The organism is Fictibacillus sp. UD, assembly GCF_043558025.1.
Lineage (GTDB): Bacteria > Bacillota > Bacilli > Bacillales > Fictibacillaceae > Fictibacillus.
The window spans coordinates 1-57,671 of record NZ_JARUHH010000001.1; the positions used below are offsets into that span (position 1 = coordinate 1).

At 38.4% G+C, this 57,671-nt stretch carries 61 protein-coding genes, 1 tRNA gene, 3 riboswitches and 1 other annotated feature (1 of these 66 running past the window's edge); of the genes, 37 read left to right on the forward strand and 25 right to left on the reverse strand.

The genetic code is table 11. From position 1 onward, the window contains the following. The 3 genes from P8610_RS00005 to P8610_RS00015 form a co-directional block, all read left to right on the forward strand. Positions 1-385: nickel-dependent hydrogenase large subunit (locus P8610_RS00005; RefSeq protein ID WP_394602648.1), on the forward strand; the 385-nt coding region annotated here is incomplete at its 5' end. After that, positions 385-846: a hydrogenase maturation protease gene (locus P8610_RS00010; RefSeq protein ID WP_394602649.1), complete on the forward strand. Its 462-nt coding sequence runs from the start codon at positions 385-387 to the stop codon at positions 844-846. The genes P8610_RS00005 and P8610_RS00010, both read left to right, overlap by 1 nt. Positions 847-1,049: 203 nt before the next feature. Continuing rightward, a complete protein-coding gene (locus P8610_RS00015) occupies positions 1,050-3,185 on the forward strand; it encodes a YhgE/Pip family protein (RefSeq protein ID WP_394602650.1) in 2,136 nt (711 codons plus the stop codon). 56 nt (positions 3,186-3,241) lie between these two features. Here the strand turns inward: P8610_RS00015 and P8610_RS00020 are convergent, their stop codons facing one another. Together P8610_RS00020 and P8610_RS00025 are read right to left on the reverse strand one after the other, a co-directional pair. Next, positions 3,242-4,513, reverse strand: coding sequence for an MFS transporter (locus P8610_RS00020; RefSeq protein ID WP_394602651.1), 1,272 nt, complete (start codon positions 4,511-4,513; stop codon positions 3,242-3,244). A gap of 35 nt (positions 4,514-4,548) precedes the next feature. Then, positions 4,549-5,856: an alkaline phosphatase family protein gene (locus P8610_RS00025; protein ID WP_394602652.1), complete on the reverse strand. Its 1,308-nt coding sequence runs from the start codon at positions 5,854-5,856 to the stop codon at positions 4,549-4,551. A gap of 165 nt (positions 5,857-6,021) precedes the next feature. Here P8610_RS00025 and P8610_RS00030 point away from each other — a divergent pair, with 165 nt between their 5' ends. Continuing rightward, complete coding sequence (locus tag P8610_RS00030) at positions 6,022-6,456, forward strand: hypothetical protein (protein WP_394602653.1); 435 nt, start codon at positions 6,022-6,024, stop codon at positions 6,454-6,456. 19 nt (positions 6,457-6,475) lie between these two features. On the opposite strand, the gene P8610_RS00035 is transcribed toward P8610_RS00030, so the two are convergent. Continuing rightward, positions 6,476-7,234, reverse strand: a complete 759-nt coding sequence (locus tag P8610_RS00035; RefSeq protein WP_394602654.1) for a hypothetical protein — start codon at positions 7,232-7,234, stop codon at positions 6,476-6,478. Positions 7,235-7,636: 402 nt separating this feature from the next. On the opposite strand from P8610_RS00035, the gene P8610_RS00040 reads away from it, so the two are divergent. Then, on the forward strand, positions 7,637-9,235 hold the full coding sequence (locus P8610_RS00040; protein ID WP_394602655.1) for a sodium:solute symporter family protein: 1,599 nt from the start codon (positions 7,637-7,639) through the stop codon (positions 9,233-9,235). Between the two features lie 100 nt (positions 9,236-9,335). Next, a complete protein-coding gene (locus tag P8610_RS00045; protein ID WP_394602656.1) occupies positions 9,336-9,788 on the forward strand; it encodes a YndM family protein in 453 nt (150 codons plus the stop codon). Positions 9,789-9,830: 42 nt separating this feature from the next. Here the strand turns inward: P8610_RS00045 and P8610_RS00050 are convergent. Then, a tRNA-Ala gene (locus tag P8610_RS00050) sits at positions 9,831-9,906 on the reverse strand. 398 nt (positions 9,907-10,304) lie between these two features. Here P8610_RS00050 and nagZ point away from each other — a divergent pair. The 7 genes from nagZ (at position 10,305) to nagE (ending at position 19,408) form a co-directional block, all read left to right on the forward strand. Next, positions 10,305-12,323, forward strand: coding sequence for a beta-N-acetylhexosaminidase (nagZ, locus tag P8610_RS00055; protein ID WP_394603083.1), 2,019 nt, complete (start codon positions 10,305-10,307; stop codon positions 12,321-12,323). A 15-nt stretch (positions 12,324-12,338) separates the two neighbouring features. After that, a complete protein-coding gene (locus tag P8610_RS00060; protein WP_394602657.1) occupies positions 12,339-13,595 on the forward strand; it encodes an exo-beta-N-acetylmuramidase NamZ family protein in 1,257 nt (418 codons plus the stop codon). 257 nt (positions 13,596-13,852) lie between these two features. Continuing rightward, positions 13,853-14,572: a GntR family transcriptional regulator gene (locus tag P8610_RS00065; RefSeq protein ID WP_289494726.1), complete on the forward strand. Its 720-nt coding sequence runs from the start codon at positions 13,853-13,855 to the stop codon at positions 14,570-14,572. 50 nt (positions 14,573-14,622) lie between these two features. Further along, positions 14,623-15,996: a PTS transporter subunit EIIC gene (locus P8610_RS00070; RefSeq protein ID WP_289494727.1), complete on the forward strand. Its 1,374-nt coding sequence runs from the start codon at positions 14,623-14,625 to the stop codon at positions 15,994-15,996. Between the two features lie 17 nt (positions 15,997-16,013). Then, the gene (locus tag P8610_RS00075) at positions 16,014-17,069 is read left to right on the forward strand and encodes a DUF871 domain-containing protein (protein WP_394602658.1); all 1,056 of its coding nucleotides are present in this window, start codon (positions 16,014-16,016) and stop codon (positions 17,067-17,069) included. Positions 17,070-17,080: 11 nt separating this feature from the next. Beyond that, complete coding sequence (gene murQ / locus P8610_RS00080) at positions 17,081-17,986, forward strand: N-acetylmuramic acid 6-phosphate etherase (protein ID WP_394602659.1); 906 nt, start codon at positions 17,081-17,083, stop codon at positions 17,984-17,986. 15 nt (positions 17,987-18,001) lie between these two features. Then, the gene (gene nagE / locus P8610_RS00085; protein ID WP_394602660.1) at positions 18,002-19,408 is read left to right on the forward strand and encodes an N-acetylglucosamine-specific PTS transporter subunit IIBC; all 1,407 of its coding nucleotides are present in this window, start codon (positions 18,002-18,004) and stop codon (positions 19,406-19,408) included. A 45-nt stretch (positions 19,409-19,453) separates the two neighbouring features. Here the strand turns inward: nagE and P8610_RS00090 are convergent, their stop codons facing one another. Then, positions 19,454-19,624, reverse strand: coding sequence for a YjcZ family sporulation protein (locus tag P8610_RS00090; protein WP_394602661.1), 171 nt, complete (start codon positions 19,622-19,624; stop codon positions 19,454-19,456). Positions 19,625-19,746: 122 nt separating this feature from the next. Further along, on the reverse strand, positions 19,747-20,415 hold the full coding sequence (locus P8610_RS00095; RefSeq protein ID WP_394602662.1) for a hypothetical protein: 669 nt from the start codon (positions 20,413-20,415) through the stop codon (positions 19,747-19,749). A 379-nt stretch (positions 20,416-20,794) separates the two neighbouring features. Between P8610_RS00095 and P8610_RS00100 the strand changes: the two genes are divergently transcribed. Beyond that, positions 20,795-21,439, forward strand: a complete 645-nt coding sequence (locus tag P8610_RS00100; RefSeq protein WP_394602663.1) for an exonuclease domain-containing protein — start codon at positions 20,795-20,797, stop codon at positions 21,437-21,439. A gap of 219 nt (positions 21,440-21,658) precedes the next feature. Next, positions 21,659-21,886 carry a hypothetical protein gene (locus P8610_RS00105; RefSeq protein WP_289494733.1) on the forward strand — a complete coding sequence of 76 codons (228 nt, stop codon included), beginning with the start codon at positions 21,659-21,661 and terminating at the stop codon, positions 21,884-21,886. A 99-nt stretch (positions 21,887-21,985) separates the two neighbouring features. Here the strand turns inward: P8610_RS00105 and P8610_RS00110 are convergent, their stop codons facing one another. Beyond that, positions 21,986-22,699, reverse strand: a complete 714-nt coding sequence (locus P8610_RS00110) for a TrkA C-terminal domain-containing protein (RefSeq protein ID WP_394602664.1) — start codon at positions 22,697-22,699, stop codon at positions 21,986-21,988. A gap of 136 nt (positions 22,700-22,835) precedes the next feature. On the opposite strand from P8610_RS00110, the gene P8610_RS00115 reads away from it, so the two are divergent. The 5 genes from P8610_RS00115 (at position 22,836) to P8610_RS00135 (ending at position 27,493) form a co-directional block, all read left to right on the forward strand. Continuing rightward, complete coding sequence (locus P8610_RS00115; protein ID WP_289494735.1) at positions 22,836-22,994, forward strand: hypothetical protein; 159 nt, start codon at positions 22,836-22,838, stop codon at positions 22,992-22,994. A gap of 74 nt (positions 22,995-23,068) precedes the next feature. Beyond that, entirely contained in the window at positions 23,069-23,809 is a 741-nt protein-coding gene (locus tag P8610_RS00120) for a GDSL-type esterase/lipase family protein (protein WP_394602665.1), read from the forward strand. 144 nt (positions 23,810-23,953) lie between these two features. Beyond that, positions 23,954-25,039 (forward strand): Fe(3+) ABC transporter substrate-binding protein, encoded by a 1,086-nt coding sequence (locus tag P8610_RS00125; RefSeq protein WP_394602666.1) that lies wholly within the window; start codon positions 23,954-23,956, stop codon positions 25,037-25,039. Between the two features lie 97 nt (positions 25,040-25,136). After that, the gene (locus P8610_RS00130; protein ID WP_394602667.1) at positions 25,137-26,780 is read left to right on the forward strand and encodes an ABC transporter permease; all 1,644 of its coding nucleotides are present in this window, start codon (positions 25,137-25,139) and stop codon (positions 26,778-26,780) included. Beyond that, positions 26,780-27,493 carry an ABC transporter ATP-binding protein gene (locus P8610_RS00135; protein WP_289494739.1) on the forward strand — a complete coding sequence of 238 codons (714 nt, stop codon included), beginning with the start codon at positions 26,780-26,782 and terminating at the stop codon, positions 27,491-27,493. The genes P8610_RS00130 and P8610_RS00135 overlap by 1 nt, the downstream gene beginning before the upstream one ends. Before the next feature lie 98 nt (positions 27,494-27,591). On the opposite strand, the gene P8610_RS00140 is transcribed toward P8610_RS00135, so the two are convergent. Then, on the reverse strand, positions 27,592-27,786 hold the full coding sequence (locus P8610_RS00140) for a hypothetical protein (RefSeq protein ID WP_077359415.1): 195 nt from the start codon (positions 27,784-27,786) through the stop codon (positions 27,592-27,594). Between the two features lie 176 nt (positions 27,787-27,962). Further along, positions 27,963-28,131: riboswitch (cyclic di-AMP (ydaO/yuaA leader) on the forward strand. A gap of 169 nt (positions 28,132-28,300) precedes the next feature. Between P8610_RS00140 and P8610_RS00145 the strand changes: the two genes are divergently transcribed. Beyond that, a complete protein-coding gene (locus tag P8610_RS00145; protein WP_394602668.1) occupies positions 28,301-29,539 on the forward strand; it encodes a dicarboxylate/amino acid:cation symporter in 1,239 nt (412 codons plus the stop codon). A gap of 149 nt (positions 29,540-29,688) precedes the next feature. After that, positions 29,689-30,378 carry a hypothetical protein gene (locus tag P8610_RS00150; protein ID WP_394602669.1) on the forward strand — a complete coding sequence of 230 codons (690 nt, stop codon included), beginning with the start codon at positions 29,689-29,691 and terminating at the stop codon, positions 30,376-30,378. Here the strand turns inward: P8610_RS00150 and P8610_RS00155 are convergent. After that, positions 30,375-30,950: a DNA-3-methyladenine glycosylase gene (locus P8610_RS00155; protein WP_394602670.1), complete on the reverse strand. Its 576-nt coding sequence runs from the start codon at positions 30,948-30,950 to the stop codon at positions 30,375-30,377. The genes P8610_RS00150 and P8610_RS00155 overlap by 4 nt on opposite strands. 162 nt (positions 30,951-31,112) lie before the next feature. Here P8610_RS00155 and P8610_RS00160 point away from each other — a divergent pair, with 162 nt between their 5' ends. The 3 genes from P8610_RS00160 to abbA all read left to right on the forward strand — a co-directional run bounded on the left by P8610_RS00160 (position 31,113) and on the right by abbA (position 32,299). Next, on the forward strand, positions 31,113-31,277 hold the full coding sequence (locus P8610_RS00160; protein WP_156488434.1) for a hypothetical protein: 165 nt from the start codon (positions 31,113-31,115) through the stop codon (positions 31,275-31,277). Between the two features lie 119 nt (positions 31,278-31,396). Further along, positions 31,397-31,585 carry a Fur-regulated basic protein FbpA gene (locus P8610_RS00165; RefSeq protein ID WP_394602671.1) on the forward strand — a complete coding sequence of 63 codons (189 nt, stop codon included), beginning with the start codon at positions 31,397-31,399 and terminating at the stop codon, positions 31,583-31,585. Positions 31,586-31,702: 117 nt separating this feature from the next. After that, positions 31,703-31,786, forward strand: a riboswitch (cyclic di-GMP riboswitch). Positions 31,787-32,110: 324 nt separating this feature from the next. After that, entirely contained in the window at positions 32,111-32,299 is a 189-nt protein-coding gene (gene abbA, locus P8610_RS00170; protein WP_394602672.1) for an antirepressor AbbA, read from the forward strand. A gap of 119 nt (positions 32,300-32,418) precedes the next feature. On the opposite strand, the gene P8610_RS00175 is transcribed toward abbA, so the two are convergent. After that, positions 32,419-32,631 (reverse strand): hypothetical protein, encoded by a 213-nt coding sequence (locus tag P8610_RS00175; RefSeq protein ID WP_289494745.1) that lies wholly within the window; start codon positions 32,629-32,631, stop codon positions 32,419-32,421. Between the two features lie 219 nt (positions 32,632-32,850). On the opposite strand from P8610_RS00175, the gene P8610_RS00180 reads away from it, so the two are divergent. The 3 genes from P8610_RS00180 (at position 32,851) to ytkD (ending at position 34,471) form a co-directional block, all read left to right on the forward strand. Next, positions 32,851-33,114 carry a holin gene (locus tag P8610_RS00180; RefSeq protein ID WP_394602673.1) on the forward strand — a complete coding sequence of 88 codons (264 nt, stop codon included), beginning with the start codon at positions 32,851-32,853 and terminating at the stop codon, positions 33,112-33,114. A 227-nt stretch (positions 33,115-33,341) separates the two neighbouring features. Beyond that, positions 33,342-33,890, forward strand: a complete 549-nt coding sequence (locus P8610_RS00185) for a hypothetical protein (protein WP_394602674.1) — start codon at positions 33,342-33,344, stop codon at positions 33,888-33,890. A 101-nt stretch (positions 33,891-33,991) separates the two neighbouring features. Beyond that, entirely contained in the window at positions 33,992-34,471 is a 480-nt protein-coding gene (gene ytkD, locus P8610_RS00190; RefSeq protein WP_289494748.1) for an RNA deprotection pyrophosphohydrolase, read from the forward strand. An 8-nt stretch (positions 34,472-34,479) separates the two neighbouring features. On the opposite strand, the gene P8610_RS00195 is transcribed toward ytkD, so the two are convergent. Genes P8610_RS00195 through P8610_RS00205 form a run of 3 tightly spaced genes read right to left on the reverse strand, consistent with a single transcriptional unit; the run spans position 34,480 to position 37,008 of the window. After that, positions 34,480-35,286: an ABC transporter permease gene (locus P8610_RS00195; RefSeq protein WP_394602675.1), complete on the reverse strand. Its 807-nt coding sequence runs from the start codon at positions 35,284-35,286 to the stop codon at positions 34,480-34,482. After that, on the reverse strand, positions 35,264-36,043 hold the full coding sequence (locus P8610_RS00200; protein ID WP_289494750.1) for an ABC transporter ATP-binding protein: 780 nt from the start codon (positions 36,041-36,043) through the stop codon (positions 35,264-35,266). Before P8610_RS00200 ends, P8610_RS00195 begins: the two co-directional genes overlap by 23 nt. A gap of 17 nt (positions 36,044-36,060) precedes the next feature. Further along, on the reverse strand, positions 36,061-37,008 hold the full coding sequence (locus P8610_RS00205) for an ABC transporter substrate-binding protein (protein WP_394603084.1): 948 nt from the start codon (positions 37,006-37,008) through the stop codon (positions 36,061-36,063). Between the two features lie 162 nt (positions 37,009-37,170). On the opposite strand from P8610_RS00205, the gene P8610_RS00210 reads away from it, so the two are divergent. After that, the gene (locus P8610_RS00210) at positions 37,171-37,968 is read left to right on the forward strand and encodes an alpha/beta hydrolase family protein (protein WP_394602676.1); all 798 of its coding nucleotides are present in this window, start codon (positions 37,171-37,173) and stop codon (positions 37,966-37,968) included. Between the two features lie 14 nt (positions 37,969-37,982). Here the strand turns inward: P8610_RS00210 and P8610_RS00215 are convergent, their stop codons facing one another. The 3 genes from P8610_RS00215 to pckA form a co-directional block, all read right to left on the reverse strand. After that, positions 37,983-38,597, reverse strand: a complete 615-nt coding sequence (locus P8610_RS00215) for a TetR family transcriptional regulator (RefSeq protein WP_394602677.1) — start codon at positions 38,595-38,597, stop codon at positions 37,983-37,985. Continuing rightward, complete coding sequence (locus P8610_RS00220) at positions 38,542-39,834, reverse strand: MFS transporter (RefSeq protein WP_394602678.1); 1,293 nt, start codon at positions 39,832-39,834, stop codon at positions 38,542-38,544. Before P8610_RS00220 ends, P8610_RS00215 begins: the two co-directional genes overlap by 56 nt. Before the next feature lie 133 nt (positions 39,835-39,967). Then, positions 39,968-41,551: a phosphoenolpyruvate carboxykinase (ATP) gene (gene pckA / locus P8610_RS00225; RefSeq protein ID WP_394602679.1), complete on the reverse strand. Its 1,584-nt coding sequence runs from the start codon at positions 41,549-41,551 to the stop codon at positions 39,968-39,970. Between the two features lie 263 nt (positions 41,552-41,814). After that, a riboswitch (SAM riboswitch) is annotated at positions 41,815-41,945 on the forward strand. 162 nt (positions 41,946-42,107) lie between these two features. Between pckA and metK the strand changes: the two genes are divergently transcribed. Beyond that, complete coding sequence (gene metK / locus P8610_RS00230) at positions 42,108-43,313, forward strand: methionine adenosyltransferase (RefSeq protein ID WP_289494755.1); 1,206 nt, start codon at positions 42,108-42,110, stop codon at positions 43,311-43,313. Positions 43,314-43,578: 265 nt separating this feature from the next. On the opposite strand, the gene P8610_RS00235 is transcribed toward metK, so the two are convergent. The 5 genes from P8610_RS00235 to P8610_RS00255 form a co-directional block, all read right to left on the reverse strand. Further along, positions 43,579-44,736, reverse strand: coding sequence for a glycosyltransferase family 4 protein (locus P8610_RS00235; RefSeq protein ID WP_394602680.1), 1,158 nt, complete (start codon positions 44,734-44,736; stop codon positions 43,579-43,581). Positions 44,737-44,750: 14 nt separating this feature from the next. Continuing rightward, positions 44,751-45,302 carry a phosphatase PAP2 family protein gene (locus P8610_RS00240; protein ID WP_289494757.1) on the reverse strand — a complete coding sequence of 184 codons (552 nt, stop codon included), beginning with the start codon at positions 45,300-45,302 and terminating at the stop codon, positions 44,751-44,753. A gap of 120 nt (positions 45,303-45,422) precedes the next feature. Beyond that, positions 45,423-45,992, reverse strand: a complete 570-nt coding sequence (gene cotJC / locus P8610_RS00245) for a spore coat protein CotJC (RefSeq protein WP_066243979.1) — start codon at positions 45,990-45,992, stop codon at positions 45,423-45,425. Between the two features lie 21 nt (positions 45,993-46,013). Continuing rightward, positions 46,014-46,241: a spore coat protein CotJB gene (locus P8610_RS00250; protein WP_289497585.1), complete on the reverse strand. Its 228-nt coding sequence runs from the start codon at positions 46,239-46,241 to the stop codon at positions 46,014-46,016. Positions 46,242-46,282: 41 nt separating this feature from the next. Beyond that, positions 46,283-46,504, reverse strand: coding sequence for a spore coat associated protein CotJA (locus P8610_RS00255; protein ID WP_289494758.1), 222 nt, complete (start codon positions 46,502-46,504; stop codon positions 46,283-46,285). Between the two features lie 140 nt (positions 46,505-46,644). Between P8610_RS00255 and P8610_RS00260 the strand changes: the two genes are divergently transcribed. Further along, complete coding sequence (locus P8610_RS00260; RefSeq protein ID WP_066243976.1) at positions 46,645-47,016, forward strand: VOC family protein; 372 nt, start codon at positions 46,645-46,647, stop codon at positions 47,014-47,016. Here the strand turns inward: P8610_RS00260 and P8610_RS00265 are convergent. After that, complete coding sequence (locus P8610_RS00265; protein ID WP_394602681.1) at positions 47,006-47,524, reverse strand: gamma carbonic anhydrase family protein; 519 nt, start codon at positions 47,522-47,524, stop codon at positions 47,006-47,008. The genes P8610_RS00260 and P8610_RS00265 overlap by 11 nt on opposite strands. Before the next feature lie 282 nt (positions 47,525-47,806). Here P8610_RS00265 and P8610_RS00270 point away from each other — a divergent pair, with 282 nt between their 5' ends. Both P8610_RS00270 and P8610_RS00275 read left to right on the forward strand, forming a co-directional pair. Then, positions 47,807-48,607 (forward strand): alpha/beta hydrolase, encoded by an 801-nt coding sequence (locus P8610_RS00270; protein WP_394602682.1) that lies wholly within the window; start codon positions 47,807-47,809, stop codon positions 48,605-48,607. A 28-nt stretch (positions 48,608-48,635) separates the two neighbouring features. Beyond that, complete coding sequence (locus P8610_RS00275; protein WP_394602683.1) at positions 48,636-49,706, forward strand: tetraprenyl-beta-curcumene synthase family protein; 1,071 nt, start codon at positions 48,636-48,638, stop codon at positions 49,704-49,706. 318 nt (positions 49,707-50,024) lie between these two features. On the opposite strand, the gene P8610_RS00280 is transcribed toward P8610_RS00275, so the two are convergent. Together P8610_RS00280 and P8610_RS00285 are read right to left on the reverse strand one after the other, a co-directional pair. Further along, positions 50,025-50,600 carry a class I SAM-dependent methyltransferase gene (locus P8610_RS00280; RefSeq protein ID WP_394602684.1) on the reverse strand — a complete coding sequence of 192 codons (576 nt, stop codon included), beginning with the start codon at positions 50,598-50,600 and terminating at the stop codon, positions 50,025-50,027. Beyond that, positions 50,600-51,562 (reverse strand): TIGR01212 family radical SAM protein, encoded by a 963-nt coding sequence (locus P8610_RS00285; RefSeq protein WP_394602685.1) that lies wholly within the window; start codon positions 51,560-51,562, stop codon positions 50,600-50,602. The genes P8610_RS00280 and P8610_RS00285 overlap by 1 nt, the downstream gene beginning before the upstream one ends. A gap of 166 nt (positions 51,563-51,728) precedes the next feature. Here P8610_RS00285 and P8610_RS00290 point away from each other — a divergent pair, with 166 nt between their 5' ends. Further along, positions 51,729-52,925 (forward strand): MDR family MFS transporter, encoded by a 1,197-nt coding sequence (locus P8610_RS00290; RefSeq protein WP_394602686.1) that lies wholly within the window; start codon positions 51,729-51,731, stop codon positions 52,923-52,925. Between the two features lie 58 nt (positions 52,926-52,983). Here P8610_RS00290 and P8610_RS00295 read toward each other — a convergent pair whose 3' ends face one another. Beyond that, the gene (locus tag P8610_RS00295) at positions 52,984-53,553 is read right to left on the reverse strand and encodes a biotin transporter BioY (protein WP_394602687.1); all 570 of its coding nucleotides are present in this window, start codon (positions 53,551-53,553) and stop codon (positions 52,984-52,986) included. A 202-nt stretch (positions 53,554-53,755) separates the two neighbouring features. After that, positions 53,756-53,984 (forward strand) — a binding site (T-box leader). Positions 53,985-54,046: 62 nt separating this feature from the next. On the opposite strand from P8610_RS00295, the gene leuS reads away from it, so the two are divergent. From leuS to P8610_RS00310, 3 genes are all read left to right on the forward strand, one after another. Beyond that, complete coding sequence (gene leuS, locus P8610_RS00300) at positions 54,047-56,467, forward strand: leucine--tRNA ligase (protein ID WP_394602688.1); 2,421 nt, start codon at positions 54,047-54,049, stop codon at positions 56,465-56,467. A gap of 13 nt (positions 56,468-56,480) precedes the next feature. After that, on the forward strand, positions 56,481-56,783 hold the full coding sequence (locus P8610_RS00305; protein WP_289494767.1) for a rhodanese-like domain-containing protein: 303 nt from the start codon (positions 56,481-56,483) through the stop codon (positions 56,781-56,783). Between the two features lie 259 nt (positions 56,784-57,042). Beyond that, a protein-coding gene (locus P8610_RS00310) for a putative bifunctional diguanylate cyclase/phosphodiesterase (RefSeq protein WP_394602689.1) crosses the window boundary here: on the forward strand, positions 57,043-57,671 show its beginning. It continues 1,291 nt past the right edge of the window; 629 of the gene's 1,920 nt are visible here — the first part of the coding sequence; it begins with the start codon at positions 57,043-57,045; its stop codon lies beyond the right edge, outside the window.

The window sequence follows — 57,671 nt, forward strand, 5'->3', positions numbered from 1 at the left end:
AAAAAAGATCGCTGAAATTATGAAAAGATTATTAACAGAGATCGTTCCAGGGATTGATACTCAGCAAAAATATGAGCTGCCTGAAAATGCTGCGGGCAGAGGTTTAGTCGATACAACAAGAGGTGCATTAGGACATTGGCTTAAGATACAAAACAAAAAGCTTTCATTCTATCAGATTATTACACCCTCTACTTGGGATTTTTCAACTCGTGATGATCAAGGCTACAGGGGAGTGGCTGAAGAAGCATTGATCGGCACTCCGATTCAGGATCCTGAACATCCAGCTGAAATTGGAAGGATTCTCAGATCGTTCGATCCATGTATGTCATGTGCTACACATGTCTACACACCAGGCAAAAAAATGAAAACAATAAAGGTGTTCTGATGGAAAAGATACTAATTTTAGGCATTGGCAATCAATTAATGATGGATGACGGTTTAGGTATATATATCGTTGAAGAACTTTCAAGAAGCTTTCCATTGCCAGGCGTAGAATATGTTTCTGGAGAGTCAGACATTGATTTTTGCATCGGGCAGATTGAAGATGCCACCTATGTCATTGTTATTGATGCAGCAGTATCAGGAACCGATCCTGGACAAGTATCATTGTATCCAATAGCTGATTTGCATCAACAGCAATCTTTGGATATTTCACCTCATAATATTCATTTGTTTCAGGTTCTATATCAACAAAGTAATAGATTAAAAGGATATTTAATAGGAATTGAACCTTTTGAAGTGAAATTTCATATCGGACTTAGCGAACGAATGATTCATAAATGGGATCAAGTAATAGCCGAAGTAAAAAAAATACTGAATAACTTAATTGAAGACATTAAAAGATGATTCAATAGGTCATCTTTTTTCTTATGTACATTAGTACCTATTAGAAGATCTTTTAAAATACTACTTTTTGTGTAGGGGTTCATAGTAAAGAATATGTGTTTTTCAGGAATGACTAGCTTTCTATTTATTATTTGAATATTATGATAATTAAATGAATGGCTACTCATTCATTAAAGTCATACATACATTTGGAGGGAATCTAAATGAATATAGGTAAGCTACTTTCTGTTGAGTTTGCAAAACTTGTTGCTAATAAAGCTATCTTATTTTCAATAATTGCGGCATTACTCGTTCCAGTCGTTTATGGTGGCATTCTTTTATCTGCAACGTGGGGTCCTTATGATCATCTCTCAAACTTGCCAGTTGCCGTTGTTAATAATGACAAAGGTGCAATAGCAGGCGATCAAGCTATTCATGTGGGCGAGGATCTAGTTGCTAATATGAAAAAAGGGAAGGACTTGGGTTGGAAATTCGTAGATTCAACCGAAGCTATGAAAGGACTACAGAGAAACGATTATTATATGGCAATAATCATCCCGGAAGATTTTTCTGAAAGGGTAACAACAGTATTAGATCCTAATCCTAAAAAACTTGAGTTAGAGTATATTCAAAACGAAGGGCTGAACTTTTTAGCTTCAAAAGTGACAGAAACAGCTACCCAAAGAATGCGTGAAAAATTAGCTGATACGATTACTCAAAAATACGTAACAAACATGTTTGCCAGTTTAGGAGACGTATCAGAAGGTTTTGGGAAAGCGGCGGACGGATCTTCACAGCTTTCGGATGGAACAAACCAGTTGCATAAGGGCACAAACGAGTTAGCAGCATCTGTAACTTCTAAACAATCTGATATTACAAAGCTTGCGAATGGAACAAAAGAGCTTAAAAGCGGGACAGGACTCTTACTTCAGAGTTTGAATGGAAAATCAGGTGATATTCATAAATTAGCTCAAGGCTCAGAGCAGCTTCATGAAGGTACCGTTTCATTAAAAAGTGGATCTTCTCAAATTTTAAGTGGGCTAGAAAAAGCTGAAACAGGCAGCGAAGAACTAAAGACGGGAGTTGCCGAGAGATTGGTACCAGGAAGCAGAAAAGTCGCAGATGGTACAGGCCGCCTTAAAGATGGATCTGCAAAATTGGCAGCTGGTGCAGAACGGTTAGTTGCAGGGTTAGAAGAATATAAAAAAGCTAATCCAACCGTTAATATTGGACCTTATTATCAGCAAATTCTAGATGGAGCGAATGAAATTTCAAGTGGATTGAATAATTTATCAACTAAATCAGTAGCTTTGAATGAAGGGGCTGTGTCGGTCGCAGATGGTATCGCAAATAACTTAGCTCCTGGGACTGTAGATTTAAATAATGGTCTTAATCAGCTGGTAGCAGGACAAACGAAACTCCATCAAGGTGCGGGGAAGCTTGAGGCAGGTGCCAAACAGATTTCAGATGGCAACGCTGCAGTTGATAAAGGTTGGAATGAATTGATATCAGGCGTTACAAGATTAGATTCTGGAGCAGCAAAGATCTCAGATGGAAACAGCAAAGTGGATGAAGGGTGGCGAAAACTATCACAAGGGGCAACTAAGTTAAATGACGGTGCAGGTAAATTGAATGAAGGAAGTAAAAAACTTACTTCTGGTCTGAAGTCAGGTGCTGAGAAAACGGGAAATTTGAACACAGAGAACGATAATATTAATATGTTTTCATCACCAGTGAAGCTGAAAAGTAAAAAAGTGAATGAATACGAACACTATCGAGATTCAACGGCTCCATACGTCATTACACTTGGATTATTTGTTGGGATTTTAATCATGTCACTGTTCATTAACTTTAAAAAACCACACGCCATTTCAAGTTTCAGCTGGTTTCTAGTCAAGTTTATTCATTTAGTATCATTGGCTATTGTTCAAACGATACTATTGCTGATCTTAGTGTTATTTGTTTTAAAAGTGAACGTGAGTAATCCCGGCGGCTTAATTTTATTTTCACTGATTGTCAGCATTACTTTTTCTTCAATTGTATTATTTTTAGCTGCACTCGGTGGAAATGCAGGTCGATTTATCGCATTAGGTTTGGTCATCATGCAGCTCTCTATAACAGGTGCTAATCTGCCTGTTGAAATGCTGCCTGAAAACTTAAGAAATATAAGCGAATACTTGCCTTTTACTTATTCAATCGCAGGGTTTAAGTCAGTTATTACGTTAAATGATTTTGGTGCTGCCGTGTACAATATGACGATATTACTGACGTTCTTTACTACTTTTACAGGATTAGCTTTTGTTGTATTTAACTTTAAAAAGGATAGAGTAAAAGATACTAACAGGGAAGTGACTGCATAAAGATTAAAGAAAAAAGAAAACTGCTCTAAAAAGATAACCTTTTAGAGCAGTTTTTTCTATGCGCTGATTGTATGTGAAGAATCGACTTTCGGTTCTGGTACAAACATAAGGATCGTCATGCCGATGATGAATAGAATCACTAGGCTGAACACTGCGCTCGATGAGTTTCCAGTTACCTGCGCTGTAACGGCAATTAACAATGGCCCCATTATGGAAGCAAACTTACCGAAAATGTTATAAAAACCAAAGAATTCATTCGAATTTTCTTTTGGCACTAGTTTCGCAAAATAAGCACGGCTCAATGCCTGAATACCACCTTGTGAGGTGGCAACGAGCATGGCTAATATCCAAAAATCTAACGTCGTTTTTAGGAAATACGCATAAATACAAACTATAATGTAAACCGCGATTCCTACGTAAAGCATTTTCTTACCCGTAAACTTTTCTGCTAATCTTCCGTATAAAATGGCAAAAGGGGCTGCAACCACTTGGGTGACAAAAAGGATTATTAATAAGTTGGTAGAACTGATCCCTAAATCTGAGCCATATGCTGTGGACATCGTAATAATCGTTCCCACTCCATCGATATAAAAGAAATAAGCAAGTAAAAATAAAAACAAAGCACGGTATTTTTGAATCTCTTTTATCGTTTTCCCTAATCGTTTAAAGCTATTAAGAACGGGTTTTGGTTCACGTTCAATACCGTATTTTTGGTAGACATTTTTCAGCATAGGAATCGTAAAAATCCCCCACCATACTGCGGTGATCAAAAATGCAATTTTACTAGCAAATGTTGTTGAGATCGGAAGCACATCATTTTGAGATAATACAATAATAGCGATGCTGATTAAAAAAGGAATTGTACTTCCGATATATCCTAAACCGAACCCTCTTGACGAAACTCTGTTCATTCTTTCCTCAGTGGTTACATCCGTAATAAAGGCATCATAAAAGACGTTTGATCCACTAGAACCTATTGCAGTTAAGGTATAGCAGACTAGTAAAAGCAGCCATTGATCACTTGGAACAAAGGCCAAGGAAGCAGTAGATATAAGACCAAGTACAAAAAAGAAGGTAAAGAACTTTTTCTTAAGTCCTCTATAATCAGCAATGGTTCCGAGTACTGGACTGAGCATCGCTAAGATAAAAGTTGCGATGGCAATCGTATAACCTAGATATGCCGTTGAATCAGATGGACTTACTCCAGCTTTCGTAGCAGCCGCTTTAAAGAATAAAGGAAATACAGCAGTCGAGATAATAATAGAGTAAGCGGAATTTGCCCAATCATAATACATCCAGCTGTTTTCTTCTTTCGTAAACCGTTTCATAGGTTTTTTGTCCTTTCTATTGCAAATTTCACAGATCAAAGCGTTAAGAAATTCTCAATAACCTGTCCATCTGTTTGTCCTAGGTTAAGACCTAATAATCTTGCGAATGTAGGTCCTTCATCAACTAGATGCATAGAACGAATAACTGCATCCTGCTGTATACCTTTACCTGCTAGCATAAGAATAGTCGTATAGTTTTCCTTTTCAGGAGAATAGCCGTGACAGGCGTGTGTATAACGTTTTGCCCTTACATCCCGATCTGTTATTTCATGTAATAAGGTCCCTTCATATTCTTCGTTAAAATAAAAACCTCGTCTTGCTTCTACCATAAAGGAACAATTCTCATCGGCACCCATTGACGCTGCTTCTTTCTGACTAAAAATCTTTTCAATGCCGTTTATTTCATTGCTTATTAAATTCTCTAGCAGTCTCCTTACTACCTCCTTTGTATGAGTGTCTGAAGAATTCTTTACGTAAATATATGCTGAACCGTCACAACTTTTGCAATAGGCTTTCCAATTTTTCAACAGGCCTTTTGTATCGACTTCAAGTAAGTGATGCTCTCTGAACAGAACGTTGAGTTTAATCGCTTTGTATTCATCTAAAGCACTGTGGTCACCCAAGACAGCGATTGTTGTGTCATCGTAAATATCAGCTTCCTTTAAGGCTTGAACGATTTTTCCAAGACGATTGTCATGTCGTTTTAGAGCATCCATTGCTTCCTTTGAAGAAAAGCCATGATAATGTCTCTGTGAATCCAGATCAACGAAATGCACAAGTAAAAGCTGTGGTTTTTTATTTTTTATGGTATGTACAGTGGACGCTAACACGAAATCATCGAGTTCTGGCTGATGCAATCCGTTTCGCAAATGACCAAATCGCCGGTTCATATCTAGCTGATATCGTTTGCTGCCGTTTATAAGCGAAACCGGAATTTGATGATGATATTTTCGGTTCGCAAAAATCTCAGGCATATTATAATCAATATTTGCTCTAGCGGTAACTGGCCATAATAAAGCGGCCGTTTTCATGCCCGCTGTTTTAGCTTCATCATATAAAGTTGTCCCTCTCACATGTTTTCGGTGCCAATACCAATCTGGAGAGACTCTTCCTGGTTGAAGAAACGTATTATTAACGACCCCATGGTTCTTCGGGTAATTACCGGTGACAATCGTTGTATGACAAGGGTAAGTCACAGAAGGATAGATCGTTTCAACATGTTTACAGTGCGAACCCCGCTGCAGGAAATCTTTAAAATGAGGAAGCTGCTCCAGCAAAGGAAAATCAAGAGAAGATAGACAATCAAAAGAAATTACGACTAAATAATCGGTAAGACGAGACATAACATTCCTCCAGAAATTCTAAGATTATCCCTCTATGGTAAATCATAGCATACAGAAATTAAACGAGTGTAAAGTGTTTATTTAAACATAAAATGCAAGCTTGTCCTTTCCAAAGTTTGTAAGTTGTGTTATGAATGTAGTATCTCATAATGAGCGGGTGATTGAGTGATTAAATGGTGGTTAGGCGTCGTTTTGATGTTTTTTATCGTAATAGGTGTAGCAGGATATTTGTACACAATGGATTACGCATCTGAAAAAGCAATGATTGAAATATCAAAAGAATTAACCTCAAATGAAGGAGAAATCAATAAACTTTTGGAGGATCCGGAAATACGGAAGTATATTGAAACAGGTGAGGTTCCTAAAAAGAAACTTCCTTTTAAAACAAAGAATGAAGCAGTATCGTTTATCTCTGATCGATACTCCATTCAAGAACTAGCTAGTATTAGAGAGAAAGTAAGCAAAGGTTTGAACGAAAAAGAAAAGATTGCTGTGTATGAAAAACTGTTAGAAAAAGTTACTGATGAAGAGCTGATGGCATTGAAAGTAGTAGCCCTAAATGAGGTTAAGAAAAAAAGCACCAACAAAAAAAGCCCGTAATTGGGCTTTTTTGTATACGCTAAAATGAGATTGTAATATTCCCGCCGTGTTTTGAAATGTGATAGCTTTCGTGTTCTCCAATTTCCACTACAGTTTCTTCTCCCGTTTCTATTACACCCTGAATCTGATTCTTGATAGAAGGATGCATATCACATAGAATTTCTGCCTTTTCAATAGATACTGATCGAGAACCCGTGCTAAACATCATAATTGCCTGATTGCTGCTATTGTCAAACATCGCAAAACAATCGCTAAATTCAATAGCATATAAAGTAGCATCGTGTTTTTTAGCAATATTCACTAAATGCTTTAAATTCTCATCTGCTCGATTCATTAAGTTCACATACGTGTATCCATCAATTACTTTTGTATCTGGCATACTTGTTTGTGCTTGAGCTTTTTTATGTTGAGTTACACTTTTGTTTTCAACAGGTTGAATGGGAACAGGTTTCGTTTCAGATTTTTTGGCTTGTGAATTTACGGATGACTGATCTTTCTCAATACTTTTTTCTAAGTCTTTTTTTTGGTTTTTACCTTCTGAATTATGTTGAATAGAAATATTTACAGAAGATGATGTTTGAATATCATCACCTTTAATATCTTTAGTTTGATTTGAAGCAACAAAATCCTTTGTTTTGTCAGAAGTTAATACTTCGTTTTTAATGGTTAACTTTTGCTCAGTTGCTGTAGCCTTACTTTCAAAATCGTTATAATTGAATACCACAACGGTCAATAGTGCAGCTGTTGCGAAAATCACCATCCGATTCCTTTTCTTCAATCTTATTTCCCCCTCATATACATCTTGTTACTTATTAGACGAGGTAATGATCAAAAGGGTTTCATAATTGTTACAAAAACATTTCGCGAATATTACAGATGAAAAAATATAGAAAATTCTAAATAATAAAGGGGATTTGTTTTATAAAAAGAAAACATATTAATAAGCTAATATTTCTGAAGGGAGGAAGAAAGGAAAGAATAACTACATAAAAATGTAAGCGCTAACAAAATGCATCTTGAATAACCTCATAATGCTTTCCACATTACGTAAGGAGGAGATTGTTTTGCTTGGAATGGAAGACGGTGTAATAACGTTCGTATGGATCGCTACTGTAATCTCTGCAATTGGCTGTGTTGTTTTTGGTGGAATCATGTGGAATAAAGGAGGCAATGATTCATAATGAATTTTGCAGTCTTAATACCGATTCTTATTGTATATATGGGGATCATGTCATGGCTCGCATATTATGGATACAAAAAGACCGTAACAGAATCAGATTATTTGGTTGGCGGACGAAACATTCATCCAGCAGTCATGGCGCTTTCTTATGGTGCTACCTTTATAAGTACTTCTGCCATCGTTGGATTTGGAGGAGTTTCAGCAGCTCATGGATTTAGTTTGTTATGGCTTGCATTTCTTAATATTGTCCTTGGAATCTTTGTAGCTTTTGCGATTTTTGGAACGAAAATTCGGAAGCTTTCATTAGAATTAAATGCTACCACGTTTCCTACTCTTTTAGGAAAACGTTATGATTCTAAATTTATTACCGTTTTTTCAGGAAGCATGATATTTATTTTAATGCCGGCTTATACAAGCATTGTTTTAATCGGAGGAGGGCGCTTTCTCCAAGAATCAATGTCTATGAATTTCAATCTGGCACTTATTCTTTTAGCTGCTATTATTGCGATTTATGTAGTTACTGGAGGAATCAAGGCCGTCATGTATACAGATGCTTTCGGTGCAGTTGTTATGTTGATCGGAATGGCTATCTTCTTATTTGTAACGTACCAAGCAGTTGGCGGAATCATAGAAGGCCACAGCGGATTAAGTGCAATGAAGGACCTCGTGCCGCAAGCTCTTGTTGACCAAGGACATCAAGGCTGGACAAGCATGCCTGAATTTGGTTCTCCGCTTTGGTGGACGATTGTTAGTACGATCATTATGGGAGTAGGCGTAGGTGTTCTTGCGCAACCTCAGCTTGCCATGAGATGTATGACCGTAAAAGATGACAGAGCTTTGTATCGCTCGGTTTTAGTGGGTGGAATCTTTATCTTCTTTATGACAGGTGCTGCATTTGTAATCGGACCACTAAGCAACCTGTACTTTTATGAAAATACAGGTGGAATTGCATTAACTGCGGCTAAAGGAAATGTTGATCTGATCATACCGATTTTCATTAATCAGCTCATGCCTGACTGGTTTATTTATCTTTTTACTTTAACGTTATTATCAGCCACTATATCAACAATCAGTTCATTAATTCACGTTCAAGCAACAGCTTTCGGCCAAGATATATTAAAGACTCTTGGTGTTCAATCTCTTTTCGGATCTAAGCTTAACCCTTCAAGAATCGGAGTAGTTGTTGGTGTGATCGCGGCTGTCATCTTAGCCTATTTACTACCGGCAGGAATTATTGCTCAAGCGACTGCTTTTTGGTTTGGTATTTGTGCTGCAGGATTCTTGCCAGCACTTATTGGAGCACTATATTGGAAAAGAGCAACGAAAGCAGCTGCAACTGCTAGCATGATTACAGGTTTTACAGTGAGTATCATCGGATTCTTGTTCTTACATCTAAAAGAAGCTGCAGCGATTGGCTTATCTCAAGCTTTGATCGGTAAGGTAACTGTACTTCCTTTTCCTTGGACCCACATCGATCCTTTGTTCTACGCCCTGCCTTTATCCGCTGCTGTCTTTGTCATTGTCAGCTTGCTCGATAAAAGTACAAGTGTGAAAAAACAAACAGAAAAAGGAACAATTGTGCCAGCTGTTTCGGAGTAATCTAATAGATCCATTGCAAAATGTAAGGGGTCGTCTTACATATGTAGTATGAACCTTCTTTTTTTGTTGCAAACTAAGAACAGAAGAAGGAGGTTTTTTTATGGAACAAGCAAAAGTCATCATCATGAAATTCATTGTGTGCCTAATCGCTTTCTGGATAGGTTTAGATTTATTTTTCGACGCAACCATAAGTGATATTGTATCATTCGCTGTAACAACAACAGTTATTACTTATATCATTGCGGATCGGATTCTATTGCCCCGTATCGGAAAAACAAACACCTTAATGGCTGAGTTTATATTGGCATATACAGTGGTTTGGATATTTGGATCGATTTTATTAGATGGATATCTGCAAATTGCATGGGGAAGTGTGATATCAGCTGGTATCATTACCGCTACAGAAGTATTTGTTCATCAATACTTACTTAAACATATAAAAGGAACGGAGAAAAATCAAAGACAGCATAGAAGATTTAGACCAGGCTTCCGATATGCAACGGAATTTGCAGAGGAACAAGATCCAAGAGGGAAAAAGAATAAAGATGAATAAAAACAAAACCCTTGATTCCTCAAGGGTTTTTATGGTTATGTATGGTGGAGACTAGCGGGATCGAACCGCTGACCTTTTGGCTGCCAGCCAAACGCTCTCCCAGCTGAGCTAAGCCCCCAAATTGTTACTGACATAGAAAATTATATAGCTTAACCAAAGATGGAGCAAGCATTTTATGGATAAATCTGCATAATAAACTTCCTATACTCAAACAATGAAATAAGATCGTTTTCTTCATATATAAATAAATGTGTGTAAGCTTTGTCCAAGAGTGGATGAAGCTTTTTTATATAAGTCTTTTATACCTGAAAATATACACTTTAGAACTGGTATAGACAACTAGTCCTAGAAGGCTGAAGGACTTAAGTTCTGTTTTGTCCCCTTACGACAGGAACCGCACTTTTTCTACCGAAAAGTGACAAAGAAAGAAAGCGCTACCAAAAATAAAAGGAGGTATGAATATTGAAGATTATAAAGTTTCGTCATCTTTTATTAGTTGCTTTGTTAATCATCCCAATGTTTGCAGGATTGGGTAAAGCTAATTCTGTTTTAGCCAAACAGAACGGTGAAACAGAATTAATCATTGCTCAAAACATGCCGCAACTTATTGAAGTGATCTCGGAAGATTCCATCGATTTAACCTCATTATGGGCAAGTGAAGATGGAACGTATGTTGAAGTAACAAAAAACCTGAAATGGAGTTCATTAAACAAGACTGTAGCTTCCGTTAATAATGACGGTGTAGTAAGTCTAAGTGGAAAGAATGGCAGAACATTTATTGTCGTAACAGATGGCAAATCTTTCGACAGAATTGGAATTCATGTGAAAGATGGAGAAGCAAATTTAATAAAGCAAGAAGGTGCAAAATACGACCTTATTTCAAAAGCTATTGCATCGATGTCTGTGAAGGAAAAGATCGGACAAATGTTAATGCCTGATTTTCGTACGTGGAACGGAAAAAACGTAACAGAAATGAATGATGAAATCAGAGAACTCGTGAAAAAATATCATCTTGGTGGAGTCATCCTTTTCCGTGAGAATGTAGTGACTACCGAACAAACAACTAGACTAGTTGATGCGTATAAAATGGCTAACGAAGACTACGGATTATTGATATCAATCGACCAAGAAGGCGGAATTGTGACACGTTTGCAGAGTGGTACCGATTTCCCAGGAAATATGGCGCTTGGTGCTACAAGATCAACAGAACTGGCGGAATCTGTCGGACATGCTATTGGCTCTGAGCTTCACTCACTTGGAATAAACATGAACCTAGCTCCTGTATTAGATGTAAACAATAATCCTGACAATCCGGTTATCGGCGTTCGATCATTTGGTGGAGATCCTCAGCTTGTTGCTGACTTGGGAACTTCTTATACGAAGGGATTGCAAAGTGCAGGAATGGCTGCGACTGCTAAACATTTTCCAGGGCATGGTGATACAGCGGTAGATTCACATTTAGGACTACCTTCTGTTCCTCATGATAAAGAAAGGTTGTTGGAAGTAGAACTCTATCCTTTTCAGCAGGCAATGGATCAAGGGATTGATGCTATCATGACGGCTCATGTTACTTTCCCGAAAATTGACCCAACCACTGTTATCTCTAAAAAGGATGGCACTGAAATCGCTCTTCCTGCCACTTTGTCACATGAGGTATTAACAAATTTAATGAGAAAAGAAATGGGATTTGAAGGTGTAATTTCTACTGATGCATTAAATATGAAAGCAATCGCTGACCATTTCGGCGCAGTTGATGCGGTAATTCGTGCTGTTAATGCGGGTACAGACATCATCTTAATGCCTGTTGGATTAGAAGAAGTAGCTAACGGTTTATACAAAGCTGTTGAAAAAGGTGAGATTACAGAAGAAAGAATAAATGAATCTGTTGAACGCTTGTTAACGCTAAAAGCAAAACGCGGTATTTATAAACAAGTCAGTGAAACACCAATAGATGAGAAAATCACACATGCTGAAGAAGTAGTAGGAAATAAAGTCCATAAAGATTTAGAGAATGAAGTGGCTAGAAAATCAATTACGCTAGTTAAAAACGATGGTATACTGCCGGTTAACAAATCTGAAAAGAAATCCATTGTAGTAGTGGGGAACACATACAGCGAAAATCTTCACCAAGCTTTGTCTACTCATCATTCATCAGTTGAATTGATTAAAACGGGTCAGCCTTTAACACAAGAACAAATGCAAAAAGTACGGAATGCTGATTTAGTCGTGCTCGGAACATATACGTTTAACGTTTCTGGACGCTTGCCATCTTCTTCTCAAATGCAGATGGTGAATCAAGTGATCAGTGCAGTTCCAGAAAAAACAATCGCAGTAGGTATTAGAAATCCTTACGATATTATGGCATTTCCTGAAATATCAGCTTATATCACTCAATACAGCTTTAGAGATGCTAGCTTTAGAGCTGCAGCAGAAACGATCTTCGGCATGAACAACCCGTCAGGGAAATTGCCGATTACCATTTTTAAAGATGCAAATAGTGTTCTCTATCCATTTGGTCATGGATTAAGCTACTAAAAAGGGGAGAAGAAGATGAAAAAATGGGGAATCTTTTTAACGTTGTTGCTGATGTTTTCTTTCGTACTTCCGGGTGCTCAAGCTACGAATAATAATAACAGTTTCGAGCATAGACAGAACTTTAAAACGGGTTTTGAGAGACTGTTAGATCAGGAGATGAGTGTTCTAAAAGGTAAAAATGTAGGTTTGATAACGAATCCTACAGGAATTGACCGCAGCTTAAACAGCATTGTTGATGTTCTATACAACCATCCTGACATTGAGTTGAAAGCATTGTATGGCCCTGAACATGGAGTGAGAGGGAGTGCACAAGCTGGTCAATATGTTGAGTTTTACACGGATTCCAAAACTGGTCTTCCTGTATATAGCTTATACGGAGCGACAAAGAAACCTACTCCTGAGATGCTTGAAGGAATTGATGTTCTCGTGTTTGATATTCAAGATGTTGGAACTCGATTCTACACATACATTTACACGATGGCTTATGCGATGGAAGCAGCGAAAGAGAACAACATTCCTTTTGTTGTCTTAGACCGTCCGAATCCTCTTGGCGGTGAACAAGTTGAAGGTCCTGTGTTAGATCAGGCTTATTCCTCGTTTGTAGGATTATATCCGATTCCACTAAGACACGGAATGACTGTAGGAGAATTGGCCAACTTGTTTAACGAAGAATTTGGCATTGGAGCTGATTTAAAGGTAGTAGAAATGAAAGGCTGGAAACGATCTTGGGCATATGAAGATAGCGGATTAGAATGGGTACTCCCTTCTCCAAACATGCCTACAAAAGATACAGCACTTGTTTATCCAGGAAGTGCGCTTATTGAAGGAACGAATGTTTCAGAGGGAAGAGGAACGACGAAACCATTTGAGTTAATTGGCGCTCCATTTATTAATGGTGATGAATTAGCGAAGAAACTGAACGATGAGGCATTACCTGGAGTGAAGTTTCGTTCAGCATCCTTTATACCTGCATCTTCAAAACACGCTGGGAAGCTATCTCATGGTGTAGAAATTCATGTAACGGATGGTCAGTTATTCCAACCGGTCCTAACTGGAATCACTTTAGTTAAAGCGATTCATGATCTATACCCGAATGATTTTCAATTCCGCGCAGAAGACAGCAAAGGAATTTCTTTCTTTGACCTTTTAGTTGGAAATGGATGGGTAAGAGACTATATTGAATCAGGGCGCAGTGTTGATGAAATCGTCTCCCGTTACAATGATGAACTTGAGGAATTTAAGGAATTAAGAGCACAATATTTAATGTACTAATCTTAGAGAGCTAAGGCTGTATTCTTTAGCCTTAGCTTATTTTATTTGAATTTTCTGACTGGTATAGACAACTAGTTATAACAATGATACGCTTGGCATAAAGTAATAAGGGAGAGTGGACATGAAACACGTCATTACATTAGGATGCAACTGCAAAGATTAAAAGCACTTCAGGATTCCAACAGGATGGAAGATGTTTGTTTAAACAGTGGAAGGTGCATGGAATCTTTTTAGGTAAGGAGAGTTGAACCATTTTTATGATTGATAAAAAATCACCAATGCCTCTTTATTTTCAGATTGAAGAAGCTATTAAACAAAAGATTGATAAGGGAGAATGGATAACTGGAACGATGATTTCTTCCGAACGAGAGTTTGCTGAAAACTATGAAGTTAGCCGAATGACTGTCCGTCAAGCGATAAACAATCTTGTGAATGATGGATACTTAACACGCCGAAAAGGAAAAGGGACATTTGTATCTGCTAAAAAAATCGAGCAGAAGCTCCTGGGACTTACTAGTTTTACAGAAGATATGAGGTCGCGGGGATATCGGCCAGCATCAAAACTTGTATCCTTTCACACCATTAAGGCCAATCAAAGACTTGCAATGGCTTTAGAAATTTCGGAACACCAAGAAGTCTATGAGATCAAACGGGTTCGCCTTGCAAATGATATTCCAATGGCATTCGAAACCACATTTGTTCCTGTTCATCTTCTATATCTGCAAGAAAATCATATAAAAGAAGGCTCACTGTATTCACAGGTAGAAAGTGCTGGCTTCGAAATTGATTATGCGACACAAAGCTTAGAAGCATCGATTGCACGTGATGCTGAAAGTGAAATACTTGAGATAACGAAAGGTGCACCTGTACTTCTCATTGAAAGACAAACCTTTTTAACGAATGGAATGCCTTTGGAGTTAGTACATTCAGTTTATAGAGGTGACCGATACAAATTTATGATCGATATGAAACGCTAATGAAGCGTTTTATATAAAAATGAAAGCGTTTACTAAGAGGGGGAAGGATAATGGGGAAAGAGCAGCAAATGGCTCATAGCATCATTGAAAAACTTGGAGGTTCATCAAACATCCAGTCATTGATGCATTGTATGACGAGAATACGTGTGAATTTACATGACCCGTCAAAAGCAGATTTAAAAGGGTTAAAAGATGTGGATGGTGTCTTGGGTGTTGTAGAAGATGATACCTTACAGATTATTGTCGGACCTGGAATTGTAAACCGTGTGACACTAGCGATGAGCGAAGAAACGGGTATGAACATCGAATCTGTTGATGAAACAAACCCGATGGATCTTGAGCAGATGGCACGCATGAATAAAGATGCAATTAACAAGAAAAACGCAACTCCTTTTAAACAATTTTTACGTAAGATTGCTAGTATCTTCATTCCGTTAATTCCTGCGATTGTTGCTTCAGGTTTGATTGCTGGAATCACAAACGTTGCGATTAGAATGGAAGCGGACCCTGAGTCTGCAATAATTAAAATGCTAGGGTTAATCGGCTGGGGTGTCTTCAGTTACTTAGCAGTATTTGTTGGTATTAATACAGCCAAAGAGTTTGGTGGAACCCCTGCACTAGGTGGTGCAGCCGGTATTTTAATCATTAACCCAGGTCTAGCAAACATTACACTTTTTGGTGATCCACTCGTTGTAGGACGTGGCGGTTTAATTGGGGTCATGCTTGCTGCTGTTCTCATTGCATTCCTGGAAAAAAGAATTCGAAAATTTGTTCATCCTTCTATTGATATTATCGTAACACCTACACTTGCACTCCTGATAACAGGTTTTGCAACGTTATTCGTTCTTCAGCCGGTTGGTGGTTTCTTATCTGACCTCATCACAAAAGGATTATTAAACTTAATTGATATTGGCGGTATTTTCTCTGGACTTATTTTAGCAGGTACATTCTTACCACTAGTTGTAACAGGACTTCATCAAGGCCTTACACCAGTACACATGGAACTAATCAATACGATCGGTGACGATCCACTGTTGCCAATTTTAGCAATGGGTGGAGCAGGTCAAGTTGGTGCTGCATTTGCCATCTATTTCAAAACAAAAAATCAAAGGCTTCGCAAAGTTATTAAAGGCGGACTTCCTGTAGGTATGCTGGGAATTGGTGAGCCGTTAATCTTTGGGGTTACATTGCCGCTCGGTCGTCCGTTCTTAACGGCGTGTCTAGGAGCTGCAGTAGGTGGGGCATTCCAGGCATTCTATGAAGTTGCGACAATTGCAATTGGTGTTTCTGGTATCCCACTCGTATTCTTAGTTAATCCGAATGAAATGGTTCTATATTTAGTAGGTTTAGTCATCGCTTATATCTTTGGTTTCTTGTTCACATGGACATTTGGGTTTAAAGAGAGCATGGCAAAAGACATTTAAACAGGAGTGAACGCTCTTTGTGTTATGGCATTTCAATTTATCTAAGCGAATCAGATACTTTCAATAAACAATGGATCGAAAAGGCCGCTAAAAACGGTTTTCAGTACATCTTTACTTCTCTTCATATTCCAGAAGAAAGTGATGTAGATTTTATTAAACAAGTAAAGTGGTTAGGCAATATAGCGCAAAGTTTTCATATGGATGTGATGGCAGATGTTTCTCCAGCTTCCCTTGAACGGTTGGGATTAGCGTTTTCTGAACTGCCTTCTTTAAAAGACTGGGGAATCACAGGAATCAGGATGGATTATGGATTTACAGCCAAGCAGATTGCTTGGCTGTCCCATTCTCTTAAAATTGGATTGAACGCGAGTACCATTGATGAAGAACAGCTTAAGGAATTAGTAGACGCGGGACTTCAAGTGAATCAAACAGAAGCTTGGCATAACTTTTATCCGAAACCATACACAGGCATTTCAAGTCACTCAGTAAAAACACGCAATGAATTGTTCCACCGTTACGGAATAAAAACAATGGGTTTTATTAAAGGGGATGATTCATTACGCGGACCGTTGCATGAAGGACTTCCTACGATTGAGAATCATAGATTTTTAACACCTGTACATGCAGCACTTGAACTCGGCGAACTGAGTACAGACAAGATTTGTGTGGGAGATTTAAATCTGACTGACCAGACTTTGAAGACTTTCGGCTACTTAATGGATGGTGCAGTTCCTCTCTATGTAGATTTTAACAATGAATACGAGCACCTCTATAACACGGTTCATACGAATAGAATGGATGCCGCACAATACGTGATCCGTTCAGTTGAATCTAGAACTGAGCCTTCTCAACTGATTCAAGAGATTCATAATTTAACCTCTTTCACAAAGGGCACAATCACGATAGATAACAAATTATATGGCAGGTATGCCGGTGAACTGCAAATATGTTTGGAGAATTTGCCCGCCAATCCAAAGATGAATGTAGTTGGAATGGTACGGAAAGAGAGCATGCCATTATTAGAGTACGTGGGAAGCGGGCAGAAGTTTGTCCTTTTAAATCAACCATACTAAAGGAGATCATGATGGACTTAACCAAATTGGCTACAGAGAAAAGGAATCCAGACACAGTAAACATTGATGAACTTTCAACACTAGAAGTGATCCGAAAAATACACGAAGCCGATCTTGGAGTCGTCAGTTGTATTACTCCTGTCTTAACTGAAATTAGTAAAGTAGCAGAAAAAGTAGTTAAAGCTTTCGAAAATGGAGGTCGGCTTATCTATATCGGGGCAGGAACAAGCGGGAGATTAGGTGTGTTAGATGCTTCAGAGTGCCCGCCAACCTATGGAACAGATCCCAATTTAGTAGTCGGTGTGATTGCAGGTGGTGATTATGCTCTTCAACATGCTATTGAAGGAGCAGAAGATGATCCAGAATTGGGTAAATCCGATCTTCAAAAACTGAAACTTACGAATAAAGATGTTGTTGTAGCGATTGCTGCATCTGGCCGAACGCCTTATTGCTTGGGTGCAATGGGTTATTCAAAATCACAAGGTGCATTCACGGCTGCTCTTGTTTGTGCTGCAAATTCACCTATGGAGAAGCTTGCAGATATTAGTATTCCTATTATAACAGGGCCAGAAGTTGTTACAGGATCTACACGTATGAAGGCTGGAACGGCTCAAAAGCTTGTTTTAAATATGATTAGTACAGCTAGTATGATTAGGTGGGGAAAAGTTTACAGCAATTTGATGGTGGACGTTCAACCTACAAATGAAAAATTGAGACAGCGAGCAAAAAATATAATCGTGGAAGCTACGGGTGCGTCAGAAAAAGAAGCAGAAGAAGCATTGCTCAATCAGGGAGGCAACACCAAGGCTGCGATTTTTCAGTTAATAACAGGAGTCGCTCCAAATGACGCAAAACCGTATCTAGATCAACATGATGGCAAATTAAAAGAAGCAATACGCATGTTCACTAAAAAATGAGAGGGGTAGATTATTATGTTAGGATTCTTGCAGCGCATCGGCCGTGCGCTTATGCTTCCGATTGCTGTTCTTCCAGCAGCGGGACTCATTCTGCGTTTCGGTCAAGATGATTTACTGGGTATTCCTTTTTTGGCTGCAGCAGGTAATGCGATTTTCGGTCACTTAGCATTGATTTTTGCCATTGGGGTAGCTGTTGGTCTAGCTAAAGACGGTAGTGGGGCAGCGGGTCTTGCAGGTGCTATCGGTTATTTTGTTTTAACAGAAGGGGCTAAAGCATTTGCAGTTGAGAATTTAGCGTATAAAGGCAACTTTGATATGTCGGTGCTCGGAGGGATTCTAGCCGGGGTTGTAGCAGGGCTCTTATACAATAGATTTTATAATACGAAACTTCCAGAATGGTTATCGTTCTTTGGCGGCAAACGATTTGTACCAATCGTGACTGCAGGTACGATGGTGTTGTTAGCCCTTGTTTTTGGATTCATCTGGCCTTACATTCAAATGGGCTTAGAGAACGTTGGTACTTGGATTACGAGTGCAGGTGCCATTGGTGCTGGTATATTCGGTTTCTTTAACCGCTTATTGATCCCATTAGGTTTGCATCACGTACTTAACAGCTTTTTATGGTTTGTATTTGGAGAGTTTACAGGAGAAAACGGAAAGGCAGTAACTGGAGATTTGGCAAGATTCTTTGCGGATGATCCGAAAGCTGGTTTCTATATGGCTGGGTTCTTCCCTGTTATGATGTTTGGGTTGCCTGCCGCTTGTTTTGCTATGATTCATGCAGCGAAAAAACATCGTAAAAAAGCAGTTGCGGGGATGCTTGGAAGTATGGCGCTTACGTCATTCGTTACAGGTATCACAGAACCGATTGAATTTGCTTTCATGTTTTTATCACCACTGCTTTATGTGATTCACGCTGTACTAACTGCAGCTTCTATGTCAGTTGCTGTATTGTTTGATATCCATCATGGATTTACGTTTTCAGCAGGAGCGATTGATTATTTCTTAAATATTGGAAAAGCACAGAACGGTTGGTTGCTCTTACCGATTGGAGCAGTGTATTTTGTAGTTTACTACAGCATCTTTCGTTATTTAATCGTAAAACTAGATTTGAAAACACCAGGTAGAGAAGATGAAGAAACTATTGTATCTGAGGCAGCTGCAACCTCTACAAGTAATGAAAAGTACGAAGCAGCGGCTGCAGCCTATTTAAATGCACTCGGTGGCAAAGAAAATATAGTCCTGCTTGAAAACTGTATTACTAGACTGAGAGTCCAGATTAAAGATCTTTCGAGAGTAGATGAAGATGCTCTTAGAAAAGCTGGATCCAAAGGTCTTATTAAGCTTAATAACCAAAATATACAGGTAGTAGTAGGCTCTGAGGTTGAACCGATTGCAGACAGCATGAGAGAGAAGCTATAAAAAAAGAGAACCCCATTTTCTTTGCAGGAAATGGGGTTCTTATTTTTACGCGTTCCAATAACCATTTATGGGTGCGTTTGCTGAGAATCCGTATGAACACGGATAAGAATAAACACAGCAGTCTCCGCTAAACGAAATGGCTCCGACAATAATGAGCAGCACGAATAGTACCACATAAAGCGTAAAGCTATCAGAACAGTACTTTCTCGATGACATGGTTTCACTCCTCTTCTTGCACTATGAGAAGCCGATTTCTCTCCTCACTCCATTTTATGCAAAATGGATAAGCATAGAAACGGTGATAAACGCCTCATTTCGAGGAGTTGTCATCTAAGGTTTTATTTGTAAGCTTCATCTAAAATGATATATAAGTAATCTACAAATTCCCCTTTTGAAAACATGGTTACTTCATATACATTTCCAAGATCGTTGTAAACAAATGCCGTATCAGTGTCTGTTGTTTCTTCCACATCTGTTGGAAGTCCGGCAAGTTCTAGAGCTCTTAATTTTTCATCATCCGTAAACAGAATTTCCTCATCAATTACGGAATAGACTAAACGGGCAGCTTTTCCTTCAACAAATGTAACCGCGTATTTCTCGTTTTGATAATAACGTACAACTGCAGGTACGAATTGAGTAGTGCCAGAATAACGATACTGAATTTCTTCTGATCGAGAGGGTTCTCCCCATTTATCGCTTATTTGCTGTTCAGAAAGGTTCGTGAGTTCACTTGCTACAAATTCGTAATTGTCAGTTAAATAATCTTTTTCATTTGTATCTGCATTTTCTTCATCAGCAACTTCAGTGCTCTCATCTTCTGTTGCTGCTGTTTCTGTCGCTTTTGTATCTTCTTCGTCTTGACCAGTAGTTGATGAATCGGTGGCTTTTTCGTTATTATTTTCAGTTTGGGTTTCTGAAGCACCTTGTTCATTTTGTTTAGTATCTTTTGAGCAAGCAGTAATAGTAAACAAGCCAATTATAAGAATTAATAGTAATACTTTTTTCATTGATAATCCCTCATTATGTAATTCATATAGTTAAATAGACACTAACAATGTTAACAAAAGAATGCAGAAATTGAAAATGAAAAGTATGGCAGATTAAGAAACTTATAGCTCTTTACGATTAGACTGACATCTATGCTGATTCATTTCATAAAATAAAGTAAGGTAGTTTGAGTAAACTTTTTTCCTTTCCAGACTGCTCGTTTCCACGGGAGAATAGAGTAGCCCAAAGAAAACCCTAATCTCTATAATTGTAACACCCTGTCAAAATGACATATTAAGTAAGACCTTTTGTAATATTTCATTTTGTTAATAAATCATCTACAATATATGGTAGATACCCAAATGAAGACGTCAATGATGAAGGGCAGGTGTGAAAGGGATGCAATATATTGTTTATGATCTAGAAATGACTAACCGATTATCTGAGATCATTGAGATCGGTGCTGTACGAATGACAGAAGTTAATGGAGAGCTGACAATACTTGATACTTTTCAATCGTTTGTCCAGCCAAAAATGGATAAGCTGAATTCAAGAATAACGAATTTAACGGGAATAACAAAAAAAGATTTAATTTCTGCTCCCGTTTATACAGAAGCAATAGAAAATTTCAAATCGTGGATTGGGCTTGAGGAGTATTATCTATGTTCTTGGGGACCAGAAGATAAATGGGCACTTATTACGGATTCAACGTTTCACCAAACAGAAACCGATTGGATCATAAACCATAATGATCTGCAATTTCATTTTAGTTTGCTTCACGATAGTGAAAAAGGGTTTCGATATGGCTTGTCCCGTGCACTTCTTACAATGGAGCTCTCATATGAAGGTTCGAAGCACAGAGCTTTAGATGATGCTATTAATACAGGCAGGATTCTTAAGAGGATTCATAAACAGATTGAGATTGTAAAAAATCCTACCTCATACTTAGAGTCTAAGCTTTTCGAACCAGAAAAACTGGTGTACAAAACAAAAGCAGAAGAAAGCGTATCGCCATTTGCTTCCTTATCAAAGTTATTTAACTAAAGTATTTTTACTTTTATATGTAAACCTTTCATGAATAGAAGATAACACAAATAACTAAAATAGGACTTTGTTCCTGTTATTTCGATATTCTTCGACAAAAACAGGTAGGCATTATAGGGTATAATCCATAAAAAGTAAGATATGTCGTCATTTGACGAATTGTTTTTGTAGGAAAATGACCTTAGTTTCGATAATAATGGTAGTGGGGGGTGTTTATTAGTGGATACTACATACTACATAACTAATAAAAACAATCAATTATTGGAATTATTGAATACGATAGATTATCGCTTGGCAGATGCAACACTTGAAGAAGTGGATTCAATTATCAAACTTAAAGAAGAACTATTAGCAAACGATGGTATACATATTACTCCTGAACAAATTAACAATATCATTTCTTTGTTACTGTCCTTTGTCCCTGAAAAAGTTAGAGAAGTGGGTTAATGCAGAATCTCTATAGAAGAGGTTCTTTTTTTTATACCCAAAAGTTATTTTCGAACCCTCAATTCTTTATTAGGGGGTAGTGCAAAAAAAAAACAGTAGCTAAAAATGGCTACTGTTTGATTGTTTTTTTTCTTTACTCTTTTTCATTTCCTCCATTTCATCTTTAAATTGTTCTTGAAGGGAATGCTGGTGGCCATAAAGAAAAATCATATCTCCTTCTTGGATCTCTGTCGTGTAGCTATCCTTTCTAAGTGTTACATCACCACGTTTAATAAATAACACGAGTAAGTCTTTATCCTTTTCAATTACATCCTTCAACATCTTTCCAATAATAGAAGACCCTTTATGTATGGGCAGCTCTATTACAACATCATCTTCTTCAAAATACATCACGTCACGCAGTGGCAGATCAGATAAGTTGTAATTCTTTTGCATATGTTTATCAAACGACTTCTTCATAAAGTTCTTAAGTTTAGGCATGCTTAAAATAAGGTAAAGCCCGATCAGGATTAAAATAATAATTCCAAGCTCAATTGATTTAAACTCATCGGATAGGATATTGCTGATAGACGAGATAATGACGGCAAGTGAAAAAACACCGAATAAGATAAGAAAAGTGCTTAATCGTCTTCGGATAGGATGTTCTAAGATTAACTCCGATTCACCTGTTGTGAATCCAGTAGCAGTAAACATTGAGATTACCTGAAAGCGGGCAATTTCTTTTTTTAAACCGGTAAGGGTAAAGAGCAGTACATTAATTTCAATTACAATAGCGATAATTGCAAAATATAGTAGCGTGAATATAAATCCCACAAAGGCACCTCCGTTTAAATTCTTCTTTTACCTTTATACCCTTAATTTCTATAAGTAATAGATAAATTATTAAATATTTCTCTGTTTCATAATCGTGATCTCCTCCTCATATAGTTTTGTACAGGAGGGGATGAAGATGACTGGTTTCCTTATTACTTTAATACCAGCAAGCCTATTGTGCGGAGGTGTAGCACTACTCATTCATTCTTTTGTTAAAAAAGACTCGTACCAGTATGACCAAGAAAACCTTTGGGAAGACTCATCTCTTACATCAGAAGATTATCGAATCAAATAGCACATTCATTACTTGATATTTTCCCTCGTTATGGTAAAAAGTAAGATAACAATAACTAGAATCGAGGATATGTTGTGCGGAAAGTATCAAAGAAATGGCTAATTGGCGGAGCAGCTCTTGCTATACTTCTATTTATCGTCTTTCAGAACTTCGGTAAAACAGAAGTTGCGAGTGAGACAAAAACAATTAAGATTGTTGCTCTTGGAGACTCGTTGACTTACGGTGTTGGAGATCCGTCTAAAACAGGTTATATAGGCATTGTTAAAAGAAATATTCAAAAACAAACAGGCCGAAATGTTATCGTTAATAATTTCGGAATTAGCGGTCAGCGTTCAGATCAATTATTAAAACAACTTGAAAATGGTGTTGTGCTAAAAGCGTTAAAGCAAGCTGATCATGTGTTTGTATTCATAGGAACCAATGACTTTAGACATGCTGCAGGCTGGAACTTTCGTCAGCTCCCACAACAGCCGCTTCTGCTCGGGAAAGAAAAATTAAGAAACAATTTGAGCAAAACCTTGACTGTTGTGAGAGAAAATAACTCGTTTGCCCCCGTCTATGTGCTAGGACTGTACAATCCTTACTTTGGTAAAGCCTATGACCCAACTGCTTCTGATAGCATTCAATCTTGGAATGAAGCAATCATTGAAGTAAGCAATGAGAGCACACTTACTAAGTACATCTCAACTTATGAACTCTACGAAAACGTTGAAAAAGACATGTATTTTTCTGATTCATTGCATCCTAACCGCAGGGGATATAATAAGCTGGGGAATTGGGTTTACAGCCAGTGGAAACCTTTAAATCAAGAATAGCCTCCAAAGAAGTGAATCACTTCTTGGAGGTTTTTTTAATTTTATTTCAAAAGACCATTGACTTGAGAATGATTATCATTATAATTAGAATTGAAGTTGATAATCGTTTTCAATTAATTTATACATAGAGGGAGCAAGAAGAAAATGCAGAAGAAGAAATTATTCACAACATTTATTATTGTTCTACTAGCAGCTGTGATTATGGCCGGCTGTGGGAAGTCAAATGATGGTGCAAGTTCGGGCAATGACAAAGCATCTAATAAAGAAGAAAAAAATAGCGGGGAAGTTAATCTATACACAAGCCGTCATTATGATGTTGATGATAAAATATTTGCTGATTTTACAAAAGAGACTGGAATTAAGGTAAACGTTATTAAAGGGGAAGAAGATGAATTGATCGAGCGTCTTTCTAGAGAAGGTAAGGCTACTAAAGGAGATCTATTCTTCACATCTGATGCAGGCCGCTTACATTGGGCAAAGGATAAAGACCTGCTGCAAAGCGTTGAAAGTGATACTTTAAGTAAGAACGTTCCTGAGAACTTAACAGATAAAGACAACCATTGGTATGGATTAACCAAAAGAGCGCGTGTAATTGTTTATTCTAAGGATAAAGTTGATCCTTCTGAGCTATCTACTTATGAAGCACTTACAGAAGACAAATGGAAAGGGAAAGTACTTATTCGTTCTTCTGAAAATATTTACAACCAATCTTTAGTGTCTTCTTTTATCTCACTAAACGGGAAAGAAGAAGCTAAGAAATGGGCAGAAGGCATCGTTAATAACATGGCTCGTGATCCTCAAGGCGGTGACCGTGATCAAGCAAAAGGTATCGTTGCTGGTGAAGGTGATGTTGCCATCATGAACTCTTACTATTTTGGACAGATGCTAAACTCTGAAGATCCTGAAGAAGTAAAGGTTGCTGAACAGTTAAGTGTATTCTTCCCTAACCAAGAGACTACAGGAACACATATTAACATCAGCGGAATCGGTGTAACGAAACATGCTAAGAACAAAGAAAATGCCATCAAGTTAATGGAATACTTATCAAGTCCTGACGTGCAAAAAGTTTTTGCTGAAGCGAACTATGAGTACCCTGTCAATAAAGAAGTTGAACCTTCTGAGCTGTTAAAATCTTGGGGTGAGTTTAAGGAACAAGACCTTAATCTTTCTGAGCTTGGGGAAAACAATGCAGATGCTGTTAAAATCTTAAATGAAGTAAGTTGGAAATAAACTGTAAAAAATTGCCGTATCGCATTTTGTGATACGGCTAATCGTATGTAGCAAATAACAGCTAGATCTAACCAGATGAGTAAAGAAGAAGGTGAAAATGTTGTATTTGATTCGAAAAATGAGATCGCAATTTAATAGTTGGGCTCTGCTTAGCTTTGTTTTTTCCATTCTAATCATTTTACCGGCTTTGCTCATCATGGTTCAGTTATTCGCGGAGAGTAATGAGAATTGGGAACATATTAAAGAATTTATGCTAAAGAACTATATAATAAATTCGGTAACACTCGTTATCTTTACAGGGCTACTTACTGTAATCATTGGTGTAAGTGCAGCATGGCTTGTGACTGCCTATACTTTTCCGATGCAGCGTTTCTTTAAATGGGGTTTAATTCTCCCTCTTGCCATTCCTCCCTATATCGGAGCGTATACGTATCATGGCATTCTTAATTACACGGGCGTGATCCAAACAAATCTTAGAAACCACTTTAGTATAAAGGTAGATCAAAGGTTCTTTGACATCATGAACATACCAGGAGCAATTTTTATCTTTACTATGTTCCTCTATCCATATGTGTATATCATTACAAGAAGTTTCTTGGAAAACCAGTCTTCTTCTCTAATAGAAAATGCACGGGTTTTAGGCAAAGGTTCATTTCAAACATTTATTCAAGTGGTACTTCCAATTTCTCGAACAGCTATAGTAGGCGGTGTTAGTTTAGTTATCTTAGAAGTATTTAACGATTATGGTGTGGTTAAATATTTTGGTATTCAAACGTTCAGCACAGCGATTTTTCAAGCTTGGTTTGGAATGGGAGATATTCAATCAGCCATTAAATTAGCCGGAACATTGATGGTAATCGTTGTTTTTATCCTAATTGCAGAAAAGTTGATAAGAGGACGAAAACAGTTCAGCTATTCAACTTCGAAAGTACGACCATTGCAGCCGAAGGAATTAAAAGGTTGGAAAAAGTACTCTGTTCTTACCTTATTCCTTGCATTGTTTGCAATAGCCTTTCTTATTCCATTCATCCAGCTTTTACAGTGGGTGTACATGACATACGATGTAATCTTAAGTGAGGTTTTTCTTGATTTAATTTGGAATTCGGTGTTTGTGGCTTCCATAGGTTCAGGGCTAATCATTATTACCGCTCTCATAATCGCTAATTTTAGTCGTCTTTCAAAAGGGTGGGTCAGCAAGTTTTTTTCAAAAATAACGGTTTTGGGATATTCGATACCTGGTGCTGTTATTGCGATAGGTGTACTCACGTTATTTCTTGCACTGGATCAAAAGGTTATTGTCTTATATGAATGGATGGGGCTGGAGCCTACGCTTGTATTAAGCTTAAGCATCAGTATGCTGATCTTTGCCTATGTTGTCCGCTTTTTGGCCGTAGGGTATAACTCTATTGAATCGGGCTTTGATAAAGTGGGGACAGTTTTCACAGATGCCTCCAGGACATTAGGAATGTCTGTTACTAGGACCTTTTTTAAAGTGGATATAAAAATGATAAAAGGTGCGATTGCTGGCGGTTTTATTCTAGTTTTCGTTGATATTTTGAAAGAATTGCCCTTAACGCTCATACTGCAGCCATTTAACTTCTACACGCTGGCTACGAAAACTTTCCAATATGCGAGTGATGAACGAATTCATGAAGCCTCTGTTTCGTCTATGGTGATTATTTGTATAAGTGCACTGTCGATATTCTTTTTACACAAAGTTTTAGAAAAGGAGCCAAAATAATGTTTGTTCAAATCAAAGATTTAGCGTTTAATTATAAAAATTCCCGTAAGCCTCTATTTGAAAACCTTTCTTTAGGGTTTAAACAAGGTGAAGTTACTGTAATATTAGGCCAGAGCGGTAGCGGGAAAAGCACATTGCTTCGTTTAATTGCAGGCTTAGAAATGCCTACAAAGGGATCGATTTTAATTGATCGTGCCGTTATGAACGATTCATTTCGATTTGTACAGCCTGAAAAGCGCGGGGTAGGACTTGTTTTTCAAGATTATGCCCTTTTTCCGCATATGACGGTTGAGAAGAACATTAAGTTTGGCCTTCATAAAATGAGTCGTAAACAGAAGCAATACCGCATGGAGGAGCTTCTGACTATGGTAGGAATGGAAGAGTATGCTTCTCGTTATCCTTACGAATTAAGTGGGGGTCAGCAGCAGCGAGTAGCTTTAGCGAGAGCATTGGCACCAAATCCATCGTTAATTATGTTTGATGAACCTTTTAGTAACTTAGATACTAAACTTCAAGAACAGATTCGTGATGATTTGAAAGAAATCTTAAAACGTACTGGGATTACTTCTATTTTTGTTACACATGACGAAGAAGATGCGCGTGCGATTGGGGACAGGATTGTACTTATGCAGGACGGTAAGATCCAGGAAGCAGGTAGACCAGAGGCAGTATTTAAACAGAATAGAGAAAAGCTTTCGTTAGCTTATGTGTAAATAAAAAAACCGGGGCTATCCCGGTTTTTTGCTACTTCTACAAGATTGTTTAAACGGAAAACAACTACTTCCAAGACAACAAAGCTTACAAAAGGAGCCTATTTTTTAAATTGAGCGTCCAATTTCCCGTTCATGTCGATTAAGAATCCGATTTCTCGGCCTAAAAGTTCTCCAAGTTCTTTTGCTTTCTTTTCACTCTCGTTCTTTATCTGTTCAATCGTTAGCTCGCCTTTTAATTTTGAAGCACCAACGATAATGCTTAAGTCACCTTTTTCATAAAATACAATTTTCATTTACAATACCTCCCTGAAAAATAAAACCTTCTACATATTTCGCTGTTGTCCTCATACTTATGGGGTAGCAGTGAGAATATGGAAAAACATTCATGATGAAACTATTAATTGGAATAAATAAGTATATCGTGTTTTCTTGACAAGTTTTTATGTATGTTGATAAAATTAGAGCATATTCATATGATTCGCTGAATTCTTCACTTCTATTCTAAGAACTGAAGAGAAGAAGCGGGGGAACCACAACATTGGCATTTTGCCTCGGGATGAATTTGTGTAAATACAAAAGGGATAACTCTCAATTCCCTAATCCGACAGCTAACCTCGTAAGCGTTTTTGGAGAGAGAGCTTTAATACATGGGCTAAGTCTATGTGTTGCGGTGTATCCCACGGAAAATCCTCTCTATTTTCGTGGGTTTTTATATGCAGCAAACAAAAATTTAGGCATGTATTAGGACACACTCCTCATACTATAGTAACAATAGTAAGAATTTTCAAACAAAAGGGGGATGCGTTTATGAAATTGTCAACGAAAATTTTGATCGCGCTGGCATTAGGGGTTGTAGCAGGCCTTATTCTTAATTTAGCCTTGCCAGATGCGTTCGCAACACTGGATAAATACGTATTAAAGCCAGTGGGAACATTGTTCTTAAACCTTATTAAAATGCTTGTTGTACCGATTGTTTTCTTTTCAATCGTTTTAGGAACTGCAGGATTGGGTGATCCAAAAAAACTAGGACGTATCGGTGCAAAAACAATCGGTTTCTTCTTAGCTACTACAACAATCGCCATCATTATTGCTATGAGTTTAGCACTTATTTTTAAACCAGGCGTAGGTGACTTTAAAACTGAAGGAGCTAAATTTGAAGCACAAGAAGCTCCAGCTGTTACAGATACGTTATTAGGAATTATTCCTACCAATCCTGTTCAGGCTATGGCTGACGGAAACATGCTTCAAATCATCGCTTTCTCAGTATTTGTTGGTTTCGCTTTAACGATGCTTGGAAGCAAAACAAAAGGAATTATGGATTTAATTGAACAAGGTAACGATATCATGATGTACCTTGTAAATGTAGTAATGAAGTTTGCTCCATACGGGGCTTTTGCTCTAATCGCTTCGGCAATCGGAAGCCAAGGTATGGATGCAATTAAAGCGATGGGACTCTATATGACAATCGTAATTGCCGCATTAGCAATACATTCAATCGTCACATACGGTGGCTCTGTTGCATTGTTAGGTAAAATGAACCCTGTTACGTTCTTTAAAGGCTTTGCGCCTGCAATGTCAGTAGCATTCAGTACATCAAGTTCAAATGCTACACTTCCGATCTCCATGAAAACAGCCCAAGAAAACCTTGGTGTCCGCAAATCTGTAAGTGGATTTGTACAGCCGTTAGGCGCTACGATTAACATGGATGGAACAGCGATTATGCAAGGGGTAGCGACGATCTTTATCGCACAAGTATATGATGTAAACTTAAGTATTGGTGCGATGCTTACTGTTATCCTTACAGCTGTTCTTGCTAGTATTGGTACAGCAGGGGTACCTGGAGTAGGACTCATCATGCTAGCGATGGTACTAAACTCAGTTGGATTACCAGTTGAAGGTATCGCTCTGATCCTTGGTGTTGACCGACTTCTTGATATGTTAAGAACGGCTGTTAACATCACGGGAGATGCTGCTTGTGCAGTTATCGTCGACAAGGGTGAAGACAAACATCTTGGTGCTCGTGATCAAGAAGTTAGCGCATCATAATTGATTAATTAAGCTGCAGAGATTTTTCTCTGCAGCTTTTTTATATGCCGATTTCCCTAGTTTAGTAATTATGAGTAAATAAATGTAAGCAAGGATAAAAAAACATGTTAAAATGGATAGATACATAATGAAATTTCGGAGTGATTTTCTTGGAAAAATGGGTCGAGATATTAATGCTTACTGGTAAGATCATATGGGTACAGATTCAGACTGTTATCAATCCTCTTATCGAATTAATTGAAAGTGGGACGAATAACTTTTGGTTTGTATTTGCGTTCACTATCGTCGCAGGAGCTGCGCTTTTAAGCCTTATTATTAATGGAATCACCTTTTATCAGGCTCATAATTTTATCCATCGAAAAATGGTTATTGAATCATCTCAAGATATTGAATTTACTTTATTCTTAAAAACGCTTTGGCAGAGTAGCCGATCTAAAGGTTTGTTAGCTAACGCAAAGTCAGCCAAAAGCCGATACCTTCAATTCAATACACAGGAACGTCTTTTTGTTCAAACCTATCTGCAGCAGCGTTTGAAATTTTTACGTATAAACCAGCCTTTGTTTATATTGGCGGCCGTATTTATTGGTTTAATCTCAAGTATTGCTGTTAACGTACTGCCCATTGAGGCTGTAGCGTTCACTGCTGAAAATGTGTTAAAAACAACTTTGTTTGTACTTGTTTGGCTGTTCATTATGCAAACTAAATATGTATCAGTTAAGAAACAGACATACTATCACCTAGCTTGGATGCAAGAAACGAACAGAGCAGTAAACGAGGATTACATACAGGATGAAGGTGCTGAATTGTCGATAGAAAAAGAAAACAACCCTGCGTATTAACGTGATACGTAAGGGTTGTTTTTTATCCAAAATCGATAAGGATAATGGACCGCTTCTTCTGCATATTGAATACCAATTCGTGGACCTGCTGCGATTTGTCGTTCTTCTACTTCAAATCCTTCTTCAATTCTTATATTGCTTTCATTTATTTTCTTTCCGTTATCAGATAGAGTAAAATTCATACTTTTGGAAAGCTTGCCAGGTCCGTTTGTCAGCTGAAAATCATTCTTTATCTTTGATCTTCTTTCCCTCATTTTTTCCATCCCCTTCACTGGCTGAAGCGCTCTTATTAATACTGCTTCAGGCTTATTAAATGGTCCTGATACAATGTTAAAGCAAACGTGCATCCCGTAAATAAAATAGGTATAAATCGTCCCTGCCTCATGAAACATGACTTCTGTTCTCGGTGTTCTTCGATTTCCATATGAGTGAGCTGCCCGATCTTCTGGGCCTAAATATGCTTCAGTTTCAACAATATATCCTGAAACCAAACCATCTTTACTCTCATAAATAAGCTCCATACCTAAAAGTTTTTTTGCAAGATCAAGTGTAGGTAAACAAAATAAGTCCATTTTAATCTCCTAATATGTATGACTTTTGCTTTATGTAAGTACAATAACAATAGGATTGTAGTATTATGTTTCCTTTTGTCGAAGTTTTACAAACGTTAAAAAAAGGAAATAAGGCATGTAACAAGAAGTTTTTATAAAGCAAATAAATAGGAGGCGTTTAATGTGGATGATTGGGTAAATCAAACAGGGATCTATGAGAATCTCTCCAAACGACGCTGGGAATATTGGGAAGTTAGTCAACAAGGCATTAAAACGATGGTTTCCTGGTTGTGCTGGAATGCGCCTAATTCTGTTTATGAACAGTGGAGTAAATCTGTCTTGCATTAAACGCAGTTCTCGTTAGAAGTTCCTTTTCTTTAAAGGGACTTTTTTATTTGTATATAAGGCTTGAATCTTCTTTTAAGTGGTTAAAATGATTAACAGCTAACAAAAAGGAGAAGATTTACATGAATCATAATAAAGGTCAGCTTCGCAGAGCCGTTGAAGGTCGTAAACAGCGATTAATTCAGCATCTGATTCATAAAGGAATGTATGGATATGAGGATCACAGACACTTAACCGAGTTCACACTAAGTGAACTAGAGTTGGAATGGAAAAATGCTCAATTTATTGATCAAGAAAACCATATTAGCTGATTTTTTTAAATAGTAAAAAAATAAACACTTTGAAAGTGCGTTTCTGGTATAATATCCCTATGAGTGGGAAAAATGTCTTGTCTTTACGACAAAATACGAGATGATCTGCCATGAATCGTTTGATAAAGGCAAACTCGCTGAAAAGTGAGGACGCAAAGCTATAGGGGCTTCATTCTAGAAATATGCCAGCCAGCTACCTTACGAGATTTATCCTTCGGTTTATGAAATCTGATATTAGGGGGATATCAATGGATAATCACTTGCTATACATTTCATGGTCTGCCATTGGTTTTTATTTAGCTATCATTTTTTGTATTTGCCTATTATTATTTTTTACTGGAAATATGCTAAAAAAAGATTCTCGGATCCTAGATATTTTTACAAATATACTTATCATAATAGGGGCAATCGCTTGGGTTGTCATAACAAGTTAGCCAGGTGAAATTAAAATTTCCAAATTTTTAGTAAGGATACGCATGATAGCCTCACGTTATAATGATTGCATATAGGAGAGGGGGCTTATCAATGAATGCAAAAATAAAAATGAACCTTACGGACGAGGATAAAGAACTATTAGTGGAGACATTGCTTAGTCAGGGATATGCTTATGAGGTTGTAGACTCAGAATTGAAAGACTTGGAATATGAGTTAAAGCCAGGATACGAAACAAAAGTACGGAAATTGAACGGTCTGTTAAAAAAATTACATAATTAACAACTCTTAATCGATAAAACACGATCAGAGGTAACGGATAAAGTTTTATCAATCAGTCCGCCTAAAAAACAATAAAAATAAGCAAAAGGCCCTTCTAAAAGGTCTTTTGCTTTTTTATTTTAAGTATCTAGTAATCCTTTTCTTCTGGCTTCCATGCGCCATTCCGCTTCTTTAACGACTCTTCTAGGAAGCTTCCCTCTGTTTTTTAAAAATGACCAGTATGTTAAGTATTGTTTAGGTCTAGATACTGGTGAGACATTCCTCGCATACTCCCACCAAGAGATTTCGTTTGCTTCTAAGCGTATTAAAAAAAGATCGTCGCCTTTTACCATAAAACTCACTCCTGTCTTGCCTTTCGTTACCAATTAGTATGGACTCATTTCAATAAAATAATCGAAAAAAAACATGACACCTTATTTTTATGCATGCTGTTCCATTCTGTTTAGGACAAAAAGTAATTTTTTAGTCAGGCAGGAAATAAGTTATGAAGCTTGAATCTTTTAGATACATAAAAGGAAGGTTGTGCTAGAACATAGGGAGGGGTGGTCCTGTTGGAGCAAGTACTCATGTTTTCATCACTTTTAGCTCCTTTGGTGACAGCGATGATGGAGCTCTTAAAACGTACTTTCCCGATTCAGAAAAAATATATACCGATTTGCAGTTTTTTTATAGGGTTATTTATCGGTTTACTAGCTTCCCCTTTTACTAATATGAATGCAGAACTTAGGCTGTGGTCTGGAGGAATAGCAGGCTTGGCAGCAACTGGATTGTATGAAATCGGCAAGAAAAGCAAAAAATCAAAAAGAACCTGTTAGATTTATAAAATTCATGTGTGCTTTTAGGCTTTCAAAAAGCTTTTTACTAAAGGATTGTATCTTTTGAATCTTTTTTATTCACTTCATTTGCAAGTTGATTGGAGCGGAAATCAACCGCTTTCAAGAGCAACAAAGCTTACGAAAACCGCTTTTTATAAAAAAGGTTTAAAAATAAGAATACAGTGAATAGATTATAGTAAGAAAACAATGTCAGGCGGTGAATTATCATGAAAGCTTTTATAGCACTTTGTTTTGCTGTTTTGCTATCATTCGTAATTGTCCCTAACATTTCAGAGAACGTACAAGAGAAATCCGGTGCTCCGGATGAAATAATTAACCAACCTGTTAAGGCTGAGGAAAACAACGAAAGTAGTAATGATCAACAGATTCCAGCCTTTACGGAGGATCTTGCGAAGAAAAGAGCAAGTCTCTTTATTGAAGCTCTAAAACAAGAAACAGATGAAAACTATAGAGTTATAAATTATTCCACAAAAGAGGAATATATGACATACCTTATAAATTTTGTGTCAAAAGATATAGCTGCTTATTATACAGACGGATTATTTGAAGAGAGAGAAAGTTCATTGTACATTATTCCGACAGAGCTTCCGCCATGGCTGGAGGAAAATGAACCTGTTAACATAAAACAGCTTTCTGATACTTCTTATCGGGTCTATCAGAAGAATACCTCTGATCTCTATGGTACATATGAGATAACGTTAGGTTATGAATATTTGGATGGAAATTGGATTATTACATTTGCATCTGTTGAATAAACATGGGGTTTCCCTTCCCATGTTTTTTCACGATTAAAACAAATGGACTTTAAATGTTGTGAACTTTACAATAAAGGAAACAGTCGAGATGGAGTAGTGTGATGGATATTATTACGTTTAAAGATTTTTATAACAACACTGTACAATTGTCGTTTTCAGACCACCCCTTTTCGGAAACACCTAAACACGTGTGGTGTTTGTGTAAGTTTAAAGATCAATGGTTGTTAACAGAGCATCCAAGGCGTGGTATTGAGTTTCCAGGTGGAAAAGTAGAACCGGGCGAGACCGCAGATGAAGCCGCGGTTCGTGAAGTGTTTGAAGAAACCGGTGGAAGAGTTTCAGAGCTTAAATATATTGGTCAATATTACGTGGATGGAAAAGGCGGAAAGATTATTAAGAATATATATGTTGCAACAGTAGATAAAATCCTACTAAAAAACCGGTATTTCGAAACGAACGGGCCTGTGTTAATGAGCGAGCTGCCTGAAGATGTATCTACGAATAAATCGTTTAGTTTTATGATGAAAGACCAGGTTTTGAGTGAGAGCATGAAATATGCACTCAAACATTCCCTGGCCTGATTTCTTAATTATGAGCGATGCTTAATAAGTCTTCGTTCTAACAATTCTACTCCTTGATACATAACTGTTGCCATTACAGCAATTATGAGAAGACTCATTAGGACAAGGGTAAAATTAAAGACTTGGAATCCATAGATAATCATATACCCTAATCCTTGTTTTGAAACGAGAAACTCACCAACAATTACCCCTACCCATGATAACCCAACATTTACTTTTAAAGATGATATGATATTCGGAAAACAGGCTGGAAGGATAACCTCCTTAAAGCACTGTTTTTTATTTCCTCCAAAAGATCGAATTACTTTAATGTAATTAGCATCAACATTTTGAAATGCCGTGTATACAACGAGTGTTGTGATAATAATCGAAATGAGAATTCCCATTGCGATAATTGACCCGAAGTTCGGACCGATCGCAACGATTAATATTGGTCCTAATGCAACTTTCGGCATAGCGTTCAACACCACGAGATAAGGATCCAGTACCTTTGATAAAAATGGTGACCACCAAAGTAAAGCTGCAAGCAATGTGCCTAACAAAGTTCCTAGAATAAATCCTAATACGGTTTCACCAAGGGTGAAAAAAACGTGAATATATAACGAACCATCGCTTGCTTTTTCAAGAAATAGAGCCCATATTTTTGTAGGTGAACTGAACAATAAAGGATTAATCCATCCTTTAAATGAAAAGATTTCCCATATTAGAAAAAAGCTAATGAACATGAGCAGCTGAACAAATCGGATGTTTCTTTTCTCTTTTTTTAAAGATTGGAGATATTCTCTGTGTTTTTCATTCTTTATCGTTTTGTTCAATGTGCTCCAACTCCTCCCATATTTGCTGAAAGGTTGCAGAAAAGTCTGGATGCTGTCGTGCTTCAAAGGGCAGGAGAGTTCTTAATGTGTCTGGGATTTTAAATGTCCGGAAGATTCGTCCTGGATTGCTTGATAACAAGATAACTGTGTCGCTCATTGCAATCGCTTCGCCTATGTCATGCGTTACAAGAATAGCCGTTTTACCGTGTTCTTTTAGAGTGGAAGATACAAGATCTTCGAGCTTTAGCTTCGTTTGATAGTCAAGTGCGGAAAAAGGTTCATCAAGTAAAAGCAGCTTAGGCTGGGTGGCTAATGTTCGAACGAGCGCCACCCTCTGCCTCATCCCACCAGAAAGCTCCGAAGGATATTTGCTTCTTGTATGGTCTAAGCCAATTTCTTTTAATAATGTGAATGCTGCTTGAATGTGTTCGAAAGAATATTGATTCCTCAGTTTTAAACCAAGCGTAATATTATCCTCGATGGTTTTCCACGGAAACAAGTAATCTTGTTGCAGCATATAGCCTATTTTTGGATGTGGTTGAGTAATCTGCTGGTTGTTTACCATGACAGAACCCACAGTCGGAAGCAACAAGCCTGCAATAATGGATAGAAGTGTGGATTTACCGCACCCGCTTGGTCCAAGTATGGAAATGAACTCACCCTCACTGACAGAAAGCGTTATATCTTCCAAGGCCGTTGTGGCAGAGGTCTTAGAAAAGTAGGTTTGACCGACTGATTTTAGTTGTAAAAAAGCCACGACGATCCCTCCTGAACTTATTTAATGGCTTCTTTTGCTAATGAAGTGTCTACGAGAACTTTATAATCCACTTTTTTCGGTAGCTCTCCAGCTTCATCCATAATCGTCTGAAGATTAATCCATTCTTCTTCATCTAAAATAGGATTGAGCGCAAAGCTGTGCTGACTCTTATAGCGGTCAACAACTGTTTCGATTAGTTCAACAGGGGTATCTTCAAAATAAGGTGCGATCACTTTAGCGATTTCTTCAGCAGAATGGTTTTCAACCCAGAGTTGTGCTTTATATAAACCTTTTGTAAACTTCTCTAAAGTTTCTTTGTTTTCTTTCATGTAACTTTCTTTTGCCATAAAGGTTGTATAAGGAATCTTACCTGATTCGGCTCCGAACGATGCCACGATGTGTCCGATTCCTTCTTGTTCAAAAAGACTTGCTTGAGGCTCGAATAGCTGAACATAATCACCTGTGCCTGATGCGAAAGCGTTAGCGATATTAGCAAAATCAATATTCTGAATCATCGTTAAGTCATTTTTGGGATCAATGCCATGCTTCTTAAGGCCAAATTCCCCAGCCATTTGCGGCATACCACCTTTACGCTGTCCTAAGAACGTACTGCCTTTTAACTGATCCCATGAAAAGAATTCTGGTTTTTTACGGGCCACTAAAAACGTACCGTCTGTTTGCGTTAGCTGTGCAAAATTGATAACGGGATCTGTAGAATCTTGAGCATGTACGTAGATCGTTGTTTCAGAACCAACAAGTGCAACATCTGCACCATCTGACAATAACGCAGTCATCGTTTTGTCGCCGCCCCAAGTGGTTGTTAGCTCTACATCCAAACCTTCATCTTTAAAAAATCCCTTTTCAATTGCAACATATTGAGGGGCATAAAAGATAGAGCGGGTTACTTCTGCAATTCGTACTTTTTCTTGTTTAGGGCTTGAGTTGTTGCACCCTGTTAAGAGCATGGAGAAGGCTAGTAAACATGTGAACAGTATGCTTAATTTTCTTTTAATCAGTTTCATATTTGATCCTCCTGCAAATAGGGATGAAGTCATGACTTTTATGTAATAATGTATGTGATTGCTGTAAATGTGTGTTTGCCTACTAAAACTTCAAGGAGTGTTGGAATGAAAAAAGCAAAAATTATAGAGTGGCAGCGATTTCCTTCCCCACATCCTACAATTCGGCTGTATGTTGTCACTTATTTAAATGATGGATTAAAAATTAAAGGGCTGGCAGCATTGCCAGAAGGGAAAGGGCCTTTTCCGGGGTTTCTATACCTTCGAGGCGGAATTAAATCGGTAGGGATGGTAAGGATTGCACGTATCATTCAGTTTGCTTCTCAAGGTTTTATTGTAATGGCACCTTATTATCGAGGGAACCAAGGCGGAGAGGGGAATGAGGATTTTGCTGGAGAAGACCGTACAGATGCTTTTGCTGCATTTGAAGTATTAAAACAGTTTCCGAAAGTTGATGAAAATAACATTCATGTGTTTGGTTTTTCTAGAGGAGGACCGATGGCTCTTTTTACGGCTATAAAGTTTCCTGAGATTCGCTCTGTAGTAACGTGGGGCGGTGTGACGGATATGGCTATCACGTATGAAGAGAGAGAAGATTTACGAAGAATGATGAAGCGGGTTATTGGAGGAACACCAGAAAAATATCCGGAAGAATTTGAATGGAGATCACCGCTCTATTATATAGGGGAACTAGAGGCACCATTGCTTTGTATTCATGGGATGAAAGATGAAAACGTAAGTGTGGAGCATACACGTAAAATTGAAAAAAGGTTAAAAGAGCTGGGGAAGCCATGTGAAACCTGGATCTACCCCGAATACACGCACTACTTCCCGCCGAAAGAAAACCGGAAAATTACATACGCCTTATGCGAATGGATGAAGGAACATGGAACAGGAGCTGAATGAGAATCAGCTCCTGTTTATTTTTGTTTAACGCCTAGCATGTAAGAAATCTGGGATAAGAAGAGGTCAATTTGCTGGTTGTAATCAATATCTTGTTTTGAAACAAATACGGTTGAAATATGAATGCCGTCGTTAAACGTTATATAATATCTTGCGATTGCTTCTAGCGGATACTTTGGCTGGAACTCTCCTTTTTCTACCCCTTGCTGAAACAGCCAAACAAATTGATCAATCGCATATTTGTAACGATTTTTAAAATAAGCAGCTTTTTCTGGTACTCTTCGATTGATCAGAAAGAATTCAATTTGCACAGCAGTAATCGAATCTTGTTTGTCCTCAATCTCCTTATAGCTCTCAAATTCGTTTAAAAGAGATTGCCAGATCGAATCGGTATCAGCTAGTTGTTTAATCCCGCTACTAAACGATTCATTCATGGACTGCAAGACGGATTCAAACAAATCTTCCTTATTGGAAAAATAAGAATACACGCCACCTCTGCTCAAATCAACAGCATCGATTACATCTTGCATAACAAAAGCTTCGTATCCTTTTTTAGCAAATATCTCTTTAGCCGCATTAAGAATGCTGAGCCTCCGCTGCTCTTTGTGACTCTTTGTTACTTTCGGTGACATATTTTGTTTTTTCCTTTCCGAATGGTTTTCTTAAGAAAAAGGCTATCACACTTATGAGGCATAATCCACTAGCTGCTGCCAGGAACAGAGGCACGACGCCTAAATAGTTTCCTAGAATTCCACCTGCGAGAGGTCCTGTCAAACTTGAAAACATCATGATGCTGCCGATTGTGCCAAGTGTTCGTCCGCTCATTTCAGAAGGAGTTTCCTTCATAACGGTTGACTGAAATGGAATAAATACGAATCCTGCTCCCAATGAGCCGATGCAGGCCAAGATAGACGCCCATACAAAGGGGAATGGTAGTTGGATATACGTAAGTAAAGCGATGCTTCCGAAACCTGCTCCTAATATGAAACAACCGCCTATCATACTGTTCACTACTTTTTTTACCTCGATCTTGCTTAGTAAAAGACCCGAAATAATAAACCCAGCACCTGAAGCTGCCATAACTGTTCCAATCAGGCTTGAGGAAACTTCTTTAAGTTCTCTAAATAAAACCACAAACTGTGAGTCTGCCATCTGCAGCACAAACATCATCACGGCCATTAATATTGTTCCGTAAAAAATGAAAGGAACAGATCTTATAAACAAAAAACCATCTTTCAATTCTTCTGTAAAACTTTGTGAAGCTTTATTTTCTGTCGATGAAGTGAGGAGTTTGGAATGATTGACTGGGACTTTAAATAATAGAAGAGCAGATAGAAAGAATGATAACGAGTCAATGACAAAGATGATTTTGATATCCCAGAGCAGAAGAAGAAATCCGCTTAATGCAGGACCGATGATTTTTGTGCCATTTTCAATCAATGAGCTTATAGATGCCGCTTGCTGCATATGCCGATTTGGTACGATTTCCTTAAGTTTTCCGTTTTTTGCGGGATTAAATATAGAAGAACATACCCCAAGTAAGAATAATAACGTATAGATGTGCCATAATTGATCTGCAAAAATCAAGCCCATTATGACAAATCCTCTTGCGATATCAGATGCGATCATGACGTATTTTCTTTCTAAACGATCAGCAAAAACTCCAGAGATCGGTCCTAATAATGTCATAGGAATAGCGAGGGACAAAACAATCAAAGAAATTTCAAGTGGTGTTGCATTCCATTTTAGCCCTACAAGAGTAAAAATGGCCAGGATAGAGAGCCAGTCGCCAAGGTTCGAAATGAACTGTGCAGAAATTAAAAAACGATACGGTTTGTTTTGAAGCAGTTTTTCTGAAGATTGTTCCAATTCATCAGCCCCTAAAATATAATTGACATCCATGTCACTATTATAATCGACACCGATGTCATTTTACAATAAAAAGTTTCCAATAAATACAAAAAAACAGCCCCCCATTACACGGGGAGGCTGTTTTTTGTAATTATACCAATGGTCCAGCTTGTGAAATCTCAGATGACACGGAATTGAACTTTTCGAAGTTCGCTTTAAATTTAGCAGCAAGTTCTTTTGCTTTCACATCATATTGATCTTGGTCTGCCCAAGTTTTCTTCGGTTGAAGAACTTGATCAGGTACACCAGGACAATGTGTTGGGATATGAAGGCCGAAGATAGGATCTACAACGGTTTCAACAGAAGCTAGCTCACCTTCTAATGCTGCCTGCACCATTGCACGTGTGTGTCCTAAGTTCATACGACTTCCAACACCGTACTCTCCACCAGACCACCCAGTGTTAACGAGGTACACTTGCACATTGTGCTGATCAATTTTCTTTCCAAGCATTTCAGCGTAAACTGTTGCTGGTAATGGAAGGAAAGGTGCACCGAAGCAAGTAGAGAACGTTGCTTGTGGTGATGTTACACCTCTTTCAGTTCCAGCAAGCTTACTTGTGTAGCCAGACAAGAAATGGTACATCGCTTGTTCCTTAGTTAGTTTGCTGATTGGAGGCAATACTCCGAATGCATCAGCCGTTAAGAAGATGATCGTGTTCGGATGGCCTGCAACACTTGGTTGAATAATATTTGGAATCGCATCTACTGGATAAGCTGCTCGTGTATTTTCTGTTAATGTAGAGTCCTTGTAATCAGCTACTCTGGAATCTGGATCGATCATGACATTTTCTAGTACGCTTCCAAAACGGATCGCATTCCAAATTTGCGGCTCCTTTTCTTTAGATAGATCGATTGTTTTTGCGTAACATCCGCCCTCAATGTTGAAGACGCCTGTGTTAGCCCAGCCGTGTTCATCATCCCCGATCAAACGGCGGTTTGGATCTGCGGATAGTGTAGTTTTTCCAGTTCCAGAAAGACCAAAGAAAAGTGCAACGTCCCCTTCATTTCCAACGTTTGCTGAACAATGCATAGAAAGAATCCCTTTTTCAGGAAGCATGTAATTCATAACTGAGAAAACGGATTTCTTAATCTCACCGGCATATTCTGTACCACCGATGAGTACGATGCGTTTCTCGAAGGATATGATGATAAATGTTTCGGAATTTGTTCCATCTTCAGCTGGATTTGCTTGGAATCCAGGTGCTGAAACTACCGTGAATTGTGATTCGTGTGCAGCCAGCTCATCTTGGTTCGGGCGTACGAACATTTGATGAGCAAACAAGTTATGCCAAGCGTACTCGTTAATAACTTGAATAGGAAGACGATACTCACGGTCTGCACCAGCAAACCCTTTGAATACGAATAATTCCTCTTTGCTGCCTAAGTATTGAAGTACTTTTTTGTATAATTTATCAAAGTTTTCAGGTGAAAATGGCTTATTTACTTTTCCCCAATCAATTGAATCTTTAACAGAAGCGTCTTCAACGATAAATTTATCCTCAGGGGAACGGCCTGTGTATTTCCCCGTAGTAGCTTGAAGTGCTCCTGTGGATGTCAGGATGCCCTCTTTGCGCTTAAGAGATTTTTCTACTAAAACCGGAACAGGTAAGTTCTGGTGAGTTGTTCCACGGGTCACAAGATCATTTAGGGTTGTCGTAAATTCCAAAGTATTCATATCAGACAGTACCATCCTTTATCCTAGAGTGATATATTCGAAAATTAGTATAACACATTAAATTAAATAATGTATACTATTTTATGAAAGTGCATCAAAAAAGTTCGTACTTCACAAAAAAAGATCATAATCCAACGAGTATTATCCATCATATTAAAAACGCTTTCAACAATAACATCTCAGCACTCTAAAGTTATTGATATTCCTGTTGTTTTCTATTGACATAGGTGTACCATTGCGCTATCATATTTCGAGAACGGCTACTCTTATTCTGAGTAGGTGGAGGGACAGGCCCTATGAAACCCAGCAACCGACATGAAAGTGGTGAATTACGATCCACTCGAAATGAAAAGGTGCTAACCTGCAAGGTGAAAATAACCTTGGACAATAAGAGGTTGAAGGCATTTGGATTTATAAACCTTTTCCCTCGTGAATGTATGTGAAACAGGGAAGGGCTTTTTTTATGCCTTTTTCAAGTAAAGAACATAAACTGTACAAAATAGATAAGAATAAAGTACCGTATCATACTGAAAGCAGTTAAAGGGAGGATATTAACTTGTCCAAAAAAGTTAGTCGTCGTTTATTTACATCTGAATCCGTTACAGAAGGACATCCAGATAAGATCTGTGACCAAATCTCAGATGCGATTTTAGATGAAATTTTAGCCAATGATGCAAATGCTCGTGTAGCATGTGAAACATCTGTAACTACAGGTCTAGTACTTGTTGCAGGTGAGATCACAACTTCTACTTATGTAGATATCCCAAAAGTAGTTCGTGAGACAATTAAAGAAATCGGTTATGACCGTGCGAAATATGGTTTCGATTCTGAAACGTGTGCAGTACTAACTTCTATCGATGAGCAATCTGCTGATATCGCTATGGGTGTAGACCAAGCTCTAGAAGCTAGAGAAGGTTCAATGACAGATGCTGAGATCGAAGCAATCGGTGCAGGTGACCAAGGTCTAATGTTCGGATTTGCTTGTAACGAAACAGAAGAGCTTATGCCTCTTCCAATCTCACTAGCTCATAAATTATCTCGCCGTCTTACAGAAGTTCGTAAGTCTGAAGAAATTCCTTACTTGCGTCCAGATGGAAAAACTCAAGTAACAGTTGAATATGATGAGAACGATAAACCCGTTCGTATTGATACAATTGTAATTTCTACTCAGCATCACCCGGAAAACACGCTTGAAGAAATTCAAAGAGACGTGAAAGAAAAAGTAATCAAGCCAGTTGTTCCTGCTGAATTAATCGATGAGAACACAAAATACTTTATCAACCCAACAGGCCGTTTCGTAATCGGTGGACCTCAAGGTGACGCTGGTCTTACTGGCCGTAAGATCATTGTTGATACTTACGGTGGATATGCTCGTCACGGTGGCGGTGCATTCTCTGGTAAGGATGCTACAAAAGTTGACCGTTCTGCTGCATACGCTGCTCGTTATGTTGCGAAGAACATCGTTGCATCTGGTCTTGCTGACAAAGTTGAAGTTCAGCTTGCATATGCAATCGGTGTTGCTCAACCGGTATCAATCGCTGTAAACACATTCGAAACAGGTAAAGTATCTGAAGAAGTTCTTGTAGAACTAGTTCGCAACAACTTCGATCTACGTCCTGCTGGAATCATCAAGATGCTTGATCTTCGTCGTCCGATTTACAAGCAAACTGCTGCATATGGTCACTTTGGCCGTACAGATGTTGAACTTCCTTGGGAGAAAACAGATAAAGCAGAAGAGCTTAAAAAACAAGCTAATATTTAATGATATGATGAGACAGACTTCCTCTATAGGGAGTCTGTTTTTTTATGCTTTCATGCATGCAGAATGTCGAAATTTGAAGAAAGACTCATTATTTAGTATTTAGACTCAATAAAGTAAAATTAGACTCATTATTTAGTATTTAGACTCAATAAAGTAAAATTAGACTCAATAAACGATAAACAGACTCTATTACCGTCAAGTGAAGAGCACAAAAAAAAGGATTTACTCCCTCAAAATGAGTAATCCTTCGTTTTATAGGTTCTTTTTAAGCAATAATGGTTTTGCTTTTGTTTTGTCTGTAAGCAACTTCTTCATATTGCATGAACAGGTTTCCAAAAATGACTGACCAAGATTGAGTCAGCGCATAATTCCGTGCTTTTAATTTCATAGATTGTAAGAGCAGAGGGTCATCCAACATGGATACTGTGTTCTGTATGAAAGATTCTGCGTTTCCAGCTTCACAAATCCTTCCTGTAAGCCCATCTTGAACGATTTCTTTTACACCACCACGATTAGATACAATCGCAGGCAAACCAGATGCAGCTGCTTCTAAAACAACATTGCCGAATGTTTCTGTTGAAGAAGGAAATATAAAAAGGTCAGCCGCACGATATACACCGGCAAGGTCTTCACCAGATAGATAGCCTGCACATGTTACATTAAGGTGTTCTTTTTCCCATTGATCAACAATGTGTCTGCTAGGACCGTCGCCAACAATAAGCCAGTGAACATTTTCTCTTAATGCAGGTGGCAGTTTATTGATCATTTCATGCAGAATCTCTAAATCTTTTTCCGGAGCCAGTCTTCCTACATACAAGAAGATATACTTCTCTGTGATCTTATATTTTTCTCGAACGAAAGTGTCATGCTTATGAGGTGTGAACATATCACAGTCAACTCCTCTTGACCATATTTCTACGTTTTTAAAACTTTTGCTGTGCAGAATTTGTCGTGTTTCTTGACTTGGAACAAAGTTTTTTTCAAAGTGTCTATGAAACCATTGAAGGTACCGCCAAAGTAAGGGTGATAGAAATTCAAGATGGTAGTATGCAAGGTAACGGTCAAAATGGGTGTGATAAGAGGCAACCATGGGAATGTTCTCTTTCCTGCCGTAACGCATTCCAAATAGACCAACAGTAAAAGGAGTAGCTATATGAAGGAGGTCCGGTTTAAAATTATTCAATTCACTATTCAACGCACGCAGTTGGGGAATGGCAAGCCTGCACTCAGGGTATAGAAAGAGTGGCAGGCTTTTCATTGCATAATATTGATCACATTCCATTTTAGGAAGCTCATCTAATGAGGGCATGATCACTTTATATTCAACATCATTCTTCTCCATGTAATCAGTAAGTCTTTTTAAAGTACGTGCAACACCATTAATTTGAGGGTAGAACGTATCTGAAAAGAGAGCGAGCTTCATTTTCTCATCTCCTTTTATAGGAAGTAAGGCAAGATAAAGCTATTTACTAAAAACAAAGAAAAGAAGCTGGAACTGATTCCTAAAATCATTCCTGCAAGAACATCAGAAGGATAGTGCAGACCCAAGTACATGCGAGAAATGGCTACTAAAAGGGCAGCGACTAATAAGAAAATACCGAGAAACGGATTTAGTAAAATTAATGGTGTAACGATTGAAAAGATAGCTGTAGTGTGACCAGACGGAAATGAATGATCCTTTAGCGGGTTGTTGCCGATGTTCGTATCGGGAAGACTTAAATATGGCCGCTTTCGAGGATACATTTTTTTAGAGATGGCAACAGGAATGTGGCTAATCATTAATGAAAGCATACAAACGATTCCCCAAGATTTTAAATGCATAGGGAGAAATAACAGAAGCAAGATACTTGTAGATATGGTAGCTGTTGCACCACCAAGATGTGTCCATAAGTGAAAGAAATGGTCCATTGAATCCCTGTGCAGTCTTCCATTAATGAGCCGGAAAAATGTACACTCTTTTTCATAAAGCCAATCAATTACTTTAGTCATAAAGATATCCCCCTTGCCTCTCGTTTTGTTTGTTAACTTAATCATATAAGGCAATTGTAAGGAGAACATGAAGACAGTATGAATTTATTATAAAAAAAACCATCCTGCATCGAGGATGGTTTAAAAAAATATTTTTCTGTCACGCTCTTCTTTTAATATTTCAACTGCCTCACGGAAACGCTGTGAGTGAATAATCTCCCTCTCTCTCAAGAAGCGAAGTGAGTCATTAAGGTCAGGGTCATCAGACATATTTATAATCCATTGATAGGTTGCGCGTGCTTTTTCTTCTGCTGCAATGTCTTCATATAAATCGGCTATGGGATCCCCTTTGGCAGCTATGTAGCTTGCGGTAAAAGGTACACCTGCTGCATTATGATAAAACAGTGCACTGTCGTGATTAACGTAATGATCTGCAATCCCAGCAGCTTTTAATTGTTCAGGAGTAGCATCTTTTGTCAGTTTATAGATCATCGTGGCAATCATCTCGAGATGTGCAAACTCTTCAGTACCGATATCTGTTAGCAGTCCGATTACTTTATCGGGTATCGTATACCGCTGATTTAAATAGCGGAGTGCAGCTGCGAGCTCTCCGTCTGCACCACCATATTGTTCGATTAAGTATTTAGCAAGAGTCGGATTACATGAAGTTACTTTTACAGGATATTGCAATTTCTTTTCATATACCCACATTCAAGCGTACCTCCTATTTTTCTATATCTGCCATGGCCATGGTCCATCGCTCCAGTTCCAGGGCATACCAGAATAGCTGTTTCCGTATTGTTGAAGCGGACCGTATTTTGACTCAATCGCTCGTTTAATTTGTTTTCTCTGTTTAGCAAATTGATTGAATTGCTGAACCGCTGATTGATCTTGTGGATGTGTATCTAAGTACAGAGTAAGCTCAACAAGAACAAAATCAACAGCTTGAAGTTCCTCCATCCATTGATAGAACTCTTGAGGTAAAGTTGGCTGCACAGAAACTACCTCCTTCTTTCATATGGATTTTCGTAATAATCATAAAAGGCTGGCCAAAGTGTACCCTTTTGCAAAGCCTCCTTAGGTGAATATTGGGGAAGGTTGTATGGCTGAAACCCCATATATAAATTAGGCGGAGTCGAGTAATACTTCTTCCCAATTGGAGGGCACGGGTCATACGGGCTATGGTATGGCACATATGATTTTTGATTCGAGCTTCTGTCCATGTGATACCTTCCTTTCATAAAGTTAACTTTTTATTATAGGTATTCATGCGGTAAAGGGGACAGTACGAATTAATCTCAAATTGTTTAATTCTGTGTTAAACTTATGGACAAAACATGAAGGTAGATGAGGTGGAAATTACATGTATTCAGGCATACACCATGTATCGTTGCTAGTAACGAATTTAAAAGAATCTCTTTATTTTTACGAAGGAATTCTAGGTTTCAAACAAAACAAAAAACGCCCTTCATTTGATTTTCCGGGCGTCTGGTATGATATCGGGAACACGCAGCTTCACTTAATCGTACATCCGAAAGGAAAGGCTAGAAGAGGTACCACTGAGATTGACAGCAGGGATGGTCACTTTGCGGTAAGAGTTACGGATATGGACAAGCTGTTAAAAATCTTAGATGTACATAATATTCCTTATGTAAATAAGCCGAATAATAAAACAGATTGGCACCAAGTCTTTGTAAGTGATCCTGACGGTAACTTGATTGAATTTAACGTTTAGGCTGCAATGACTTATAATACTGACCTTTCTCATAATATTCACGGCGGATCCGATCCATATCCGCAATATCTTCTTCCGTTAATTCTCTAATGACTTTAGCTGGTCTTCCGAAAGCAAGGGTGTTAGGTGGGATCTTTTTTCCTGGCGGCACAAGGCTGCCTGCACCGATAAATGCTCCTTTTCCTATATGCGCGCCGTCTAAAACGAGGGAACCCATACCAATCAGTGCATTTTCTTCAACCGTACAGCTGTGCAATATGACACTATGTCCGACGGTTACCCCATCTTTTAAGTGAAGGGTCCGGTTTGGACTTTGATGCAGGACCGAGTTATCTTGAACATTTACATAGTTTCCGATGATGGTCGGGGATACATCTCCTCGGATTGATGTATTGAACCATATAGAAGAGTATTCACCGATTTGAACATCGCCTGTTATAGTAACATAATCTGCAATAAAAGCTGTTTCTGAAATTTTAGGTTGTTTGTCGCCGTATGGATATATCATGATATTCACTCCTGTCTTATTTTTAGGCTGTTTTCGTAAGCTTTGTTGTAATCGGAAGTAGTTGATTTCCTTTCCAGGTGCTCGCTTTCCGCGGGGCAGGAGTCTCCCACCTTGCACTCCAACCAACTGTCATAGATGACAAAAACGAGAAAGCAACAATTTTATAGAAAAGAACCTATCTTTAAAAATGCTTCACTCTTAAGAGAAGCAAAACAATGTTTTTAATTACTTACAGTTTAGCAAATCATGAACACTTATGAATAGAAAAGAGGGTGGATTACTTTGTGGACTTGGAAAACGGATAAGGATGCAATAGGGACGATTGTTGTCGTTCATGGAGCAAATGAACATCATGGTAGATATGATTGGGTAATTAAACAATTGAATGAAGCCGGTTTTCATTGTGTATCTGGTGATCTTCCTGGTCAAGGAACAACAACTAGGAGAAGAGGTCACATCGATACGTTCAACGAATATATCCACACAATAGAAAGCTGGTTTATCGAAGCAGAGCAGCTGGGACTCCCCGTCTATATTTTAGGCCACAGCATGGGTGGATTAGCAGTGATTCGGACGCTGATGGAAAAAAGACTTACCATAGAAGCAGTCATTTTATCCTCTCCTTGTTTAGGTCTGGTTCAGTATCCTTCCAGAGGTAAAGAAGCAGTCTCATTGCTTTTAAATAAACTAGCTCCAGGGATAAGACTAGCAACCAATTTACCCGAAGGAAGTGCTACACGAAACGAAGAAATGCGAATACGTGATAAAGAAGATAAACTGATCGTCAAAAAAGTTTCTGTCAGGTGGTATCGGGAATTAATTTCTTCCATAAAATATGCTTTTGATCAACACAAGCGTTTTCCGAATGTACCATTGCTGCTATTGCAAGCTGGTGATGATTTAATCGTGGACAAAGAAACGGTAAGACAGTGGTTTAATGGCATTCATTTAGAAGAAAAATGGTATAAAGAATTTCCGTCTCTTTATCATGAAGTGCTGAACGAACCTGAGAGAGATAAAGTGTTCGATTATGTAAAAAGATTTTTATTGTTGCATAGTGAGGTCAATAAAGGAAAAAGGTAAAGAAAGATTAAGTAAAAGGAGCCATCTTATGAACAAAATTCCGGTTCACCCTTGGGGATTGATGTATTCCGTTTATACTCACATTTTTCCGGCTGTTGGTCAGCTGCTTAAGGATTGGCATGAAAAAGCTGAACACATTCCAAATCCAGAATTAAGAAAGCAAGCAGTGAGCAGTATCTCAGATAAAATGTTTCATTGCGAAGGAGGAGCGATCCTTACGCTTCTTGCAGGAAAGCATCGCCGAAAAGCCATTGAATTTGTGGTGGCTTACCAAACAATCAGTGATTATTTGGATAATCTTTGTGATCGAAGTACTTCACTCAATGAGAAAGATTTTAGAGCGCTGCATGAAAGTATGTTTCATGCCCTTAGTCCAGGAGCCATACCTACAAACTATTATCGATACAGAGAAGAGCAAGATGATGGCGGTTATTTAAATGAGCTTGTAGCGACTTGCCAAAATGTACTATCAGACATGAAGGCTTATCCGAATATTGCGAGTGAACTGATTGGACTTGCCCAGATTTATTGTGACCTTCAAGTACATAAACATGTAGTCGTACAGGAAAGAGAGCCTCGTCTGATCAGTTGGTTTGGTGAATATCAATCTGTACTGCCTGATATTACATGGTACGAGTTCTCAGCGTGTGCGGGTTCTACGCTAGGTATTTTCTGTTTGGTCAGCTATGCTTTTCAAGGAAACTTTACAAAAGAGTCTGCGGCAGAAATTAAAAAAGGATATTTCCCGTGGCTTCAAGGACTTCATATTCTTTTGGATTACTTTATTGACCAAAATGAGGACAAGCTAGAGGGCGATTTGAATTTTTGTACGTATTATAAAAATGAGCAGCACATGCTAGAACGCATGGTTTATTTTGCAAAAAAGGCAGATATCAGCTGTTCAAATCTGCCAAATTCAAAATTTCACCGATTAATTCAAAGAGGATTGTTAGGGATCTACCTTGCCGACAAAAAAGTTTCCGAATGCCCCGGCATTAAAAAAATGGCGGCTAAGCTGGTTAAAGTGGGGGGAGCCACAAGCTATTTCTTTTATGTGAACCGAAAAGTGTATCAGAAATTGAAGCCTTCCCTTTCATGACATAAGTTCTGATTGAGCAAACTTTGTTGCTCTTGGGAGAGGTGCTTCGTTTTACGCGAGGGTATATGAAGATAGTAGCGAGTGCGTAATTTGTCGAGGAATGTAGACTCGTTGATAAGAGGCAAAAACTTTTGGATTGAGAGCCAAATTTCGTGGATAAACAGGCGAAATTTCTGGATTATGTGCCGAAACTTTTGGATTGGATGAGCTAAATGCCCCGTCAGGTATATGTGATGACCAGTTTCTGTACAAGAAACTGCACCATTTTTAACTAGAGAAGATCCTAAAAAGGCTGAATTCAACTTTGGTTAGTTGAATTCAGCCTCTTTTTTCGATTGCAACTACAAATGGGGGGTCGTTTTTTTGATTAATGAATTCGTACTGCAAAACATGCGTCTGTTTTTGATCCAGCTGTTTTACATAATTCATGACAAGTTCTTTTTCTTTTTTGCCCTCTTCATGTCCATGATAGATCACGAGTATGATTACGCCTTCAGGTTTTAATAAGTGCAGAAGCTGTTCAATAGCACCGATGGTAGATGATCCTGTAGTGGTAATCGATTTGTCACTTCCCGGCAGGTAGCCGAGGTTAAAGATAGCAGCTGATACTTTTGAAGAAAGATCACTAGGAAGCTGATCTATCAACTCATCATGTGAAGCGTGATAAAAGGTAACGTTTTGATCGGCGTTATGATCAATAAGCCGCTGTTTTGAATTCTGTATGGCTTGCTGTTGAATATCAAAAGCAAATACATGGCCGTTCTCACCAACGAGCTTTGATAAAAATAAAGTGTCATTTCCGTTTCCGCATGTTGCATCTATAACCAAGTCCCCTGGTTTGCAGAACGAACGAAGAAGTGTTCTTGCAAACGGCAGTACACCCTCTAATTTCATTACGAGTTCACCTCAAATGTTTTATAAAATTTACCTTGAAAGCTGTTTCGTTGTTTTAGTTCACTTTCAATCGCGTTTAATACTTTCCATTTGTTCAAGCTCCACATTGGACCTACTAAAAGATCAGAGGGGCCATCGCCTGTTAATCGATGAATCATCATGTCAGGAGGGAGAATCTCCAGCTGATCACAGACCAGGTTTACATACGTTTCGAAATCAAGAAATTCCAGCATGCCTTGTTCGTACTGCTTGACCATAGGGGTTTTCTTTAGAAGATGAAGAAGATGAATCTTAATTCCTTGAACATCCAGTTTAGATACTTCACGGGCTGTTTCCATCATCATTTCTGGAGTCTCTAACGGCAATCCGTTAATGATATGAGAGCAAACGTTTATGTTATGTTTTCGAAGCTTCTTAACGCCTTCTACATATGTCGGATAGTCATGCGCCCTGTTAATAAGCATGGCTGTTTTTTCATGTACGGTCTGCAGTCCTAATTCAACCCAAAGATACGTACGTTTATTTAAGTCAGCAAGATATTCAATAACATCATCCGGAAGACAGTCTGGCCTAGTCGCAATGGAAAGTCCAACAACACCTTCTTGCTCAAGGACAGTTTCGTAAAGCTCCTTTAACTGTTCCACAGGAGCATATGTGTTGGTGAAAGCTTGAAAATAGCCAATGTATTTTCCTTTTTTCCATTTCGTGTGCATTCTATCTTTTACAGTGTGAAACTGGGTGATTATATCGTCACGGCGGTTTCCTGCAAAATCTCCTGATCCGCTTTGAGAGCAGAACGTACAGCCGCCAAAAGCGGCGTTTCCATCACGATTTGGACAATCAAATCCCCCGTCTAATGGAACTTTTATAATTTTATCACCAAAGTGTGACTTTAAATGTTGATTCCATGTGTAATATCGTTTATCCCCAAAAAAGGGAGGTTTTTCTATAAGGTGTGTCATCCTTTTCACTCCTTCATACGGTGATGAGCACCATATGACATTGTAGCATGTTCATGCGACGAGCGGCAAAATGAGTTGTCAGTTCTTACTCATTGTAAAGTAAAGGGAAAAGAACTAAAATACAGAAGGGATTTATGACATCATTGCAGTAAGCGGGGGAATTTATATGCCAGCGAAAGTATGGCTGCTCATTATTGGTATGGCACTAAATGTTACTGGCTCAAGCTTCTTGTGGCCGATCAATACCATTTTTATACATGAACACTTAGGAAAATCGTTAACAGTTGCGGGAATTGTGCTTCTTCTGAATTCTGGTGCAGGCATTATTGGTAATTTGACTGGGGGAATTTTGTTCGACAAGTTAGGCGGATATCGAACGATCATGCTCGGTGTTTCCATTTCTTTTACCACTTCATTTTTATTAATCTGGTTTCATGACTTTTGGACGTACAGCGTTCTTCTTGTCTTTATGGGATTTGGAATGGGGATTGTATTTCCTTCTATGTATGCACTTGCAGGCACCATGTGGAGAGAAGGGGGAAGAAAGGCGTTTAACCGCATTTATATCGCACAAAATGTCGGTGTTGCAGTTGGGGCAGCTCTTGGTGGTTTTGCTGCTTCTTATTCTTTTACACTATCGTTCATCAGCTGTTCGACGTTATCCTTCATCTTTCTTCTCATTGTGTTTCTAGGCTTTAAAGGTATTGATGAAAAAGAAGATGCGTCCGTACAAACTGTTTTTTCTCAGCGAAAAAGAATTCATAATAAAGAGGCGTTTTTCGCACTATTGATTCTTTGCGGAGGGTACTTGTTAGCGTGGATTGGGTATGTCCAATGGCAATCTACCATTGCGGCTTATACTCAAACGCTTGGCGTTACTTTAAAAATGTACAGTCTATTATGGACGGTAAACGGATTATTCATCGTTTTAGGCCAGCCGCTCGTAAACCTTTTTCTAAAAAGGTGGCTGCATTCCACGACGACACAGATCTTGGTAGGGTACTGCATATTTGTTGTATCTTTTGTGATTGTAGGAAACGCAAAAGATTTTACAGGATTCATGATTGCGATGATCGTTCTTACGGTTGGAGAGATGCTTGTCTGGCCGGGAGTTCCTTCAATCGCATCAGAACTTGCCCCACAAGGCAGAGCTGGATTCTATCAAGGGATTGTGAACTCCACAGCGACAGGCGGCAGAATGCTCGGACCGCTTTTTGGCGGAATGATTGCAGATGTCTTCAATATTTCAGTACTCTTCCAAACGATCATGGGATTGATGGTTCTGTCATTTATACTGACGATTGTTTACAGCAGAAACCGTCATTCTATTAAACAACAAGATGTTCCTCGACAAGCATCTTAGAACGATAAGCTAACTAAAAAGACAGCGTAATGAATTCATCAGCTGTCTTTATGTTTATTTATGCTGCCTTTGTTTCCTGTTTTGGAAGCAGTTTTGCGGCTAATAGTCGTCTTCGAATCGTAATCCCTAACACCGATGCTAGAACTGCCTTAATAATTCCTACGATAATAAATGGATAAACACCGCCAGATAATGCTTGATCCCAAGTAAGACCTGCTGCGAATTTCAATTGAACAGCACCAAACACAAGGGTGATTATCATTCCAATTATGTTTGCAATAACTGCAGGAGTAAGAGTGAAGCTCGTTTTTTCTAAAATAAGACCTGTGATATAAGCCGTAATAATAAATCCGATAATATAACCGCCAGTAGGACCGACAAGGACAGAAAAACCGCCTTTCGCTTCTGAGAAAACCGGAAGTCCTACAGCGCCCATTGCAATGTAAAGGGCAACAGCCATTGTTCCGTACTTTCTTCCTAAAATCGTTGCGCATAATCCGATTGCTAAAGTCTGTCCAGTAATGGGGACAAGCGGTAAAGGAATCGTTAACTGAGCAAGAATGGCTGTTATTCCTGCCATAAGTGCTGCATAAAGTGACATTTTCAATCTTTCATTTGTTGCATGCATCATTTTGCACCCCTTTTTAAATGTAAACGGAAAAATAATAACAGTTAACATTAATGTAAACAGCAGCAGAAAGTTTGTCAAGAAGTGGAATGAGTAAGTGAACTTTTTCGTTTAAAAGTGGAAAAAATAGGTTATTATACTTCTAAACAACCTTGACAATTTAGGGAGTTATTCATAAAATACAAATTAGCATCTAAATTTTTTAATAACGATGATAGGGAGTAGTAAAAAAAGAATGGAATGATAGAGAGTTGACGGATGGTGCAAGTCAACCCGGACTTTTTTGAACTCGCCCTTTAGTTGCAAGTGTGAATGAAGTAGTGCTTGCCGTTCGCCGCGTTAAGGTCTGTTCCGAGTGAATGCGATATTTGCATTAATCAGGGTGGTACCGCGGCAGGTTTAATTTTGTTAACTAACCTTTCGTCCCTAATGTTTTATTAGGGGCGGGAGGTTTTTTTGTTTTTAAAGTACAGTTTTCTAAGGAGGATCGGTTATGTATTATAACCACAAAACAATCGAGAAAAAGTGGCAGCAGTTCTGGGATGAGAACAAAACGTTCCAAACGAAAGAAGAATATGACAAAAAGAAATTTTACGCGTTAGATATGTTTCCCTACCCATCTGGAGCAGGCCTGCACGTAGGTCATCCGGAAGGTTACACGGCGACTGATATCCTATCTAGAATGAAGCGTATGCAAGGATACAATGTACTTCACCCGATGGGATGGGATGCATTTGGTCTTCCTGCAGAACAATACGCTCTTGATACAGGTAACGATCCAGCGGAGTTTACAGAAAAGAATATCAATACTTTCCGCAGGCAGATTAAAGAGCTAGGTTTCTCATACGACTGGGACCGTGAAGTAAACACGACAGATCCTTCTTATTACAAGTGGACACAATGGATCTTTATCCAGCTTTATAATAAAGGACTTGCTTATGTGGACGAAGTACCTGTGAACTGGTGTGAGGCACTAGGAACGGTTCTTGCAAATGAAGAAGTAATCGACGGTAAGAGCGAACGTGGGGGGCATCCTGTCGTTCGTAAACCTATGAGACAATGGATGCTTAAGATTACAGCATACGCTGACAGACTGTTAGAAGATCTAGATGAACTAGATTGGCCTGAAAGCTTAAAAGACATGCAGCGCAACTGGATTGGCCGTTCAGAAGGAGCAGAAGTTCACTTTGACGTGGATGGTCATTCTTCTAAAATTACAGTGTTTACAACTCGTCCAGATACACTTTTTGGTGCAACGTATTTAGTACTTGCTCCTGAAAATAAACTAGTAAAAGAAATTGTTACAGCTGATCACTTAGAGGCAGTAACGACTTACCAAAAACAAGTTGAAACAAAGTCCGATCTTGAAAGAACAGAACTTGCCAAAGAAAAATCAGGAGTCTTTACAGGAGCTTATGCTATTCATCCTGTAACTGGAGCAAAACTTCCGATCTGGATTGCAGATTATGTTCTAGCAAGCTATGGTACTGGCGCAATAATGGCAGTACCTGCGCATGATGAGCGTGACCATGAATTCGCTGTAAAATTTGAGCTTCCAATTGCTGAAGTAGTTGCAGGCGGAAACGTATCTGAAGAAGCGTATACAGGTGACGGAGAACATGTAAACTCTGACTTTTTAAATGGCATGCAAAAAACGGATGCTATTGCAAAAATGAATGAATGGCTTACAGAAAACGGAAAAGGCGAAAAGAAAATTACGTATCGCCTTCGTGACTGGCTATTCTCACGCCAGCGTTATTGGGGCGAGCCGATCCCGGTAATCCATTGGGAAGATGGCACGATGTCAACGGTTTCCGAGGATCAACTGCCGCTTCTTCTTCCTGTAGTAAAAGAAATTAAACCATCAGGCACCGGAGAGTCACCATTGGCAAACGTAGAAGACTGGGTGAACGTGGTTGATCCTGAAACAGGCAAGAAAGGACGTCGTGAAACGAATACGATGCCGCAATGGGCAGGAAGCTGCTGGTATTACCTTCGTTATATCGATCCGAAAAACGAAGAGCAATTAGCATCTCCTGAAAAGTTGAAGCATTGGCTTCCGGTTGATATCTATATTGGTGGAGCGGAGCACGCTGTGTTGCATCTTCTTTATGCCCGTTTCTGGCACAAGGTTATGTACGATCTGGGCATCGTTCCAACAAAAGAGCCTTTCCAAAAACTTTTCAACCAAGGAATGATTCTTGGAGAAAATAACGAAAAAATGAGTAAGTCAAAAGGAAATGTTGTAAACCCAGATGAAATCGTTCTAAGCCATGGTGCCGATACACTTCGTTTGTATGAAATGTTCATGGGACCTTTAGATGCATCAATCGCTTGGAGCACTACAGGCTTAGATGGTTCCCGCCGTTTTCTTGATCGTGTTTGGAGATTGCTTGTTTCAGAAGATGGGCAGAACCTAAACCCTGCAATTAAAAATACAAAGGCAAGTGAATCCTTCAACCGTCTATATCATCTTACGGTTAAAAAAGTAACGGAGGATTATGAAGGCCTTCGTTTTAACACAGCGATCTCGCAATTGATGGTTTTCGTAAATGAGGCTAACAAGCAAGATGAGCTTCCTAAAGATTTTATAGAAGGATTCGTTAAAATGCTTTCCCCGATCGCTCCGCATATTTGTGAAGAGCTATGGGAAATGCTAGGTGGAGAAGGCAGTATCGCATACGCTTCTTGGCCGGTATGGGATGAGGCACAACTTGTAGAAAATGAAGTTGAAATCGTTGTTCAAGTTAATGGAAAATTAAAAGCGAAGATGACGATTGCTGCGAACATCAGCGGTTCTGATATGGAGCAAGCTGCACTTGGAGAAGAATCTGTTCAACAAAGCATTGAAGGTAAGACGATTCGCAAAGTCATTACTGTACCAGGTAAACTTGTGAATATCGTTGCCAATTAAAGGAGGCTTTTTCATGGAAAATGAATTACGAGAAGTTTCACCATCCGAAGTAAAACAATTGTTGAAGGATGGAAAAAAGATTTCCCTGATTGACGTACGTGAAGATGAGGAAGTGGCTGAAGGTAAAATTCCAGAAGCGGCTCATATCAAAATGGGTGAAATTCCAGATCGTTTAAACGAGATCGATAAAAATGAAGAACACATCATCATCTGCCGTTCTGGTCGACGCAGTGAAAACGTGGCTTACTTTTTGCAAGACCAAGGCTACAAAGTAAAAAATATGACTGGCGGCATGCTGGAATATAATAAAAACTAAGTAAAACTCTCTGCTCATGTTTGATGGGCAGGGAGTTTTTTCTTTGTTAGGAGGAACAGGTGTATTAAACAAATATTGAAATTTTGAAAACAAGTGGCTGTTTAAACCTTTATCATTGTTAAACAGCAACATTCAGAATGAAAATGAGTAATTTTTTGAACGAACAAAACGTTTTGACTGTCTAATTTTCTATGTAGTTGTGAAAAATTTCAGGAAGTAGCCGATAGAAAAGGTATACTTATTAGCCGTGGAGGCTCAAATGCCATTAAAACATTCAAAAACCAAAAAGTGGATTAACATAATTGCCGTTTTGTTTACCTTGCACGTTGTAAGCACTATAGGCTTAATATACAGTCAAAACTATCTCATGTACGGCCTTGATCTTAGCATCGTTGCTCTTTTTGGAGTACTAGTTTATAAAATGCTGAGAGTGAAAGACTCTTATGCGGTTGATCTAGAGCAAGAAATATTAAAACATAAAGAAACTCTTTTAGAATTAGAAGCAAACAGAATTAAACTTCAAAATATATTCGACAGCATTGATGTAGCCATTTGGTCACATAATCTTGAAACGGATAAGCTGCTTATTACATCGGGTATCGAAAAATTATATGGTTATCCGATGCAAGCTTTTTATGACGATGCAGAATTGTGGAAAAAAGTGATACACCCTGACGATGATGAGATTATTCAAAAACGAGCTCAAGATATTCAGAGCGGGATTATTGCGACAAGTGAATATCGTATAATGAAGCCGAATGGTGAGATACGCTGGATTCATGACCGAGGTATACCGTTCTTAAATGAAAAAAATGAATTAATTGACTTTAACTCTATACTCATTGATATAACCGAGAGAAAACGTGCAGAGATAACCATTCAGCATAT

Bases quoted from the DNA above. Each gene is read 5' to 3' on its own strand.
- nagE (WP_394602660.1), top strand. From the start codon at position 18,002: ATGTTAGGATTCTTGCAGCGCATCGGCCGTGCGCTTATGCTTCCGATT.
- P8610_RS00210 (WP_394602676.1), top strand. From the start codon at position 37,171: ATGAAAAAAGCAAAAATTATAGAGTGGCAGCGATTTCCTTCCCCACAT.
- P8610_RS00020 (WP_394602651.1), bottom strand. From the start codon at position 4,513: ATGAAACGGTTTACGAAAGAAGAAAACAGCTGGATGTATTATGATTGG.
- P8610_RS00115 (WP_289494735.1), top strand. From the start codon at position 22,836: ATGACTGGTTTCCTTATTACTTTAATACCAGCAAGCCTATTGTGCGGA.
- P8610_RS00060 (WP_394602657.1), top strand. From the start codon at position 12,339: ATGAAAAAATGGGGAATCTTTTTAACGTTGTTGCTGATGTTTTCTTTC.
- P8610_RS00240 (WP_289494757.1), bottom strand. From the start codon at position 45,302: ATGACTAAAGTAATTGATTGGCTTTATGAAAAAGAGTGTACATTTTTC.
- cotJC (WP_066243979.1), bottom strand. From the start codon at position 45,992: ATGTGGGTATATGAAAAGAAATTGCAATATCCTGTAAAAGTAACTTCA.
- P8610_RS00175 (WP_289494745.1), bottom strand. From the start codon at position 32,631: ATGGTAAAAGGCGACGATCTTTTTTTAATACGCTTAGAAGCAAACGAA.
- P8610_RS00010 (WP_394602649.1), top strand. From the start codon at position 385: ATGGAAAAGATACTAATTTTAGGCATTGGCAATCAATTAATGATGGAT.
- P8610_RS00205 (WP_394603084.1), bottom strand. From the start codon at position 37,008: ATGCTCTTAACAGGGTGCAACAACTCAAGCCCTAAACAAGAAAAAGTA.
- ytkD (WP_289494748.1), top strand. From the start codon at position 33,992: ATGGATATTATTACGTTTAAAGATTTTTATAACAACACTGTACAATTG.
- nagZ (WP_394603083.1), top strand. From the start codon at position 10,305: ATGTTTGCAGGATTGGGTAAAGCTAATTCTGTTTTAGCCAAACAGAAC.
- P8610_RS00235 (WP_394602680.1), bottom strand. From the start codon at position 44,736: ATGAAGCTCGCTCTCTTTTCAGATACGTTCTACCCTCAAATTAATGGT.
- P8610_RS00290 (WP_394602686.1), top strand. From the start codon at position 51,729: ATGCCAGCGAAAGTATGGCTGCTCATTATTGGTATGGCACTAAATGTT.
- P8610_RS00045 (WP_394602656.1), top strand. From the start codon at position 9,336: ATGGAACAAGCAAAAGTCATCATCATGAAATTCATTGTGTGCCTAATC.
- P8610_RS00295 (WP_394602687.1), bottom strand. From the start codon at position 53,553: ATGCATGCAACAAATGAAAGATTGAAAATGTCACTTTATGCAGCACTT.
- P8610_RS00040 (WP_394602655.1), top strand. From the start codon at position 7,637: ATGAATTTTGCAGTCTTAATACCGATTCTTATTGTATATATGGGGATC.
- P8610_RS00070 (WP_289494727.1), top strand. From the start codon at position 14,623: ATGGGGAAAGAGCAGCAAATGGCTCATAGCATCATTGAAAAACTTGGA.
- P8610_RS00125 (WP_394602666.1), top strand. From the start codon at position 23,954: ATGCAGAAGAAGAAATTATTCACAACATTTATTATTGTTCTACTAGCA.
- P8610_RS00280 (WP_394602684.1), bottom strand. From the start codon at position 50,600: ATGAAATTAGAGGGTGTACTGCCGTTTGCAAGAACACTTCTTCGTTCG.
- abbA (WP_394602672.1), top strand. From the start codon at position 32,111: ATGAATGCAAAAATAAAAATGAACCTTACGGACGAGGATAAAGAACTA.
- P8610_RS00215 (WP_394602677.1), bottom strand. From the start codon at position 38,597: ATGTCACCGAAAGTAACAAAGAGTCACAAAGAGCAGCGGAGGCTCAGC.
- P8610_RS00260 (WP_066243976.1), top strand. From the start codon at position 46,645: ATGTATTCAGGCATACACCATGTATCGTTGCTAGTAACGAATTTAAAA.
- leuS (WP_394602688.1), top strand. From the start codon at position 54,047: ATGTATTATAACCACAAAACAATCGAGAAAAAGTGGCAGCAGTTCTGG.
- P8610_RS00090 (WP_394602661.1), bottom strand. From the start codon at position 19,624: ATGTCATCGAGAAAGTACTGTTCTGATAGCTTTACGCTTTATGTGGTA.
- P8610_RS00165 (WP_394602671.1), top strand. From the start codon at position 31,397: ATGAATCATAATAAAGGTCAGCTTCGCAGAGCCGTTGAAGGTCGTAAA.
- P8610_RS00135 (WP_289494739.1), top strand. From the start codon at position 26,780: ATGTTTGTTCAAATCAAAGATTTAGCGTTTAATTATAAAAATTCCCGT.
- pckA (WP_394602679.1), bottom strand. From the start codon at position 41,551: ATGAATACTTTGGAATTTACGACAACCCTAAATGATCTTGTGACCCGT.
- P8610_RS00255 (WP_289494758.1), bottom strand. From the start codon at position 46,504: ATGGACAGAAGCTCGAATCAAAAATCATATGTGCCATACCATAGCCCG.
- P8610_RS00065 (WP_289494726.1), top strand. From the start codon at position 13,853: ATGATTGATAAAAAATCACCAATGCCTCTTTATTTTCAGATTGAAGAA.
- P8610_RS00185 (WP_394602674.1), top strand. From the start codon at position 33,342: ATGAAAGCTTTTATAGCACTTTGTTTTGCTGTTTTGCTATCATTCGTA.
- P8610_RS00305 (WP_289494767.1), top strand. From the start codon at position 56,481: ATGGAAAATGAATTACGAGAAGTTTCACCATCCGAAGTAAAACAATTG.
- P8610_RS00285 (WP_394602685.1), bottom strand. From the start codon at position 51,562: ATGACACACCTTATAGAAAAACCTCCCTTTTTTGGGGATAAACGATAT.
- P8610_RS00015 (WP_394602650.1), top strand. From the start codon at position 1,050: ATGAATATAGGTAAGCTACTTTCTGTTGAGTTTGCAAAACTTGTTGCT.
- P8610_RS00275 (WP_394602683.1), top strand. From the start codon at position 48,636: ATGAACAAAATTCCGGTTCACCCTTGGGGATTGATGTATTCCGTTTAT.
- P8610_RS00130 (WP_394602667.1), top strand. From the start codon at position 25,137: ATGTTGTATTTGATTCGAAAAATGAGATCGCAATTTAATAGTTGGGCT.
- P8610_RS00100 (WP_394602663.1), top strand. From the start codon at position 20,795: ATGCAATATATTGTTTATGATCTAGAAATGACTAACCGATTATCTGAG.
- murQ (WP_394602659.1), top strand. From the start codon at position 17,081: ATGGACTTAACCAAATTGGCTACAGAGAAAAGGAATCCAGACACAGTA.
- P8610_RS00145 (WP_394602668.1), top strand. From the start codon at position 28,301: ATGAAATTGTCAACGAAAATTTTGATCGCGCTGGCATTAGGGGTTGTA.
- P8610_RS00250 (WP_289497585.1), bottom strand. From the start codon at position 46,241: ATGGAGGAACTTCAAGCTGTTGATTTTGTTCTTGTTGAGCTTACTCTG.
- P8610_RS00265 (WP_394602681.1), bottom strand. From the start codon at position 47,524: ATGATATATCCATACGGCGACAAACAACCTAAAATTTCAGAAACAGCT.
- P8610_RS00155 (WP_394602670.1), bottom strand. From the start codon at position 30,950: ATGGACTTATTTTGTTTACCTACACTTGATCTTGCAAAAAAACTTTTA.
- P8610_RS00025 (WP_394602652.1), bottom strand. From the start codon at position 5,856: ATGTCTCGTCTTACCGATTATTTAGTCGTAATTTCTTTTGATTGTCTA.
- P8610_RS00140 (WP_077359415.1), bottom strand. From the start codon at position 27,786: ATGAAAATTGTATTTTATGAAAAAGGTGACTTAAGCATTATCGTTGGT.
- P8610_RS00095 (WP_394602662.1), bottom strand. From the start codon at position 20,415: ATGAAAAAAGTATTACTATTAATTCTTATAATTGGCTTGTTTACTATT.